General features: G+C 64.0%; 44 protein-coding genes (1 of these 44 running past the window's edge). 23 read left to right on the forward strand and 21 right to left on the reverse strand.

Annotation, left to right across the window (positions count from 1 at the left end; genetic code table 11):
• Positions 1 to 165 precede the first annotated feature (165 nt).
• A complete protein-coding gene (locus ACX80Z_RS04335) occupies positions 166 to 798 on the reverse strand; it encodes a methyltransferase domain-containing protein (RefSeq protein ID WP_459315008.1) in 633 nt (210 codons plus the stop codon).
• A gap of 239 nt (positions 799 to 1,037) precedes the next feature.
• On the opposite strand from ACX80Z_RS04335, the gene ACX80Z_RS04340 reads away from it, so the two are divergent.
• A complete protein-coding gene (locus ACX80Z_RS04340) occupies positions 1,038 to 1,298 on the forward strand; it encodes a GlsB/YeaQ/YmgE family stress response membrane protein (protein ID WP_019481110.1) in 261 nt (86 codons plus the stop codon).
• Between the two features lie 210 nt (positions 1,299 to 1,508).
• On the opposite strand, the gene pabB is transcribed toward ACX80Z_RS04340, so the two are convergent.
• Together pabB and ACX80Z_RS04350 are read right to left on the reverse strand one after the other, a co-directional pair.
• Positions 1,509 to 3,641, reverse strand: coding sequence for an aminodeoxychorismate synthase component I (gene pabB / locus ACX80Z_RS04345; protein WP_459315009.1), 2,133 nt, complete (start codon positions 3,639 to 3,641; stop codon positions 1,509 to 1,511).
• Between the two features lie 23 nt (positions 3,642 to 3,664).
• Positions 3,665 to 4,282, reverse strand: a complete 618-nt coding sequence (locus ACX80Z_RS04350) for a LysE family transporter (protein ID WP_019481109.1) — start codon at positions 4,280 to 4,282, stop codon at positions 3,665 to 3,667.
• A gap of 105 nt (positions 4,283 to 4,387) precedes the next feature.
• On the opposite strand from ACX80Z_RS04350, the gene murJ reads away from it, so the two are divergent.
• Entirely contained in the window at positions 4,388 to 5,890 is a 1,503-nt protein-coding gene (gene murJ / locus ACX80Z_RS04355; RefSeq protein WP_116778427.1) for a murein biosynthesis integral membrane protein MurJ, read from the forward strand.
• Positions 5,891 to 5,898: 8 nt separating this feature from the next.
• Here the strand turns inward: murJ and ACX80Z_RS04360 are convergent, their stop codons facing one another.
• The 3 genes from ACX80Z_RS04360 to ACX80Z_RS04370 all read right to left on the reverse strand — a co-directional run bounded on the left by ACX80Z_RS04360 (position 5,899) and on the right by ACX80Z_RS04370 (position 9,331).
• Positions 5,899 to 7,083 (reverse strand): ATP-grasp domain-containing protein, encoded by a 1,185-nt coding sequence (locus ACX80Z_RS04360; RefSeq protein ID WP_459315010.1) that lies wholly within the window; start codon positions 7,081 to 7,083, stop codon positions 5,899 to 5,901.
• Positions 7,084 to 7,233: 150 nt separating this feature from the next.
• Positions 7,234 to 8,835, reverse strand: coding sequence for a phytoene desaturase family protein (locus ACX80Z_RS04365; protein ID WP_459315011.1), 1,602 nt, complete (start codon positions 8,833 to 8,835; stop codon positions 7,234 to 7,236).
• A 22-nt stretch (positions 8,836 to 8,857) separates the two neighbouring features.
• Positions 8,858 to 9,331 carry a MarR family winged helix-turn-helix transcriptional regulator gene (locus ACX80Z_RS04370; RefSeq protein ID WP_459315012.1) on the reverse strand — a complete coding sequence of 158 codons (474 nt, stop codon included), beginning with the start codon at positions 9,329 to 9,331 and terminating at the stop codon, positions 8,858 to 8,860.
• A 122-nt stretch (positions 9,332 to 9,453) separates the two neighbouring features.
• On the opposite strand from ACX80Z_RS04370, the gene ACX80Z_RS04375 reads away from it, so the two are divergent.
• The 6 genes from ACX80Z_RS04375 (at position 9,454) to ACX80Z_RS04400 (ending at position 17,822) form a co-directional block, all read left to right on the forward strand.
• Positions 9,454 to 11,667: an MMPL family transporter gene (locus ACX80Z_RS04375; protein ID WP_459315014.1), complete on the forward strand. Its 2,214-nt coding sequence runs from the start codon at positions 9,454 to 9,456 to the stop codon at positions 11,665 to 11,667.
• Positions 11,668 to 11,844: 177 nt separating this feature from the next.
• On the forward strand, positions 11,845 to 13,182 hold the full coding sequence (locus tag ACX80Z_RS04380; RefSeq protein ID WP_459315015.1) for an aminotransferase class I/II-fold pyridoxal phosphate-dependent enzyme: 1,338 nt from the start codon (positions 11,845 to 11,847) through the stop codon (positions 13,180 to 13,182).
• A gap of 402 nt (positions 13,183 to 13,584) precedes the next feature.
• A complete protein-coding gene (gene dnaK, locus ACX80Z_RS04385) occupies positions 13,585 to 15,483 on the forward strand; it encodes a molecular chaperone DnaK (protein WP_019482218.1) in 1,899 nt (632 codons plus the stop codon).
• A gap of 2 nt (positions 15,484 to 15,485) precedes the next feature.
• A complete protein-coding gene (locus tag ACX80Z_RS04390; protein WP_459315016.1) occupies positions 15,486 to 16,196 on the forward strand; it encodes a nucleotide exchange factor GrpE in 711 nt (236 codons plus the stop codon).
• A 154-nt stretch (positions 16,197 to 16,350) separates the two neighbouring features.
• On the forward strand, positions 16,351 to 17,379 hold the full coding sequence (locus ACX80Z_RS04395; protein ID WP_459315018.1) for a DnaJ C-terminal domain-containing protein: 1,029 nt from the start codon (positions 16,351 to 16,353) through the stop codon (positions 17,377 to 17,379).
• A 29-nt stretch (positions 17,380 to 17,408) separates the two neighbouring features.
• Positions 17,409 to 17,822 carry a heat shock protein transcriptional repressor HspR gene (locus ACX80Z_RS04400; protein WP_019482215.1) on the forward strand — a complete coding sequence of 138 codons (414 nt, stop codon included), beginning with the start codon at positions 17,409 to 17,411 and terminating at the stop codon, positions 17,820 to 17,822.
• Between the two features lie 12 nt (positions 17,823 to 17,834).
• Here ACX80Z_RS04400 and ACX80Z_RS04405 read toward each other — a convergent pair whose 3' ends face one another.
• Both ACX80Z_RS04405 and ACX80Z_RS04410 read right to left on the reverse strand, forming a co-directional pair.
• Positions 17,835 to 18,848, reverse strand: a complete 1,014-nt coding sequence (locus ACX80Z_RS04405) for a LacI family DNA-binding transcriptional regulator (RefSeq protein ID WP_459315020.1) — start codon at positions 18,846 to 18,848, stop codon at positions 17,835 to 17,837.
• Between the two features lie 55 nt (positions 18,849 to 18,903).
• The gene (locus tag ACX80Z_RS04410; RefSeq protein WP_459315021.1) at positions 18,904 to 20,694 is read right to left on the reverse strand and encodes a glycoside hydrolase family 13 protein; all 1,791 of its coding nucleotides are present in this window, start codon (positions 20,692 to 20,694) and stop codon (positions 18,904 to 18,906) included.
• Positions 20,695 to 20,949: 255 nt separating this feature from the next.
• Between ACX80Z_RS04410 and ACX80Z_RS04415 the strand changes: the two genes are divergently transcribed.
• The 10 genes from ACX80Z_RS04415 to galK all read left to right on the forward strand — a co-directional run bounded on the left by ACX80Z_RS04415 (position 20,950) and on the right by galK (position 32,222).
• A complete protein-coding gene (locus tag ACX80Z_RS04415; protein WP_459315023.1) occupies positions 20,950 to 22,248 on the forward strand; it encodes a sugar ABC transporter substrate-binding protein in 1,299 nt (432 codons plus the stop codon).
• Positions 22,249 to 22,397: 149 nt separating this feature from the next.
• Positions 22,398 to 23,996 (forward strand): ABC transporter permease subunit, encoded by a 1,599-nt coding sequence (locus tag ACX80Z_RS04420; protein WP_459315024.1) that lies wholly within the window; start codon positions 22,398 to 22,400, stop codon positions 23,994 to 23,996.
• A complete protein-coding gene (locus ACX80Z_RS04425) occupies positions 23,996 to 24,937 on the forward strand; it encodes a sugar ABC transporter permease (protein WP_019482210.1) in 942 nt (313 codons plus the stop codon). The genes ACX80Z_RS04420 and ACX80Z_RS04425 overlap by 1 nt, the downstream gene beginning before the upstream one ends.
• Before the next feature lie 3 nt (positions 24,938 to 24,940).
• Positions 24,941 to 26,812 carry a glycoside hydrolase family 13 protein gene (locus ACX80Z_RS04430; protein ID WP_459315025.1) on the forward strand — a complete coding sequence of 624 codons (1,872 nt, stop codon included), beginning with the start codon at positions 24,941 to 24,943 and terminating at the stop codon, positions 26,810 to 26,812.
• A 55-nt stretch (positions 26,813 to 26,867) separates the two neighbouring features.
• The gene (locus tag ACX80Z_RS04435) at positions 26,868 to 27,467 is read left to right on the forward strand and encodes a hypothetical protein (RefSeq protein WP_116778418.1); all 600 of its coding nucleotides are present in this window, start codon (positions 26,868 to 26,870) and stop codon (positions 27,465 to 27,467) included.
• A 20-nt stretch (positions 27,468 to 27,487) separates the two neighbouring features.
• Positions 27,488 to 28,171 carry a PspA/IM30 family protein gene (locus tag ACX80Z_RS04440; RefSeq protein ID WP_459315026.1) on the forward strand — a complete coding sequence of 228 codons (684 nt, stop codon included), beginning with the start codon at positions 27,488 to 27,490 and terminating at the stop codon, positions 28,169 to 28,171.
• 35 nt (positions 28,172 to 28,206) lie between these two features.
• Positions 28,207 to 28,887 (forward strand): SDR family NAD(P)-dependent oxidoreductase, encoded by a 681-nt coding sequence (locus ACX80Z_RS04445; protein WP_019482205.1) that lies wholly within the window; start codon positions 28,207 to 28,209, stop codon positions 28,885 to 28,887.
• 220 nt (positions 28,888 to 29,107) lie between these two features.
• The gene (locus ACX80Z_RS04450; RefSeq protein ID WP_459315027.1) at positions 29,108 to 29,923 is read left to right on the forward strand and encodes a DeoR/GlpR family DNA-binding transcription regulator; all 816 of its coding nucleotides are present in this window, start codon (positions 29,108 to 29,110) and stop codon (positions 29,921 to 29,923) included.
• On the forward strand, positions 29,920 to 31,068 hold the full coding sequence (galT, locus tag ACX80Z_RS04455; protein ID WP_024477193.1) for a galactose-1-phosphate uridylyltransferase: 1,149 nt from the start codon (positions 29,920 to 29,922) through the stop codon (positions 31,066 to 31,068). Before ACX80Z_RS04450 ends, galT begins: the two co-directional genes overlap by 4 nt.
• Entirely contained in the window at positions 31,065 to 32,222 is a 1,158-nt protein-coding gene (galK, locus tag ACX80Z_RS04460) for a galactokinase (RefSeq protein ID WP_459315028.1), read from the forward strand. Before galT ends, galK begins: the two co-directional genes overlap by 4 nt.
• A 66-nt stretch (positions 32,223 to 32,288) precedes the next feature.
• Here galK and ACX80Z_RS04465 read toward each other — a convergent pair whose 3' ends face one another.
• The 5 genes from ACX80Z_RS04465 to ACX80Z_RS04485 form a co-directional block, all read right to left on the reverse strand.
• Complete coding sequence (locus ACX80Z_RS04465; protein ID WP_459315029.1) at positions 32,289 to 34,451, reverse strand: alpha-galactosidase; 2,163 nt, start codon at positions 34,449 to 34,451, stop codon at positions 32,289 to 32,291.
• A gap of 23 nt (positions 34,452 to 34,474) precedes the next feature.
• Positions 34,475 to 36,382, reverse strand: a complete 1,908-nt coding sequence (locus ACX80Z_RS04470) for an amylosucrase (protein ID WP_459315030.1) — start codon at positions 36,380 to 36,382, stop codon at positions 34,475 to 34,477.
• A gap of 222 nt (positions 36,383 to 36,604) precedes the next feature.
• Positions 36,605 to 37,552, reverse strand: a complete 948-nt coding sequence (locus ACX80Z_RS04475; protein WP_019482200.1) for a carbohydrate ABC transporter permease — start codon at positions 37,550 to 37,552, stop codon at positions 36,605 to 36,607.
• Positions 37,549 to 38,544, reverse strand: coding sequence for a carbohydrate ABC transporter permease (locus ACX80Z_RS04480; protein WP_156808985.1), 996 nt, complete (start codon positions 38,542 to 38,544; stop codon positions 37,549 to 37,551). The genes ACX80Z_RS04475 and ACX80Z_RS04480 overlap by 4 nt, the downstream gene beginning before the upstream one ends.
• Positions 38,545 to 38,627: 83 nt before the next feature.
• Entirely contained in the window at positions 38,628 to 39,944 is a 1,317-nt protein-coding gene (locus tag ACX80Z_RS04485) for an ABC transporter substrate-binding protein (protein WP_459315031.1), read from the reverse strand.
• Positions 39,945 to 40,064: 120 nt separating this feature from the next.
• Between ACX80Z_RS04485 and ACX80Z_RS04490 the strand changes: the two genes are divergently transcribed.
• Positions 40,065 to 41,318, forward strand: coding sequence for a glycoside hydrolase family 32 protein (locus ACX80Z_RS04490; protein ID WP_459315032.1), 1,254 nt, complete (start codon positions 40,065 to 40,067; stop codon positions 41,316 to 41,318).
• On the opposite strand, the gene ACX80Z_RS04495 is transcribed toward ACX80Z_RS04490, so the two are convergent.
• Positions 41,304 to 42,362, reverse strand: a complete 1,059-nt coding sequence (locus ACX80Z_RS04495) for a LacI family DNA-binding transcriptional regulator (RefSeq protein WP_459315033.1) — start codon at positions 42,360 to 42,362, stop codon at positions 41,304 to 41,306. The genes ACX80Z_RS04490 and ACX80Z_RS04495 overlap by 15 nt on opposite strands.
• Positions 42,363 to 42,700: 338 nt before the next feature.
• Here ACX80Z_RS04495 and ACX80Z_RS04500 point away from each other — a divergent pair, with 338 nt between their 5' ends.
• Complete coding sequence (locus tag ACX80Z_RS04500) at positions 42,701 to 44,941, forward strand: putative bifunctional diguanylate cyclase/phosphodiesterase (protein WP_459315034.1); 2,241 nt, start codon at positions 42,701 to 42,703, stop codon at positions 44,939 to 44,941.
• Between the two features lie 69 nt (positions 44,942 to 45,010).
• On the opposite strand, the gene ACX80Z_RS04505 is transcribed toward ACX80Z_RS04500, so the two are convergent.
• From ACX80Z_RS04505 to ACX80Z_RS04530, 6 genes are all read right to left on the reverse strand, one after another.
• The gene (locus ACX80Z_RS04505; protein ID WP_019482195.1) at positions 45,011 to 45,307 is read right to left on the reverse strand and encodes a transcriptional regulator; all 297 of its coding nucleotides are present in this window, start codon (positions 45,305 to 45,307) and stop codon (positions 45,011 to 45,013) included.
• A complete protein-coding gene (locus tag ACX80Z_RS04510) occupies positions 45,300 to 45,950 on the reverse strand; it encodes a hypothetical protein (protein WP_459315035.1) in 651 nt (216 codons plus the stop codon). Before ACX80Z_RS04510 ends, ACX80Z_RS04505 begins: the two co-directional genes overlap by 8 nt.
• Positions 45,951 to 46,051: 101 nt before the next feature.
• Positions 46,052 to 47,260, reverse strand: a complete 1,209-nt coding sequence (locus ACX80Z_RS04515) for an MFS transporter (RefSeq protein WP_459315036.1) — start codon at positions 47,258 to 47,260, stop codon at positions 46,052 to 46,054.
• Positions 47,261 to 47,267: 7 nt separating this feature from the next.
• The gene (gene trmB / locus ACX80Z_RS04520; RefSeq protein ID WP_019482192.1) at positions 47,268 to 48,152 is read right to left on the reverse strand and encodes a tRNA (guanosine(46)-N7)-methyltransferase TrmB; all 885 of its coding nucleotides are present in this window, start codon (positions 48,150 to 48,152) and stop codon (positions 47,268 to 47,270) included.
• 142 nt (positions 48,153 to 48,294) lie between these two features.
• Positions 48,295 to 49,071 (reverse strand): type 1 glutamine amidotransferase domain-containing protein, encoded by a 777-nt coding sequence (locus ACX80Z_RS04525; RefSeq protein WP_019482191.1) that lies wholly within the window; start codon positions 49,069 to 49,071, stop codon positions 48,295 to 48,297.
• Between the two features lie 78 nt (positions 49,072 to 49,149).
• Positions 49,150 to 50,388, reverse strand: a complete 1,239-nt coding sequence (locus ACX80Z_RS04530) for a M20 metallopeptidase family protein (protein ID WP_459315037.1) — start codon at positions 50,386 to 50,388, stop codon at positions 49,150 to 49,152.
• A gap of 304 nt (positions 50,389 to 50,692) precedes the next feature.
• Between ACX80Z_RS04530 and ACX80Z_RS04535 the strand changes: the two genes are divergently transcribed.
• Positions 50,693 to 52,375, forward strand: coding sequence for a DEAD/DEAH box helicase (locus ACX80Z_RS04535; RefSeq protein WP_459315038.1), 1,683 nt, complete (start codon positions 50,693 to 50,695; stop codon positions 52,373 to 52,375).
• A 121-nt stretch (positions 52,376 to 52,496) separates the two neighbouring features.
• On the forward strand, positions 52,497 to 52,898 hold the full coding sequence (locus ACX80Z_RS04540) for a YccF domain-containing protein (protein ID WP_459315039.1): 402 nt from the start codon (positions 52,497 to 52,499) through the stop codon (positions 52,896 to 52,898).
• On the opposite strand, the gene ACX80Z_RS04545 is transcribed toward ACX80Z_RS04540, so the two are convergent.
• Entirely contained in the window at positions 52,899 to 54,830 is a 1,932-nt protein-coding gene (locus ACX80Z_RS04545) for a penicillin-binding transpeptidase domain-containing protein (RefSeq protein WP_459315040.1), read from the reverse strand.
• A 158-nt stretch (positions 54,831 to 54,988) separates the two neighbouring features.
• Between ACX80Z_RS04545 and ACX80Z_RS04550 the strand changes: the two genes are divergently transcribed.
• Positions 54,989 to 57,671: the 5' portion of a hybrid sensor histidine kinase/response regulator gene (locus ACX80Z_RS04550; protein WP_459315041.1), read on the forward strand. 737 nt of this gene lie beyond the right edge of the window; only the first 2,683 of its 3,420 coding nucleotides appear in the window; it begins with the start codon at positions 54,989 to 54,991; the stop codon falls past the right edge of the window.

Below are 57,671 nucleotides of genomic sequence, written 5' to 3' on the forward strand. Positions count from 1 at the left end.
GCGTAGACCCCTGGGCCATCAATACCCAGAACCGTGCCTCCTGAACAATCCGTTCCTTCTTCGATGACATACACAACACCTCGCATCAATAGGGGGTGTTGCAACGACCGACTGAACTCACCATCCTTCACCGCGACAGAGCCAACGGGACTGCCTAATCGGGTGTCAACGCTTCAATATGAAAATTCCGTCTGGTCCGGCAGCAGTGTTCAGCGCACCTGGTTTGGCATAAACGCTCACCGACCAGGCTGAATCCTGATCGAAGGAGCCGAGATGCCAATCGGAGAATCGATTCAGGAACCGCAATCCTACGAGCCCTGCCACAGCGTCCTGGGACTTCGGACCGCCCCTAGCGGCGACTGTGGTACCAACAACAAAAAGACCACCGTCTACCAATAGCTCGCTGACCTTCCTGAAAGCGTCTTTCAGAATCTCATCAGAAAGGAACGCCGGCACGTTACCTGACATCAGGATGACCTCGTGCCGGTCAGGAAGACCCTCTACGCACAGGCGCTCATCGGATAGTTCCTCCACGGCCAGTTGCCGGTACCAACCTCTATCGAAGACGTCACCGGCCACATCCAAAACGGTGCTGGTCGGATCAATGCCGTAGGCCTCGTGCCCGCTCTGCCGCAGTGCGTTAACTGCCGATCCGATTCCGCACCCTATATCGAGGATCCGACTGTTGCGGGGGGCCAACATGTCTATGAACCGTGCGTCGACCTCGAGATCCGCACCCTTTCCCACAAGTTGGCGCATCTTGTCTGCGTACGAATCAAGGTCAGCACTTGGGATCATGAACACCAGACTAACCGGTGACCCAACGACTGACGGAGCCCCGTAAGCGATTGCTGAATAGGCCGATAGGACCGCCAACTGAAGCTGCGAATAACCGCCATTCCTGGCTAACAGTCACAGTGCCGCACCCGTCGTATTTTCCCGTGCCGACCGGCACCGGATAGAATTTCATCAGTAGTGTTACCAATGGCACGCGGCCTCGTAGTAACGGGGCAGACCCCAAAGAACGGACAGTTATTGTGATCGGATTTATCGTTGCAGGACTCATCATCGGCGCGTTGGCACGGCTGATCAAGCCCGGGAAGCAGAACCTTGGGCTGCTGGCCACGCTCCTGCTGGGACTTGCCGGTTCAGTGATCGGCGGCGTCATCGCGAACCTTCTCGGCACCGGGGGCATCTTCGAGCTGAACGTTTTCGGATTCATCGTAGCGGTCATCGCCTCAGTACTGCTGATCGGCGTCGCCGAGGGCGTTAGCGGCCGTCGCAAAGTCCGCCGCTAGGGTAGCCTGGGGGCCGGATCTCACCAGAAACGGCCCCCAGCGCCAGCCTTGCCGGTTGGAAGCGGCGGACCTTGGCCTGGGGGCCGTTCCTGCGGTGAAACGACGCGCAGCGGCCCCATCGCAGCCGATTCCAGACTGCAGCCGATTCCGGACTGCAGCCGATTCCATACCGCAGCCGATTCCATACCGCAGCGGCCTCATTCATCAGCCTTAGCTATCCGGGAACGCGGCCCCGAGGCCTGACAGCACGCCGAACGCTTTGGTGCGCACCTCTTCCCACTCATCGTCCGGATCCGAATCGGCAGTGATCGCTCCTCCGACGCCCAGGCTGAGCCGGGTGCCGCCGCCGTCGTCCTCAAGCACCAGGGTGCGAATGACGACGGCGAGGTCCGCTGCACCGGTCAGGGAGAAGTAGCCGACGGCGCCCGAATACACCCCGCGCGGGGCAGCCTCCAGCCGGTCAAGGATGGCCATGGTGCTGATTTTCGGTGCCCCGGTCATCGAGCCGGCCGGGAACGCCGCGGAGACGGCCTCGGTCCGGGAGACGCCCGGCCGCAACTGGGCGTCGATGGTGCTGACCATCTGGTGCACGGTGGCGTAGCTTTCAATCTCACACAACCGGCTGACGATCACGCTGCCGGGGACTGCAACGTGCGAGAGGTCGTTACGTAACAGGTCAACGATCATGATGTTTTCCGCGCGATCCTTCAGGGAGGTCTGAAGGTCCGTTCGGAGGGCCAGGTCCGCCGCCGGGTCCGACGAACGACGGCGGGTGCCCTTGATCGGTTCGGCGCGCAGGGCGCCGCCGGCGCTGAGTTGCAGGAACCGCTCCGGGGATGTGCTGGCTACGGCGAAGCCGGGGAACCTGAGGAAATGGCCGAAGGGCGCAGGACTGGCCCGGCGCAGGGCGCGGTACACATCGAACGGGTTCAGGGACCCTGTCGTGTGCGCGTGGAGAGAGGTGGTGAGACAGACCTCGTAGGTGTTGCCTTCCCTAATCTCAGCCTGGGCGCGGCGTACCTTGTCCAGGTAGCTGGCGCGGGTGTCGCGGGAGGTGAAGGCCGGCGGCGGGTCTGCGCCCGGGGAAACGGTGTCGCCTGGAAAAACTATGTCGCTCGGAGAAGCTGTGGCGGCTGGGGAAACTGTGTCGCTCGGAGAAGATGTGGCGCCCGGCGGCTTGAGGGCGTCCGCCTCCCGAACGGCCAACCGCGCTGCGGACAGCCAGTGCTGCACCTCCTGGTCATGTCCGGGCGCGGTCAGGGTGAGGAGATAGGTTGCCTGCTGCTCGTGATCGAGGACCACCGCACGGCCAGCGAAGATCAGGGCCGCGTCCGGGAGTGTGCCAGGAGCCGCGGAACTGCCACCGGTTTCCCGCTTGAGCTCATACCCGAGATAACCCAACCAGCCCAGTGTGAAACCGCACAGATAATCGCTGGGTGTGGGCACCGCCCTGCGGCCCCAGACCGAATCGAGCCAACGGAAGAACGGGCCCGGGATGCGGGCCGTGACCTGCCCCGAAATGATCTCGGTTGCCCCGCTGGAGTGCCGGGCAAGCTGACCGAACTGGCCGCCGTCGTCGGCCAGGATGCTGAACCGGCTGCGCCCTCCGACCCCTGCAGCCGAGGCTGAACTGTCCAGCCAGACGGCATGTTCCGAGGAACCGTAGAGAGCGGCGAACAGGGCGGCGCCATCCGGGCAGCCGTCGTGACGCTCCACCTGCAGGGTGACGGCCCGGCGCTGTGCGCGCTCAGCCGCGAGCAACGAACCGCACTGAGGCAGGCCAGTGAGGGCCAACCTGACCCTTTCGGGCGCCGAGACGTCCTGATGCCCGGTGACGACGAGGTCGGCGGTGAGCTGAGGTTGATCCCGGCTGAGCCACGTTTGCTCCTGCGCTGCCCACCGCTCCCAAAACGGCGCGTAGGCGTCCCCGTCACGGCTCAGAGCCGTGGTGCGCCGGATATCCTCGGTTGCTTCCACCCAGATGCTGACGTCCAAAAATTCGAGTGCGGCCCGGCAGGCCGCTCCAACACCCTCAACGATGACGACGTCGGCCGGTTCCGTGTGCTGTGCTGGCCCGTCGTCGTTGGCCTCCCAGTCCCACGCCCGCCACTCGGCGGTGTGCCCGGCGGCAAGGGGTTCCAGCACCGCCGAAACATAGCGGTTCATACCCGTTTCCAACCCGTCCCAGCCCGGGTATATGTCTTCGAGGTGAAACAGGCTGACCGTGTGATGCTCGCGGAGCAGTGCCGCCAACTCGACGGCGAGGGTGGTCTTGCCGGCCCCTGAGCGACCGTCGATAGCAACGATCAACGGTGCGACGGTGGTCCCGCCTTTTGGTGCCATGGGCTGTTGATCCTCGGGTGATGTTAGGCGACGGCGAGCAGGATACCCACGGCTACAAACAGTAGGCCAAAGATCCGGTTGAGGACGATCTGCCCACGAGGATTCTGGGTGAACCGTCTGAACGATTTGGCGGTTGCAGCGTAGAAGAACCACATGACCAGGACGTCGATCGCCACGACCGTGCCGGCCAGGATGCCGTACTGACCCAGCAGCGGCTCGGACGGCCTGATGAACTGTGGAATGAAAGCAAGGAAGAACACGATTGCCTTGGGATTGAGGAGGTTCACCCACAGGCCCCGGCGGAACAGGGAGAAGGCGCCCTCGGCCCGGCGGACCTCGGCCTGCTCCTCGAGATCGGGGGACTGCAGGAGTTTCCTGATACCCAGATAGACCAGGTAGGCGGCACCACCGAACCGGATGACATTGAACGCCACCGGGGAGCTCGCCACCAGGAGCCCAACTCCCGCCGCAACCACCGCAATGTGAACGAGGAGTGCCACCTGCTGCCCGAGGATGCCCCACATGGACCGGCGGAAGCCCACCGTGAGCGAATTGCTCATGGTGTTGACGGCCCCGGCTCCGGGGCTGAAGCTGATGAGGGCCTGGGCTCCGAGCAGAGCCAGCCAGACAGAAAAAGTCACCAGCCAATCCTAACGGGCCGTTGACGCCGCAGTGCGGGCGATCCCGGCGACAAAATGTATCGTCATAGGGTGACTAGGCCAGGTATACGGAGGGCAGCCCTACTGGTGACCGGCCTAACCGCCGTGTCCACCCTGTTCGGGTTCGTCCGTGACGTCGTGATTGCTGCCGTCTTCGGGGCCGGTGCCGAGCTCGACGCCTACCTCGTGGCGCAGGGGCTGATGAACATTGTGCTGGGCCTGATCGCCTACGCCATGGCTCGGTCGGCGATCCCCGTGACATCCCGCGAGGCTGCCCAGGAGAAGGACGGTTGCCGGGGCCATCCGGGGTTCGACACCGCGCTCACCGTCACCATGATCGTGCTCGGCGTGGGCGGTGTGGTGATGAGTATCTTCGTCGGCCCAGTCACCGCGGTGATCGCCCCGGGCTTTGATGGCGCACAGGCCGAGACAACCGAGGCGCTGACCCGTATCGTCCTGATCGCCACGGTGCTGATTGCTGGGACGGACCTATTGGCCTCACTGTCGCAGTCACATGGTCGGGTGGTCTGGTCAGCGTTGCAGGGCGTGCCGTTCAACATCATCATGATCGGCGCCGCCGGACTCTTTGGGCCCACCTATGGCATCGCCGCGCTCGCGGTCGGGTTCGTCGTCGGGTCGGCCGCACGCCTGCTGTTGCAGCTGCCGCCGCTGTTTTCGTTGGGAACGCGGGTGCGCCCGCGGTTGAACCTTGGGGACCCGGGATTCCGTGAAATGGCGCGGCTGATGCCCCCGATGCTTGTGGGCAGTGCGATCGCCAATATCAACACCCTGGTGGACCGTGCGGTGGGCTCCACCCTCGAGGAGGGGGCCATTACAGCCCTGTCCTATGGGTGGCGGCTGGTCAACCTGCCGGAGACCCTGATTATCGCTTCGCTGCTGGTACCTCTCTACCCGGCGTTGAGCGCTTCATCGAAGAACATCGCCGAGGTGCGCCGGCTGGTGGGCCGCGGGCTGGCGGTCGCGGTCAGCGTGCTGACCCCGATCTGCGTGGTGATGATCATCGCAGCCGAACCGCTGGCGGAGGTGGCCTTTGGTCGCGGCGCCTTCACCGGCGACGACATCACCTCAACGGCTACCGCCCTGGCCTGGTACGCGCCCGCCTTGCTGGCCCTCGGGTGCCGCCAGGTGGTGGTGAGTACTTCCTATGCGCTGGGTGATGCGCGGGCCCCGGTGGTGGTGTCGGTAATTGCGATGGTGATCAATGTGGTTGGAGACATCATGCTCGCTCCCATCATGGGGATAGCAGGCATTGCGCTGGCGACCACCGCGTCACTGGGCTTCGCGGCTCTGGCGAACGGTTGGCTGCTGCATCGACGCCACCGGGGGTTGGAGCTGCGGCCCACCGTGGCTTTGATTGCGCGCGCGTTGGGGCTGGCCGCGGTAGCCGGGGCGGCCGGCGTCGGCGCCCTGGTGATCGTGGCTGGGCAGCCGGCCATTGTGGTCGGCGGGGCAGTCGCCATGGTGGTCCTCGGCGTGTACCTGTTGGGGCTGATTCTGCTGCGGGCACCAGAACGACTGCTGGCTCTCGACATGGTCAAGGGCGTCGCGCGGAGGAGCGGGCGGGGTTAGCCGAGTAGCTACCCGGTGACTGCTGCCACTGATTTTGGCTTTCGATCGATCCGCCGTAACCGGGCCGAGGCAAGGTGAAGGGTGGGGCCCGGGTCTTTCAGATCCCACACGCTGTGGCGGGCCTGACCAGCCCACCGCAGGGTATCCACCACGTCGGCGACCCGCCCGCCGCGCTGTTCGACGCTGGCCCGTCGCAGATCCCCGGCCGTCCACGCGTAGCGCATGCCAGGGGCGGCGTCGGGCAATGTCTGCATCTTCTCGCCGAGCACCAGACGCCCCCACAGATCAGTCAGACCCGGCCGGGCGGCGTTGGTGAGTGCCATCGAACCGAAGAAGCGGCCGTTGAGGTCGATCAGGTGATGGACGCCGTCGTCGTCAATCAGGAACTGCAGCTCCACCAACCCCCACCATCCGAGCTCGCGGAGCAGCGCTTCGACCTTGGCTGCGAGATCCTCGTCCACCCGGACCGTCTCGGCACGGGTGGACACACCGTTTGGAGTGGGCCAGAGGCGTGAGGTGACTTGTTGCACCCGGCCATCCAGGTGGCCGTCGTGGAAAATCCCGATGAGGGCACCGAGATGCCCCTTGATCGGTTCCTGAAGGATCGGTTCGGCGCCGGCCTTCCTGACCCGCTCGATCTGTGGACCGGCAGAAATGATGTCGGGGAAGAGCTTCGCTTCGATCCGGTGTGGCCTGGTCTGGCCGTGCGCCCAGTGCGTCAGGCACTTGACTACCACCGGCCCTTGCCATTGTTCGATCGCCTCATCGGATGCCTGGACAGTGCGGGGCGCCGACAGGCCGATTTGATGGGCGAGCGCCGAAAGTTCAACCTTGTTGAGTGCAGCGTTCACGACGTCGGCCGGCGGGTGGGCCACCCGGGTGGGAATGTCGTCCCGATAGGTGGCGAGTGCCGCCATCCAGTCGTCGCCGCCGCCGAACACGACGTCGTAGGACCCTAGGGCTACTGCCCGGCGGACTCCTTCGATGAACGCGGCGCCATCCAGCCGCGGTCGTGGCACCACATGCCGGGCAGAGCAGGCGACTGACGCGCCGAGCATCCCGCCGCCGTCGGGAGTTCCGACACCAACCACCCAGCCGGACTGGCGCAGCGAGCGGACGGCAGCAAGCGCACCCCTGTCCCGGCTGGTACTGATGACGAGGGCCCGCGGTCCCTCGGTTGGTGTCTTTTTCAAACTCGCCTCAAGGTATGGTGAGCGGCCGTCCGATGCTCCGCACCGGTGCGGACACTCGCGGTAAGTTCAGGGTCAATAGGCTTTCACTCTACTGGCGGGACCAGTCACATGACCGGTTAAGCGTTCCACTCGGCGTTTTCTTCTGAACCTCTAATGCTCCTCGAGGAGGGCCATGGCGGCGCTGTGGCCACCCAGCCCGCTGACGCCACCGCCCCGTTGGGATCCGGCCCCGCAGAGCAGCACGCGCTGGTGGTCGGTGGCGACACCCCAGCGCTGGGCGGGGGTGTCCAGGGGTGCGTCGTCCTCGGCGAACGGCCACGACAACGGACCGTGGAAGATGTTCCCGCCGGTCAGGCCCAGCGTCTCCTCCAGATCGAGGGTGGTTTTCGTTTCAATGCAGGGCTTGCCGTCGCCGTCGCGCAGGATGCAATCCTCGATGGGCTCGGCCAGCACGCTGTTCAGCGATTCAAGCACTGCAGCCTGTAGCTCCGCGCGCAGCACGTCGTGATCGGCGTCATGGCTTAATCGATGCGGGGTCTGCAACGAAAAAACGGTCAGGGTGTGGGCGCCGGACTCCCGCAGTGACTCCGACAGGATCGACGGATCGGCCAGGGAATGGCAGTAAATTTCGATCGGCAAGGGGGATGGGATCCTGCCGTTCTCCGCGGCGGTGTACGCGGTGTCCAACTGCGAGTACAACTCGTTGATGTGGAAGGTTCCGCCGAAGGCCTGCTCGGGGCTGATCTCGGGGTCCTTGAGTTTCGGAAGCCGCGAGAGCAGCAGGTTGACTTTGACCTGGGCGCCCTCGGCCGCACCTGCGGAGGTTGCGAAACCGTCGGCGCCCGGACCGCCCATCAGCCGACCCAGCACAGCGGGCGTGACGTTGGCCAGCACGTATTCGCCGGTCACGCTCCGCATTCGGCTGTTCTCCTCCGCTGGTTGGTAATGGACGACGCCGTTGGGCGCCACCGCTGTCACCTCGGCCCCCGTGCGGATCTCCACTCCCGCGGCCAGCACGGCCCGTTCCAGGGCACCGCTGACTGCTCCCATGCCGCCGACCGGAACATCCCAGTCCCCGGTTCCCCCGCCAACCACGTGATAGAGGAAGCACTTGTTTTGCTGCAGGTCCTCGTCGTGGGCCCGCGCGAAAGTGCTGATCAAGCCATCGGTGAGGAGTACCCCACGTACCAAATCTGACTCCACCGAGCGCTCGATTACCCCACCGAGCGGCTGTTCAATGAAGTCGGCCCAAATCTCGTCGTCTCCGACCAGTTCCCTCGCCTCAGCGCGCCTGAGCAGCGGCTTGGTAAACGTGGGCCATAGTCGCTCGGCGAGGGTCGCGGTGCGACCGTAGAACTCGCCAAAGGCCCCAGCATCGTCGCCCGCATCGATCCTGCGGAAACTCTTTCGGGTCGCTTTGCGGTCCTCGTTGTCGACCAGCAGGCCGGAAGTGCCGCCGGCCACCGGCGTGTAGGAGGAATACCGTCGACGGACCAGCTCCAGATCCAACCCCAAATCGTCGATAATCTGCTGGGGGAGGAGGCTCACCAGGTAGGAATACCGCGACAGTCGCGCTCCCGTGCCGGGAAAGGCCTCTGCGGATACGGCGGCGCCACCCACTTGGTCCTGGCGCTCGAGGACCACCACCGACCGGCCCGCCTTGGCCAGGTACGTGGCTGCAACGAGCCCGTTATGGCCTCCGCCCACCACTACGGCGTCGAAATGGTCCTGTCTGGCGCGTGATCGATCCATTGGCTCAGCCTAGCAACCAGCACTACCCGGCCGGTTCCTGCGCTACTTCCTCTCGCGCGGCGATGGTTGCGCTGGTGATCTGACGCATCATCTCGGCCAGCAGTTCCTGCTCCTCGGTGGAGAACTGTGCCAGCGCGCCACCGATGTGCTGGGCCAGTGGGGCGAAAAGTTTGCCGCCGGTGGCCATTGCCTTCTCGGTCATTTCGAGGTGGACCTGCCGCCGGTCGACGTCGCTCCTGGAGCGTTTCACATGGCCCGCATTATCCAGGCGGTCCACCAGTGCGGTAGTCGCAGGGGAACTCAGGTGCAGTTCGGAGCGCAGCATCCCGGGAGTCACGACGGCACCGGCCCGGGCGGCGCCCATCATGACGCCGAGGGCATTCAGATCTGTCCGATAGAGAGAATCCCGCGCGCTAACAGTATCCACGTACCGATCCGTTTCCACGGTGAACTGTTGGAGCAACGCCATCAGTTCGGGCCGGGGGTTCTCTGCCATGCTCACTCTCACCTCGTCGTTTCAACAGTTACCGCAAGAAACAACTCTAGTCCGTCTACCAATTATATCTCCATGATGGATATAGTTTGTTTTAGAGATAATTTCGTTGAGAGGCGTTCATCATGCACAGCAAGTGGTTACGGGTCCTGTTGCCCGCCGTCGTCGTCCTGATCTGGCTGGTGGGCGCCGCGTTCGGGGGTCCCACCTTCGGCAAGTTGGAGGAAGTCTCGAGCAATGACCAGGCGTCGTTCCTCCCGGCCAACGCCGAATCCACCGAAGCAGGTGAACTGCAGAAACAATTCACTGATTCGGACTCCCTGCCTGCGGTGATCGTCGTCGAATCGGAGACGGAGATTCCACCAGCCGACCTCGGTGGGTACGAGGAGCTGGCTACCTCCCTAGCGACGGTCGAGGGACTGGAGCCTGCTGAAGCCGGAGCGCCAACTGTCATCGGGCCCGTGCCAGCCGAAGATTCATTCGCTATTCAGTACATCGCGTTTGTAGCGGACGACGCCGAGATCGGGGAGGTGGTAGAGGCGCTTCGGGAGGTGCTGACCGCCGAGATCCCCGACGGTACCACCGGGTACGTCACGGGGCCGGCCGGTTTTGCCACCGACCTCTCAAGCGCCTTCAGCGGCATTGATGGGTTGTTGCTCAGCGTGGCGCTGGGAGCGGTCTTTCTGATCCTGTTGTCCGTCTACCGGTCTGTGATCCTTCCGTTCCTGGTGCTGCTGACCTCAGTGTTTGCGCTGGCCACATCGATCGTTCTGGTCTATGCCCTGGCCGACTGGGGATGGATTCAGCTCAGTGGTCAGAGCCAGGGAATCCTGTTTATCCTGGTCATCGGCGCGGCGACCGATTACGCGCTGCTGCTTGTTGCACGGTTCAGGGAAGCACTTGGCGAACACGCCGCAAAATGGGACGCGATGCGGGTGGCGTACCGCGGCTCGTTCGAACCGATTCTTGCCTCCGGGGCCACGGTTATTGTTGCGCTGCTCTGTCTATTGTTTTCCGACCTCAACTCCAACCGGAGCCTCGGTCCGATCGCGGCGATTGGAATCCTCTTCTCCTTGGCGGCTGCCCTGACACTGCTGCCCTCTCTTCTCCTGCTCTTCGGCAGGTCGGCGTTTTGGCCGCTGCGCCCCAAACTGGGGTCCAGCCACGTTCAGCCCGAAGGAGTGAACGCCACCGGGCTGGAGGGACTGCGTGGCATCTGGAAGAAGGTGGCGACACTGATCTCCCGGCACGCCCGACCCGTCTGGATCGCTTCATTCCTCGTCCTGGCCGCCGGTTCCCTGGGCTTGTTCCAACTGCAGGCTAACGGAGTACCACAGTCCGCACTGATCCTCACGGAATCGAATGCGGTGGACGGGCAGGAAGCCCTGGCGCGCCACTTCGACGCCGGTTCGGGGAGCCCAGTCTCGGTGATCGCCCCAGAGCAGGATCAGGATGCTGTCCTGGAAGTGGTGCAGAGCCAGGCTGGCATCACTGACGCCGCGCTCAGTTCCGAGTCTCCCGAACCCGGCAGCGACGTCGTCGTCCGTGGCGGCAACGTGCTGATTACCGGCACACTGCAGTCACCGGCAGACTCCGATGAGGCCGAAGACGTGGTGCGTGAGTTGCGGACCGCACTGGACGACGCCAGCCCAGAGGCACTGGTTGGTGGCGTAACCGCGATCGCGATTGACACCAACGACACGGCCCAGGCTGACCTGGTGAAGATCATTCCGATCGTGTTGGCGGTGATTCTGGTGATCTTGATGCTCCTGCTCCGTTCCATCGTGGCGCCGGTCCTACTGATCCTCAGCGTGGTGCTCTCCTTCGCGACGGCGCTGGGCGTGTCGGCCCTGGTGTTCAACAACCTGCTCGGTTTTGAGGGTGCAGATGCGTCGGTTCCGCTGTTTGGCTTCGTGTTCCTCGTGGCATTGGGGGTGGATTACAACATTTTCCTGATGACACGAGTCCGGGAGGAATCGCTACGCATCGGAACCCGCCCCGGAATTCTGAGGGGTCTGGGTGTCACCGGCGGAGTCATCACCTCTGCGGGTGTGGTGCTGGCGGCCACCTTCGCAGCCCTGGGGGTCATCCCGATTCTGTTCCTTGCCCAGATTGCGTTCATCGTGGCCTTCGGTGTGCTGTTGGATACGCTGATCGTGCGCTCACTGCTGGTGCCGGCCCTGTCCTACGACCTGGGTCGGCGGATCTGGTGGCCATCCCGGCTAGGAAGCGAATCCGGACCGGTGCACCGCGGCGGGTCATCCGGGTTGTCGGGTCCAGGCTCGGCGGGCAGGCGGGACGAGCAGGGCCACCGCGCTGAACCGGCTCACCGTGGGTAGATAACACTCTGGGTAGATAACACCGCAGCAGTCCGCGGCCCCCTCCAACCCGTTCCGCGGAGGGGAAGGCCTGGTCTGGAAGCGCTCTTTACAGCTGAATCAGTGGAGGCCATAATCGGTCGCATCACAGCCTCCACTGATTCAGCGCGCTGATTATTCGACAGCTGAGGAGCGATCGTGAGTGATCAAACCAACCCACCCGACCATGACGTACCAGCCAACGATGCACTGGATGAGGGTCCGGCGCCAAAGACCAGCCAGCAGCCGGGAATACCTGATCCTGACCGCTCCAGTTCGATGACGCCGGGGCTTGCCAGTTCGCCGATATCGCAGCGGGCTGGGAACGTGGCAGCAGCCGAGCCTTACCGGCTCCTCAATGCTTTCCTCACGTCCTCGACGTATGCTGCGCGCCGGAACGAGCCAGGCATCTGCGACCTGACTTTCGGTAACCCACACGAGATGCCGCAAGAGGCCTATGTTGCGGCGCTCCAGGAAGCCACAATTCCACGCCACGACCAATGGTTTGCCTACAAACAAAACACCCCTGAGGCGCAGGAGGCGGCCGCGGCCTCCCTCCAGCGCCTCATTGGGGTGCCATTTCGTCCCGAGGACATCCACCTGACTACCGGCGGTTTCACGGCGATCGCCCTCGCGCTCAAGGCAGTGGGAGACCCCGGCGACGAGGTGATCTACAGCCTTCCACCGTGGTTCTTCTACGAGCCGATCATCATCGAGGCCGGGCTTGTCCCCGTAAAGGTCACTGTGGATTTGGAGACCTTTGACCTCGACGTGGACCAGATCGCAGCGGCGATCACCAGCCGCACGTGTGCGGTGATTGTCAACACTCCCAACAACCCCAGCGGCCGGATTTATCCGCCAGCTGTGCTCGAACGTCTCGCGGCAGTGCTTGAGAGCGGCTCGGCCGCGATTGGTCGCCGGATTTATCTCATTTCCGATGAGCCCTATAACCGCATCGTGTTTGACGGTGCTCGATTCCATAGTCCGATCGAGTTTTACCGCTATACCCTGCTGGCCTACTCGTACGGGAAGACTCATCTTTCGCCGGGTGAACGGATCGGCTATCTGGCGTTGCATCCGAACCTGCCTGATCGTGATGTGGTTGCCAGCGCACTTGACGCCCTGCAACTGGCGATGGGATGGATTTACCCAAACGCCGTGCTCCAGCACGCATTGCCCAGACTCGAACAGTTTTCGATCGATATCCCGGCACTCCAACGCAAACGCGACCGGATGGTTGATGCGTTGCAGGAGATGGGTTATCGGGTCAACCGCCCGGAAGGAACGTTTTACCTGTTTGTGCGCTCGCCGGACCCCGACGACGAGGCATTCGTGGCGACCCTAGCGGCCCAGGGGGTCTTTGTGATGCCAGGCGTGCATTTCGAGACACCCGGCTTCTTTAGGATTTCCCTGACTGCCAACGAAGACATGCTCCAGCGGAGTCTTTCGGTGTTTGCCGCTGCGATGGAAGCGGTCGGCGGGGCGCCTCCGTTCTGACCTAGGGATTTCCCAAGGCCCCGAGTGGAAACTCGTTCAAGAGGAGTCGATGGTACCGAGACCGCCACCCACACCTCGGACGCCGGGCATGTGACGGCATCCTGAACGGAGCCACCCGACGCCCCTAAAGACGGTGGCTCCGTTTGGGGGCGCGGCACCAGACCAAGGCCCGTTCTCTCACGGCTGAACAACCACTGATGCCCTCCACCGCTGCGGAGTTCGGCGACTCAATGCGCCTCCGCACGCAAGGTTGAGCCTATCCCACTCAACTTAGATTTGACTCTCTGCGGCCTCGGAGTACAGTTGAGTGAAGAACGCTCAAGATCCGGCTTTCAGGCGAATACTCGCCAGGCTACGGGCTGAGCGATTCCCCTCATTACGGGCTGTTGAAAGGAAATACGCATGTCACGTGCAGTAGGTATTGACCTCGGAACCACCAACTCAGTGGTTTCCGTACTCGAAGGTGGCGAGCCCACCGTTATCGCCAACGCTGAAGGCGCACGGACTACGCCCTCGATCGTTGCGTTCTCCAAGGGCGGGGAAGTGTTGGTTGGCGAAATCGCCAAGCGCCAGGCCGTCAACAACATCGACCGCACCATTGCTTCCGTCAAGCGCCACATGGGCACCGACTGGAACGTCAAGGTCGACGATAAGAACTACACGGCTCAGGAAATTTCCGCGCGCATCCTTCAGAAGCTGAAGACCGACGCCGAAAGCTACCTGGGTGAAAAGGTGACCGACGCTGTCGTCACCGTTCCCGCCTACTTCAACGACGCCGAGCGCCAGGCCACCAAGGAAGCAGGCGAAATCGCAGGCCTGAACGTCCTGCGTATTGTCAACGAGCCAACCGCTGCAGCACTGGCGTACGGCCTGGACAAGGGCAAGGAAGACGAGCTCATCCTGGTCTTCGACCTGGGTGGCGGCACATTTGACGTCTCCCTGCTCGAGGTCGGCAAGGATGAAGACGACTTCTCCACCATTCAGGTACGCTCCACCTCCGGTGACAACCGCCTCGGCGGCGACGACTGGGATCAGCGCGTGGTTGACTACCTGCTGTCGCAGGCCAAAGCCAAGGGTGTTGACCTGTCCAAGGACAAAATCGCCCTGCAGCGCCTGAAGGAAGCGGCAGAGCAGGCCAAGAAGGAACTCTCCTCGGCAAGCTCCACCAACATCTCCCTCCAGTACCTTTCGGTCACCCCAGACGGCCCCGTCCACCTGGACGAGCACCTCTCCCGTGCCAAGTTCCAGGACCTCACCAAGGACCTGCTGGACCGCACCAAGAAGCCATTCAACGACGTCATCGCTGAAGCAGGCATCAAGGTTGCCGACATCGACCACATCGTGCTCGTCGGTGGCTCAACCCGCATGCCAGCCGTCGTCGAACTGGTGAAGTCACTCGCCGGTGGCAAGGAGCCCAACAAGGGCGTCAACCCTGATGAGGTCGTCGCCGTCGGCGCCGCACTCCAGGCAGGCGTGCTGAAGGGTGAGCGTAAGGACGTGCTGCTCATCGACGTCACCCCTCTGTCCCTCGGGATCGAGACCAAGGGCGGCATGATGACCAAGCTGATCGAGCGCAACACGGCCATCCCCACCAAGCGCAGCGAAACCTTCACCACCGCCGACGACAACCAGCCATCGGTTGCTATCCAGGTCTTCCAGGGCGAGCGCGAGTTCACCCGGGACAACAAGCCACTGGGTACCTTCGAACTGACCGGAATCGCTCCCGCCCCCCGCGGCGTGCCACAGGTTGAGGTCACCTTCGACCTCGACGCCAACGGTATCGTCCACGTGTCCGCCAAGGACAAGGGCACCGGCGCCGAGCAGTCGATGACCATCACCGGCGGCACCGCGCTGTCGAAGGAAGACATCGACCGTATGGTCCGCGAAGCCGAGGAGCACGCAGCCGAGGACAAGGAACGCCGCGAAGCAGCCGACACCCGCAACGGTGCCGAGCAGTTGGCCTACTCGGTCGACAAGCTGATCGCCGACAACTCGGACAAGCTGCCCGAGGACGTCAAGACCGAGGTTCAGGCCGACGTCGACGAACTGAAGAAGGCACTCGAAGCCAACCCCGAGGAAGCCGGATCGGCTGACACGGTCAAGGCAGCGTTTGAGAAGCTTCAGGCGTCACAGACCAAGCTCGGCGAGGCAATCTACGCAGCGGCACAGCAGGACGCCGCCGCGCCAGGCGCCGACGCACCTCAGGATGGAACGGCGCCTGACGCTGGCTCGTCCTCGAACGACGAGGACATCGTCGACGCCGAGGTAGTCGACGAAGACGACAACACCGAAAAGAAGTAGTCATGCCGCACCACGGAAACGAAGAAGAGCACCAGTCCGAACCGGTCAGCTTCCGCGATAACCGGAAGATCGACCCCGAGACAGGTAAGGTCCGTGGGCAGCAGCAGCAGGACGACGACGGCGCACAGGCTGGTCACACCGACCAGCCTGTGACCCCGGACTCCGTTCAGGATCCCGTTGAGGAAGCCGACGCCGGGGAGCAGGCCGCCGATGGTAGCGATGCGCTGGCCCAGGCCGAGGCAATCCTCAACGGGATCGACGGCGAGGGGTTCACCGAACCCGCCGCCGGATCGGCCTCAGCTGTGGAAGCCGAGCTGCGTACCGACCTGCAACGCCTCTCGGCCGAGTACGTCAACTACCGGAAGCGCGTCGAGCGCGACCGGGACGTGGCCCGGGACATGGCAGTCATCGGAGTGTTGAACTCGCTGATGCCCGTCCTGGACGACATCGACGCCGCCCGCCAGCACGGCGACCTGGCCGACGGACCTTTCGCTGCGATCTCCACCAAATTGGAAAACGCGCTGAAGACCTACGGCCTAAGCCGGATCGACGAGACCGGAGTGGAGTTCGACCCGAACATCCACGAGGCTCTGATCCAGCAGCCCAGTGCCGACGTACAGTTCGACAGCGTCAGCCAGATCCTGCGGGCAGGTTACAAGAAGGGCGACCGCGTCCTGCGGGCAGCCCAAGTTATCGTCGCAGTGCCCGAGTAGCGCCTGGCAAGCCGGAGCAGTGCCCGACCGGCGGCAACGAAATTTCCTCGCTCGCAGAGCTCGTTTGAAATATTAAAGCCGCCGGGTCGGACACTGCTCCGGCTCCATCGCTACTCACCTATGCTTTGAATTCATATACGAAAGGGGACGCCAATTGGCTAGTCAGGATTGGGTCGACAAGGATTTCTATAAAATTCTCGGTGTCCCCAAAGATGCAACAGCTGCCGACATCAAGAAGTCGTACCGGAAGTTGGCACGCAAGCACCATCCGGACCAGAATCAGGCAACCGGCGGGTCGGACAAGATGTTCAAGGACATTTCCGAGGCGTACTCGGTGTTGTCCGATCCTGAGGACCGTCAGCAGTATGACGCCATCCGTGCCATGGGCGGCGGCGCACGCTTTACCGCCGGTGGTCCCGGTGGGGGAGCCGGCGGCGCTGGCTTCGAAGATATCTTCGGCAACCTCTTCGGTCAGGGTGCCGGACAGCCCAGGCCCGGACGCCAACGCCCCGGCGGTGGCGGAGGCGCCAGCTACGGCAACCTTCCACCCGAGTTCGCCGACCTGTTCGGCCAGGGCGGGGGAGGCGGCTTCGGCCAGGGCGGCGGTGGGTTCCCCGGAGGCTACCAGCCGACCCCGCGTAAAGGCGCCGACCGTACGGCCACCACCAGCATTTCTTTCGCCGGTTCCATTAACGGCACCACCATCGGACTGCGTGAGCCCTCCGGTGAAGTCATCGATGTTCGGGTGCCCGCCGGTATCAAGGACGGACAAAAGGTCCGCGTCCGGGGCAAGGGCCAGGCCGGCGCCGCAGGAAATGGCGACCTGATGGTCAGCGTAAGGGTGAAACCGCATCCATTCTTCCAGCGCGACGGCGACAACATCCGTGTCCACGTGCCGGTGTCCTTCCCGGAGGCTGCAATGGGTGCGCACATCGATGTCCCCACGCTGACCGGTGACACGGTCAAGGTCAAAGTCCCTGCCGGTACGCCGTCCGGACGGACCCTGCGCGTCAAGGGGCGTGGGGTGTCCACAGCAAAGGCGACCGGTGACTTGCTGGTGACCATCGACGTCGTTGTCCCGCAGAAACTGAACAAGGACGCAGAGGCTGCGGTCGAGGCGTTTGCCGCCGCGACCGTCGACGCCGACCCGCGAGCGGGCCTCGCCGCCAAAGCGAAACTCTAAAGCCCACGCAGCATCGAAAGGAGGTCACGATGGCAATCGACGCAAGCCTGCCCATCTACGTGATCTCCGTCGCCGCCGAACTGGCGGACATGCACCCGCAAACCCTTCGGCAGTACGACCGGCTCGGGCTGGTGACACCCAGCCGGGCTCCCGGCCGCGCCCGCCGCTACTCGCAGCGGGACGTGACCACTCTCCGCGAGGTGCAGCGGCTTTCCCAGGAGGGGGTGTCGCTGGAAGGTATCCGACGGATCCTGCAGCTCGAGAATCAGGTCGCCGCCCTGCAATACCGGGTTCAGGAGCTGACCGACGAACTGGCGTCCCGCCGTCGTCAGCCTGACTCAAGCAGGGTGTTTGCCGCCGGACTCGCAGGCGACGTCGTTACCCTCTCCCGCGGTCAGCGCCCCCGGCCGCGGAGTCAGGCGATGGTCGTGTGGCGCCCGTGACCGCGGTACGGGCTACACTGCCGGCGCGGCTGTACTTGATCGGATAATGAGCGCTGTTCGAGCGACGTGATTGGTAGAAGAATAGGCTGCCGGGTCCTGCAGAATCGCCAGGAGGCGCTCGACGGCGCGCTGCCCCTGTTCCCGCGGGAATTGGGCCACCGTGGTCAGCCCGAGAGCTTCCCCGAGTTCATGCCCATCAATCCCGATCACTGAAATGTCTTCGGGGACGCGAAGTCCCAGCTCGCGCGCCGCGAGGATGGTGCCTATCGCCATCTCGTCTGACGCGCAGAAGACCGCCGAAGGAGTATCGCGAGGATAGCCCAGGAGCTGTTTCGCCTGTGCTAGACCGCCCTGAATGGTGAAGTCGGCGTCGACGCGCCAGGAGTCAAGGATGTCCAGGTTTGCGTTCCTCATGGCCGACTCATACCCGTTCCGACGGGTGCCGGAAATCCGGAAATCATTTTCAAAAGCATCGGCACCACCGAGGTGGGCAATTCGCCGGTGCCCAAGGCTGATGAGATGCTCTGTGGCGAGTCGGGCAATTTCACCATCATCGACGCTGAAGGTCTCCGCCCCGGGAAGCGGCCCGCCAATGCCGACTACTGGCTTTCCTACGGCGAGGAGCTGATCCAGTTCGTCGCGGCGAAGTTCAAGCGAAACGGGGATCACCCCATCACACCGCTGGCGGAGAAGAAAGTCGGTGAGGACGCGGTCGCGGTGGTCGGCGTTCTCGTTCAGGTTATAAAGCGTGAGGTCATACCCAGCCTCGAGCAACGATGCCGCGACGCTGTCGACGATCTGGGAATAGTACCAACGGGCGACCGACGGCACGACGACTCCCACATTGCGGTGACGGCCCGAGGCTAGCGAGGACGCAGTCGAACTCACCACGAAGCCCAGTTCCTTTGCGGCCCGCAGAACCCGCGCCCGGCTTCGCTCCGATACCTGCCCCTTGCCGCTGAGCGCTCGGGATACGGTCGCGGTGGAGACCCCGGCGAGCTGGGCGACATCCTTGATGCCGGCCATGGTCTCCCTCCCAAAATTCATGCGGTGCACTCCGGCTGGACTGTGCCTCCTTCGATCATTCCGGAGTCGCCACGAAAGCGCTATCCGTGGAGTGGATCAGCCAGACGCAAGCATTGGGTGGGAGCATTCGGGTTTCCCCCGCTTCCATTTCTTCCGGCGTGCTGGAGACGATGATAGCGCCCGGCGGAAGCGGGATGGCGAATTCACCCATGTTGAGAACCACCAGCACTTCGCCGTTGAGGAACGCAACGGCGTCGGTCGTTTCGTACTCGCGGGACCAGCTCAGGGATCCGGCACCGAGCCGCAAATCCCGTCGAAGCTGGAGGGCGGTCCGATACAGGGACAGCGTTGAGGAAGGATCCTCCGTCTGACGGTCGCGGGCGTAGCCAGACCACCCCTCTGGTTGTGGCAACCAGGGGGTCGGCGCCTCATGGGGTGCGCCGCTGTGGTTCGCCGCAAAACCAAACGTGGGCGTATCGGCGAGCCACGGCAACGGAACCCGGCAGCCGTCTCGGCCGAGTCGCTCCCCTCCGGTTCGGCCGAAGGTCGGGTCCTTGCGAGCATCGTCAGGCATTGCAGTGTGGTCGGGCAGGCCAAGTTCCTCGCCCTGGTAAAGATAAATGCCTCCCGGCAGGGCGAACATCGCGAGGGAAGCAGCCCGGGCCCGGGCCAGTCCTATCGCGGTGTCGGGCTGCGCGTCGAACCTGCCGATTCCGTCACCACCACGGGGAGCGCCCTCGGGGAGGCCGAAGCGGCTTGCGTGCCGGACGACGTCGTGATTGCTCAACACCCAGGTGGTGGGCGCGTCGACTGCGTCGAAAGCGGTCAGCGAAGTCGAGATCACATGGCGGAGGGAATGCGCGTCCCAGGGGTGATGAAGGTATGCGAAGTTGAAGGCCTGGTGCATCTCGTCCGGGCGCACCCAGTCGGTCAGGCGGGGCAGGGGGTCGATTGACGCCTCGGCACAAAGGATTCGGTCTCCGTCGTATTCGTCGAGGATGCCACGCCACCGACGATAAATTGCATGGACCTCCTCCTGCCCGAACATGGGCGCATCCGAACCAGGGAAGCCCTCCGTGGATCCGCCGTCGGCACGGCCGCCCCAGTCCGGCAGGCCTTTGGCCTTGATGAGGGCATGCGCTACGTCCACGCGGAACCCGGACACCCCGCGATCAAGCCAGAAACGGAGGACTCGCTCGAACTCCTCCCGCACGGCTGGGTTGTCCCAATTGAAGTCGGGCTGGGAGGAATCGAAAAGGTGAAGATACCACTGGCCAGGGGAGCCATCAGGAGCAGTAATGCGCGTCCACGCAGGGCCGCCGAAATGGGACTGCCAGTTGTTGGGGGGCTCGTCGCCGCCGGCGCCCCGGCCATCACTGAAAATGAACATGGACCGCTCAGGCGAACCCTCGGGAGCAGCCAGCGCGGCCTGAAACAGCGCGTGCTCACTTGAGCAATGGTTGGGTACGAGGTCGACGATAATCCGAATCCCAAGGCGGTCCGCCCCTGCAACAAGGGCGTCAAAGTCGGCTAGCGTGCCAAACATCGGGTCGACATCGCAATAGTCTGCGACGTCGTAGCCGCCGTCGCGGTGGGGAGAGGGGTAGAACGGGGATAGCCAAACAGCGTCGACGCTGAGCTCTGCCAAATGGTCCAATTCGGCCAGGACGCCAGGAAGGTCTCCCGTACCATCGCCGTTCGAGTCCCGGAACGAGCGCGGGTAGACCTGGTAGATGACAGATGAGCGCCACCACTCGGCATCCCCCCACGCGGCGTGCAATGGGTCGTGGAAGGAGGCAGGCGAGGACAGGTGATCGCCGCTCAGGACGGGAACAATCTCAGGCATGCCGACTATCTTAGACCGCAAATCAACTAAAAGTGGAAGCGCTTGCCCTGGGCTAGCTTGCCGCATGCCGGTTTGAGGGCGGATTCTCAACCAGTTTTTTCTGACAGTTGGAATATTTTGTGCAAGCGTTTACAGTTGTGACTCTTATCACGATCTGCCCGATCGGGCGGGTTGTGGCATAGACGTTTCCCGGTGAGCGGACGTACCGCTCCGATGGCCGGGCACTGACCGATGACGTTCACGAAAGGTACACCAATGAAGGTGCGATCCACCCAGCCGATGCGTCGGCACACCCTATTCACCGGGCTACTGTCCGTTGCAGTCCTGGCCCTCACCGCCTGTGGCGGAGGAGCATCCGAGTCAGCCGGCACCAGCAGCACCCCCGCCGCGGAAAACCTCTCAGAGGGAGGCGCCACGACGCTCACCATGTGGGTTGACGCGGAGCGTGCACCCGCCCTTGAGGAGATCACCGCTTCCTTTAAAGAGGACACTGGGATCGAAGTGAAACTCGCGGTCAAGGACTTCGCCGCAGTACGTGATGACTTCATCACCCAGGTGCCCACCGGCAAGGGTCCAGACCTGATCGTGGGTCCACATGACTGGTTGGGCACTTTCGTTCAGAACGGCGTGGTGGCGCCGGTGGAGCTTGGCGACAAAGCGGCGGATTTCCAGGAATCCGCCATCCAGGCGATGACCTACGACGGCAGCGTCTACGGCGTCCCCTACGCGCTGGAGAACATTGCGCTGCTGCGCAACACCGACCTGGTGCCCGAGGCAGCAACCACCTTTGACGAGGTCATCGCGAACGGCGAGGCCGCCGTCGCCGCGGGCGACGCCGAATACCCCTTCCTGGTGGGCATGGATCCCAAGCAGGGCGATCCGTACCACCTGTACCCGCTGCAGACCTCGATGGGGGTCCCCGTCTTCGGCCAGAACGACGATGGCAGCTACAACGCGGACGAACTGCTGCTGGGCGAGCCCAACGGCGTCGAGTTCGCGAAGAAGCTCGTCGAATGGGGTGACGAAGGGTCGAAGATCATCAACTCGAACATCACCGGTGATATCGCGAAGGAGAAATTCAACGCGGGCGAGTCGCCCTACTTCCTGACCGGTCCCTGGAACGTGCCCGATGCCCAGGCCGCAGGGTTGAACATCGCTGTCGACAACCTTCCCACCGTCGGGGAGGAAGACGCGCAGCCTTTCATTGGTGTCAACGGATTCTTCCTTTCCTCGAAGAGCGCCAACGCGCTCGCGGCGAATGAGTTTGCCGTCAACTATCTCAGCACCGAGGAAGCACAGGACGCGATGTACGCCGTTGGGGGGCGCCCACCGGCCCTCAATGCCAGCTTCGACAAGGCGTCCTCGGATCCGATCGTTGCAGCATTCGGCGAGATCGGAGCCAATGGTGTGCCTATGCCAGCGCTGCCAGAAATGCAGGCCGTCTGGGCTGACTGGGGAGCAACCGAGCTCGCCCTGATCAAGGGCAGCAGCGATCCTGAGGCTGCCTGGACCACCATGGTCAGCAACATCGAAGAGAAGATCGCAGGGCAGTAACAACCCGGAGCCCGTCCTTCCTTGGGCGGGCGCCACCCCTGGCTGCTCCGGCAGCAACCTCTTCGCCGCGGGCCGGTGCCCTTCCCCGGTCCGCGGCGGATAACCTCACCGCAGCGGCCGCCCTCGGCCTACCAACGAAAGCCTTTTCGATGTCTACCCTCGCCCCTCCCGACCGGTCCACAACGCGGCCCCGGAAGAAGCCCGGCTCGACCGCAGATTCCACCTTTGGGCTGCTGGTCAAAATCACGCTACTTGGCCTGGTGGATGCTTTTGCCGTGTACGTCATGATTACCCTCTTCTTTCAGGAGAAGTGGCTAATCCTGATCGTCGCCGCGTCGGTGACACTGCTCATCAACTGGATCTATCTCAGGAAGGGTGGGCTGCCGGCAAAGTACCTCGCACCGGGCATCTTCTTCCTGGTCCTCTTCCAGGTGTTTGTGATGCTCTACAGCGGGTACGTCGCGTTCACCAACTACGGCGACGGGCACAACAGCACCAAAGCCGACGCCGTGAGCGCCATCCAGTTGTCGGCGCAGCAACGGGTGCCGGATTCGCCTGCCTACCGCGTCTCCATCCTGGAGCGCGACGGCGAACTCCACCTCCTCGCCACCGATCCCGACGGCGACGTGTCCGTTGGCACCACTGGTTCGCCGCTCGAAGACGCGAGCGAGGCCGTCACGGACTCGACGGGCAGGGCAGTGGAACTGGAGGGGTACCGGACACTGGGCTTCGCTGAGATCCTCACGAACCAGGCCGACATCCTGGCAGTCACCGTCCCTTTCTCAGACGACCCCGAGGACGGCAGCCTAAAGACAAGCGATGGATCGAGCGCCTACGTCTACCGTCCCTCGCTCAGTTTTGATGAGGCGACCAGCACGTTCACCAACCTCGAAACCGGAGCCACCTACACCGATTCGGGCGAGGGCTCGTTCACCTCGGCTGACGGTGAGCAGCTCAGTACTGGGTGGAAAGTGAACGTCGGGTTCGACAACTTCGCCAAGGCCTTCTCCGACCAGAACATCCGGGGACCGCTGCTGCAGGTGGTTCTCTGGACCTTCACCTTCGCGATCGTCTCAGTTCTCTCCACCTTCGCACTGGGGCTATTCCTCGCCAACGCGTTCAATCTTCCCGACCTCCGCGGCAAGCGGGTCTATCGCATCCTGATGATCCTTCCGTATGCCTTTCCGGCTTTCCTCGCCGGTCTTGTCTGGTCCGGACTGCTCAATCCGGAATTTGGTTTCGTCAATAACACCTTCTTTGGGGGAGCGGACATTCCGTGGCTGACCGACCCGTTGCTGGCGAAGGTCAGTGTGCTCGTCGTCAACCTGTGGCTCGGGTTCCCCTACATGTTCCTGGTGTGCACGGGCGCCCTGCAATCCTTGCCCGAGGAGGTCAACGAGGCGGCCCGCATGGACGGCGCCACGGCCTGGAGGACCTTCACCGCCATCAAACTGCCGCTGCTGCTCGTCTCGGTGGCGCCGCTGCTGATCGCGAGCTTCGCTTTTAATTTCAACAACTTCAACGTCATCTACATGCTGACCGACGGCGGGCCCCGCTTCGGCAACACGACGGCAAACATCGGGCACACGGACATCCTCATCACGATGGTCTACGAAATCGCCTTCGGCACCGGGGTGGGCCGTGACTATGGCCTGGCCAGCGCCCTATCCATCATCATCTTCATCATCGTCGCCGTGGTCTCGGCCATCAGCTTCCGGCAGACTAAGGCACTGGAGGACATCAACTGATGACTGCATTCACCGAGCCCCGGGCGACCGCCGTCGCCGAACCCCACCCGCAATCCACGGGCAAGATCCCCGAGCGTCGCCAGCGCACCTTCAGCCAATGGTTCAGGCATAAAGGGTGGCGGCATGTGGTGGGTGTGGTGACCACCCTCTTTGCCGTGTTCCCTCTGATCTATGTCCTTTCAGCGGCCCTTAACTCGAACGGAACGATGGTCGGTTCCAACGCCCTGTTCAGCCAGATTGACGGCGGCAACTTCGAAGCGCTGTTCACCAACCCGAGCCGGCCGTTTGGCCGGTGGTTCATCAACACGATGGTCATCGGTGTGGTCACGTCCGCTGCGACAGTTTTCCTGGGGGCGCTTGCTGCCTACGCGTTCAGCCGCATGCGGTTCACCGGGCGCAGGATCAGCCTGCTTACCCTGTTGATCCTGCAAATGTTCCCCCAGCTGCTTGCTGTGGTCGCCATTTTCCTGATGCTCAATGCCATCACGGATATCGTGCCGTGGCTGGGCCTCGGCAGCCAACTCGGACTCATCATGGTCTACCTCGGCGGGGCCCTGGGGGTTAACACCTACCTCATGTACGGGTTCTTCAACACGGTGCCCAAGTCGCTCGATGAGGCAGCCAGGATCGACGGAGCAAGCCACGTCCAGGTCTTTTTCACCATCATCCTCCCGCTGGTGACGCCCATCCTCGCGGTGGTTGGTCTGCTTGCCTTCATCGGGTTGAGCAGCGAATTCGTTATTGCCAGCGTCGTCCTGACCGACCCGGACTCCCAGACCCTCGCCGTGGGCCTCTACTCCTATGTAGCGCAGCAGCGATCCGAGAACTGGGGGGTCTTCGCCGCGGGCGCAGTCCTCGCCGCTGTTCCGGTGATGGCGCTGTTCCTGTTCCTGCAGAAGTACATCACCAACGGTCTCGTGGCCGGTTCAGTCAAGGGCTGAGCCGTGCAAGATGCAACCCTGAGCTCGCCCCACCACGACGGTTCGCCACAATACGTCAGGAATCAGTCACCGGTAGTAGGCGATGTCCTTGCCCTGCGGCTGCGGGTTCCCGCGCACTGGGGGACACCGCGCAGGGTATTCCTTCGGTCGTTGAGGGACGGCGAACCACATTATGACCAGGCCCGGAGCCTCCTGAGCGTCGACGGCTGGTCCTGGTGGGAGGCAGACGTCACAGTGGTCAATCCGACACTCAGGTACCGCTTCCTGCTCGAGGGGGCTGAGGCCCAAGGCCCCAGCTGGTCCTGGTTGACCGCCACCGGCGCATCCCCCTGGGACACCCCAGACCGGGACGATTTCGTCATCCATTGCCGGCCGGCCCCTGCTGAGTGGGCCCGGGGCGGGGTGGTCTACCAGGTCTTCCCTGATCGTTTCGCCAGGTCAGAGACGCAGCAACCAGCGGACCTCCCCGGCTGGGCCGTGGCATGTGCCTGGGAAGACCCGGTTGAGCCCCGAGGGGAGCTCACCCCGCGGCAGGTCTACGGGGGGGACCTTGACGGGATTACCGAAAAGCTCGACCACCTCGTCGATCTTGGTGTCACTATCCTGTATCTGACTCCCTTCTTTCCTGCGCGCTCCAACCACCGCTATGACGCAACAACCTTCGACGTCGTCGATCCCCTCCTGGGCGGGGATGACGCCCTGATCCGGTTGGTGGAGGCAGCCCACGCCCGCAACATCGCAGTGATCGGTGACCTGACGGCCAACCACACCGGTGACGCACACGAATGGTTCCAGAAGGCACGCGCCGATCCGACAAGCGCCGAGGCCGGCTTCTACTACTTCGACGAGGAATCCGCCGGCTACGCCTGCTGGTTCGGCGTGCCGAGTCTGCCCAAACTGAACTGGGCCTCCCAGGAGCTGCGCAGGCGCTTCATTGAGGGAACGGACTCGGTGGTGGCGAAATGGCTATTGCCGCCGTTCAATCTGGACGGGTGGCGGATCGACGTGGCCAACATGATGGGACGCAACTCAGACGTGGACATGAACCATCAGATCGCCGCGCTGATCCGGGCCACCATGGACGATGTGCGACCGGGACTGCTGCTCCTCGCTGAATCCACCGGGGATGCCACCGAGAATCTGACCAGCCAGGCGTGGGACGGAGCCATGACCTACTCCAATTTCACCAGGCCACTGTGGCAGTGGCTTGCACGTGAAGACGCGGTAGCCAACTTCTTCGGAACCCCTATCACCGGCATTCCGCGCATCGACGGTCATGGTTTTGTGGCGACGCACCTCGCCCTCTCTGCAGGCTTCTCCTGGCGTGCACGAACCCAGAATATGAGCGCGTTGAACACCCATGACACGGCACGGGCAGGAACCGTGATGATCAAGGGCGGCCCCGCCGTCGGTATGGCCCTGGTGTTCCTGCTACCTGGCCTGCCCACTCTTTTTGCCGGCGATGAATTTGGGCTGCGCGGCAGCAACGGCGAGGATTCCCGTACGCCAATGCCGTGGCAAGGATCCGCCGACCGGCCCGATGATCTGCGCGCCCTCATTGCAGCGCTAGCCTCGCTGCGGGCGGGGTCTCCGGCGCTCCTGGAGGGCACGGTGCGCTGGCTAGCTGTTGCGCGGGACGTGGTTGTGCTCGCCCGGGAGCATGAGCATGAATGCTTCGTGATCGTAGCGGCGAGGGCGGACTACGACTGCGTCACGATTCCGCTGGGTCTCCTGCCGGGGTTGTGGTCCGATGCCGAACAGGTTGCCCTGGGGTGGCCGGACGCAACCGGAGTGCTGGCAGATCAGATGCTAGTGCTCTCGGGCAGGGGCCCCAGCGTTCAGGTCTGGCGCTTCCCAGGGCTGGTCCTGCCCTGAGCGTACATCTGGCGCCCCGCTGGAAACCCTTGCCGTTACGGTGCAGACTGGGGGTATGCCTCAACAGTTCTCCGACGCCGGTGACTTCGGTGAAACGCTCGTGCAGCTGCTCCTGATCGGTGGGGCGACGCTGCTGGTGATTGGCCTCGGCATGGCCCTCGCCACCTGGATCATTGTCCGGCGGCTCCGTCGCTCCGGTGTGGTGCAGCGCGGCTTCTCCAACGGGGTGCTCACCGCCCGTTCCTACGCGGTCGACGACGGCGTCCGCCGGATCGCGCGGCTGCGTCTGGACCTGCGGCGCTCCGGTCAGGCGACCCGCCGGGCCCTCGATGCTGCAGCCGGGAGCGGCGGCCCGATCGGTGAACTTCCCATCGTTGCCGAGGACCTATTCCGTGCGGAGCGGGCACTCGAGAACCAGCTGCGAATGGCCGAGCGCGAACCCGACCGGCAGCTCAAACGGGATCTGGCCGGCCGGATTGGGGAGCAGGTCCAGTCCTACGGCACTCTCTCCGCTGACCTCCGCCGGTCGTTGATGCAGGCGGGCCAGCCCACCGGTGCCAACGAAATCCAGCGGGCCAGCACCCACCTCACACGCGAAATCAATGTGCTGCAGGCGTGGAGCAAGTCCTACGGCACCCCCGACCAAATCCAGTAGAGGCTGAGGGAACCACCACCATGTCAATTGGCCGCCGCATTTCCCGCATCGTCCGGGCCAACCGGACCGCTGCCAAGGAGAAGCCCACCGACCCCATCCAGACCGTTGAACAAGCGCACCGGCAGCAGCTCGACCTGGTGGATCAGGCCCGCCGCAGTGTTGCTGATCTGGCCGCCAACCGTCACCGCCTTGAACTGCTCGCGGGCGAAGCGCGGGCGGAGCTCGACCAGCTTGAGCGCCGCGCGTCCAGCGCGGTCAACGCGGGCGACGACGACGCCGCCCGGGCGGCACTGCGGCGAAGTCTCGCCGTCACCAAGCGCCTCGAAACCCTCACCCGTCAGCGGGATGATCTCGACACCCAGGTGCGCCAGCTCGACTCCAACCTCCAGCGGCTCGAAACCCGGGTGGAAGACAACGGCATCCGCTACCAAACGCTGAAGGCCCGCCACGGTGCCGCCCAGGCCGAACTTGGCATGCAGGACGCACTTACCGGGTCCGGGCAGGCAGCGGCGGGAGCCGAAGCCGCAGCTCGACAGGCCGAGCTGGAAGCGCGACGCGTCCAGGCGCAGGCCGCCGCCCACGACGAGCTGTCCTGGACGGACCCCAACTCGCGGCGGGTGGAAGAAGCCTTCGAGGAACTCGAAGCCAGCTCGGCCACCGAACGGGAACTGGACCGTCTGAAGAACCACCACCCCCGCGACTAGGCCCCAACCCGGGCGGCGTGGGTAGACTCGGCGGCATGACAACAATCAGTGGCAACCATTTCCTGGTCATCGGCGCAACTGGGGTGCTCGGCGCCGCCGTGGCGCGGCAACTCGTAGCAGCCGGGGCGCGGGTGACCCTTTCCGGACGGTCCACTGAGAAGCTCGACAGCCTGGCCGAAGAACTCGGGACCTCGGTAGCCGGAACCATCCCAGCCGATCTCACGCATCCCGGCGCGCCAGCTGAGATCGCGGACGCTTGCGAGGATCTTGACGGTTTGGTCTACGCCGCCGGTGTGGTGGCCTTCGGCCCAGCCGCGGAGCTCGACGATGAAACCCTGGACGAGCTCCTTCTGGTGAACCTGATGGCGTACATCCGGCTCATCCGGGCGGTGTTGCCGCAGCTGCACAAGGACTCAGTGGTGATTCAGGTCAGCGCCGTCGTGGCCGAGAGCCCCACCGCCGGCATGGCAGCCTATTCAGCCAGCAAGGCTGCGCTCAGCGCGTTCGGTAAAGCGTTGACGCTGGAAACCCGGCGGCAGGGCATCCGGGTAATCGATGTTCGGCCGCCGCACACCGAGACGGGCTTGGTGAACCGCGCGATAGCAGGATCCGCGCCTCGCCTTCCGCAAGGGAAGGACCCGGAAGCCGTCGCGGAACGGATCGTGGCGGCCATCGTGAACGGCGAGAAGGACCTGCCAGCGGCCGCCTTCAGCTAACCGTTCCACGGGAAGGCATCGCCGCCGATCCCGGGGTCAAGCGAGGTCGGGACCGAGAGGCACAGAGACTCTCACCAGCGGATAGTGGGAAGCGCCTATTCCCTTCCCGTGTTCACCATGATAGATTTTGTTCGTTTCCGCGCGAACCCGTTCGCTTCTCGCAGTGTCGTGATCCGCTGATACGCAGTGCCAACGCGCCCACACAGCCGGTAGGAGGATCATGTTTGCAGCCGAGCGCCATGCCGCCATCCTCGACAGGCTCACTCGCCGGCCTGCGGTGCGGGTCAGCAAACTCGCGCTGGCCCTCGGCGTTTCGGAGATGACAATCCGCCGGGACATCGATGTCCTCGAAACGCGCGGGGCGCTCGTGCGCGTGCATGGCGGTGCCGTGCGTCCCGGCACGATCGGTGCGGTGGAGCCGGGGTTCGACGCCAACAGGATGCGTGGGAAGGAAGCGAAGCAGCAGATCGCGGCCATTGCGGTTTCCCTCCTTGCACCCGGCATGACCGTCTCCATCACGGGCGGCACCACGACCTTCGCCCTGGCCCCACTCCTGTTCCGCGTGCCTGGACTTACCGTCATCACGAACTCCCTTCCCCTGGCGGACGAACTGCACCGCTTGCATGGCGCAACCTCTGGCGACGGTGCACCGCGGGTCCTGCTTTCGGGGGGTCAGCTCACTCCGTCGAAGGCGCTCGTGGGACCCCTCGCCACGAACACGATCGCCTCCCTGCGCGCAGACCTGTGCTTCATGGGAGCGCACGGTGTGGACGCAGCCGCGGGTATCACCACCCCGAACCTCGCCGAGGCGGACACGAACAAGGCGTTCGCGCGCACCTGCGGCAGACTCGTCGTGCTCGCCGACGCCACGAAAATCGGCGTCGTGAGCCTCGCCGGAGTCGCTCCGCTGGACACGGCTGCGGCCCTGGTCACGGACCGGCAACCCGACAGCGAGTACGGGGCCCTCACCCGCATCCTCCGCGAACCCGTTCCCGACCCCCACCTGTTCGATCCTCATCTGGAAGAGCGCCCATGACATCCATCACCCCTACCCGCCTGTCCGACGGGCGCGAACTGATCTACTTCGACGCGCACGAGGATAGCGCTGCGCGACACCGTGACGCAGCAGCTACCCGCGACACGCGTGGGCTGCCACCCCGCGGAGCCGCCGGTACCGCGCGCTTCGACGCGCTGTCGGGCGAGTGGGTCGCCGTCGCCGCCCACCGCCAGTCGCGCACGCATTTGCCGCCCGCAGATCAGTGCCCGCTGTGCCCGACGACGCCGGCGAACCGCTCGGAGATTCCAGCCTCTGATTACGAGGTCGTCGTGTTCGAGAACCGCTTTTCCTCGTTTGGCCCCGATCTCGGCGGGCTTCCGGAGACGCCGGGTTGGGGCACGACGGCGACAGCGTCAGGACGGTGCGAGGTCGTGGCGTTTGACTCCGCGCACGAAGGATCCTTCGGCTCACTCAGCCCGGAGCGCGCCAGGACGGTCATCGACGCCTGGGCGCACCGCACCGAGGCGCTGTCCGCGATGCCCGGAATCAAACAGGTCTTCTGCTTCGAGAACCGCGGTGCCGATATCGGCGTGACACTGTTGCATCCGCACGGCCAGATCTACGCCTACCCGTTCATCCCGCCCCGGGCCGCGACCCTCGCGGCGCGGGCAGCGGCGTTCTTCGAAGCCTCGGGCGGGCGGCAGACCCTCATGGGCCATGCCCTGGCCGCCGAGCGGAGCGCTGGGGACCGCATGGTCCTCGAGGGAAAACACTTCAGCGCCTTCGTGCCCTTCGCGGCACGGTGGCCCCTCGAGGTGCACCTGGTACCCCACCGGCAGGTCGCCGATCTGGCGGGACTGACCGATGAGGAGCGGAACGAACTCACCACCGTCTACCTGGAGCTCCTTGGCAGGCTCGACGCCCTCTACCCCACCCCCACGCCGTACATCGCGGCATGGCAGCAGGCACCGATTGATGACGGGCTACGGCCCGCGAGCTACCTGCACCTCCAGCTGACCTCGCCCCGGCGGGCCGCCGACAAGTTGAAGTTCCTCGCTGGCTCCGAGGCCGCGATGGGCGCCTTCATCAATGACACCACCCCGGAAACCGTCGCGGAGGCACTCCGCCGCGCCACGCCCGCCACTAACGCTGCTGCCGTTTCAGCCCGGAAGGACCACGCATGACCTCCACCCCGCACGACCTCGCGGCGGCCTTTACTGACCGGTTCGGCACTGAACCCGATGGTCTGTGGTCAGCGCCGGGACGCGTCAACGTCATCGGTGAACATACCGACTACAACGAGGGTTTCGTCCTGCCCTTCGCCATCCGGCACTCGACGACGGTGGCGGCCGCTGTCCGCGGGGACCGGTGGGTGCGGGTCGCGTCCACCTTCGCCCCCGACGACGACGCCGTCACGGCCGACCTCGACGACTTGGCCGAAGGCGGTGTCGAGGGCTGGGCTGCGTATCCGCTCGGTGTCCTGTGGGCCTTCGAACAGTCGGGCTACCGCTGCCCCGGCATGGACCTCCTGGTCGACTCCTCCGTCCCCGTGGGAGCCGGGCTCTCCTCCTCCGCCGCACTGGAGTGTTCCGTCGCCGTCGCGGCAAACGAGCTCGCTCAGGCGGGGGCATCCCACCAGGAGCTTGCTGCTATCGGGCAACTGGCGGAGAACCGGATGGTGGGAGCGCCGACCGGCATCATGGACCAGTCGGCGTCACTGCTGGGCGAGGCCGGGTACGCCGTCTTCCTTGATTGCCGCTCCGGGGAGTCCCAGCTGGTCCCCCTCGACCTCGAGGCCGCCGGGCTGGAACTGCTGGTGATCGACACCCGCGTCAGCCACTCGCATTCCACCGGCGGGTACGCGGCGCGTCGCCGCTCCTGCGAACTCGGTGCCAAGCTGATGGGCGTTCCCGCCCTCCGGGATCTATCAGTCAAAGACCTGGCCGAAGCTGCCGGTGTCCTCGACGAGGAGACGTTCCGCCGGGTGCGCCACGTCGTGACGGAAAACGCGCGGGTTCAGGACGCCGTCCGGCTCCTCACCCGCGAGGGACCCGCTGCGCTCGGCCCGCTGCTGGTGGCCAGTCACGCATCGATGCGGGACGACTTCGAGATTTCCTGTGCCGAACTGGACACGGCCGTTGACGCGGCCCTCGACGCCGGCGCACTGGGCGCCCGCATGACCGGCGGCGGCTTCGGCGGCGCGGCCATCGCGCTTGTAGCCGTCGAGGACGTACCCACCATCCGGGCGGCCGTCGAGGATGCCTTCTCCGCTGCCCGTTTCCGGGCGCCGGTCATCTTCAGCGTCCTGCCCGGCGCAGGAGCTGCCCGCATCGCTTGACTGTCACCCCAGGCTTTCCCTGGGGCGAAGCCTGGGGTGAAGCCTGGGGTGAAGCGCCCGCCTGGTTCAGTCAGCTGCGCCAAGGCTTCCGGTCGCATGAAGTTCGATCAGGATGGACTGCTCGGGGAACAGGACGGGTGCCTGGATGCCGACATGGGCGAGGCTGGTCCCGGTCAACTCCAGTGGCGTGCCGGTCAGAGCTGCTTCGGCCCAGGCCAGGGGTGACTGGCCGTTGCCCGGAAGGGACGTGTAGGGGCTGGCGAGCCGCAGCGTGTAGGAGCGGTCCGGGTCAAGGCCGGGGAAGGTGAGTTTCCCCGGCGGGTAGGACGCGCTGGAGGCGGTGAGCGAGTAGGCGAACAGGGCCGCGGACTGGTCGGAGGCGACCGTTCCGCGCAGGTCCATCGCCGGATCCGGCAGGTCCGTGTGAATGATGATGCCGGTGTGGAGGATGTCCCGCCACCGGACGTGGAGGTCGATCCACCCCTTGAGGTGTGCTGTCTCCGTCGCGGTGAGTGTGGAGATATCCCATTCGATGCCGTAATGACCGAAGATCGCTGTCGCTGCCCGGAAGGGCAGGGTATGGGTTCGACCGGTGGAGTGGGAGGTCGGACCGCTGATGTGCATACCCATGAGTTCGGGAGGTACCAGAAGTCCGGTGTACTTCTGGATGGTCAGCCGCTCGAGGGGATCGATGCAGTCGCTGGTCCAGATCCGGTCGGTTTGGTCGAGAATTCCGAGGTCCACGCGGGCTCCGCCGGAGGCACAGCTCTCGATCTCCAGCCCAGGGTGGCGGTCCTTGAGCGTGCGCATCAACCGGTACACGGCAGCGACGTTCTGATGGACGACCGCGTGACCGGTGGAAGCGTCTGCGGCGTCGAGCAGGTCCCGGTTGTGGTCCCACTTGAGGTAGGAAATGTCGTGGGAACTCAGGATCGTGTCAATGCATTCCAGGATGTAGTCGTAGGCGGCCGGGTTCGCGAGGTTCAGGACCTGCTGCTGGCGGCCCGGGACCGGAAGCCTCCCCTCGGCCTGGATGATCCAGTCGGGGTGGTTCACAGCGAGCTTGGAGTCGAGGTTGATCATCTCTGGTTCGAACCAAAGCCCGAATTCCATGCCGAGGCCCCGGACGTGATCGATGAGCGGGGTGAGACCGTCGGGCCAGACCTCGGGGTCAACAAACCAGTCGCCCAGGCTGGAGGTGTCATCGCGGCGGCCATCGAACCAGCCGTCATCCAGGACGAACCGTTCCACGCCCAGGGCGGCTGCCTTGTCGGCAAGGCGGGTAAGGCGGTTGAGGTCGTGGTTGAAGTACACGGCCTCCCAGGTGTTGAGCGTGACGGGGCGGCGGGACGAGGGGTGAGCGGGGCGGGAACGGACCTCGTCATGGAAGCGGGCGGACAGTTGGTTGAGGCCGTGCCCCCAGGACGCCATCATCAGCGGGGCTGTGTACGTCTCGCCTGGCGCGAGGACGATCTCTTCCGGGAGCAGCAGTTCCCCGGCGCTGAGGAATGCCTGGCCCGTCGGAGTCTTCTCGGCGCTGAGCTGATGATTCCCGCTCCAGGCCAGATGTATGGCGTGCACCAGACCTGTCTCGAATCCGAAGGACTGGGTGCCAGCGACCAGCACGAGGCTGGCGTCAGCGCCGGGTCGACCGCGCCGGCTTTCCCTGCGATAGCTTCCCTGGGTAAGCAGGTGGCGCTGGGGGCTCCGTTCGCGCAGATGCCGCCCCGTCGTATCCAGCACCTCGACCGCTGAATCGGGCAACGGCACGGATGCCAGCAGCGACCGTACCTCGTAGTCGGAGTCACCAGTGTTCGTCACCGACAGCTGTTGACGCAGAACACCGCCGGCGGTGAGGCTGATCGACCCGGTAGCGCGAAGGCGGGCAACCTCATCGTTAGCGGTGAACACCACCTCCTGCCCGCCAGCAACCTCTGTCTGCTCGAGCGAAACGTGGCGGAACGCGGGAAAGATATTCGCCCCCTGCCGGTGGCCGGTGAAACCTGGCGTGCCTTGCCAGCCAAACGCTTCCTGCGGAATGACCGACAGCTGGGCTGGGACATCGAGGCCCCCGGAGACGCGTTGCGGCACCAGAGATGCCGCAAGTGCTGAGAGCCGCTGCTCGTTCAAGGCTCCCAGGGACGGCCCCCAGTGCAGGATGGTCGGGACGCCGGGTCCGGAGGCGTCGATTACTACGCTGGTGTCCGCCGCTGATAAGTGGATAGGCATTGCACATTCTTTCAGAAAAGGGATCATGGGGTTCGATACCAGCGCACGCCGTGGGGTTCCAGGGTCAGGGGTGCGTGCAGGCGGCAGCGTTCGCCGGTGATGAGTTCCAGCGCGGTGTCGGGGAGACCCGAGAGGGTGTCAGCGGTGATCTTTTGCGGGGTGTCGGCGAAGTTACCGAAGACGACGACGGTCGAGGGTTCACCGTCGAGCAGGCCGGGGCGCTGGTAGCCGAGGACATGCGGGTTATTGGTGCTAAACGGGACGAGTTGTCCGCCGCCGAATTCTGGTGTCTGCTTCCGCACCTTGATGAGGTGTCTCAGCCGCGTGTAAATCGCCCCGGCGTCCGTGCCGGGGTCTGTTCGGGTCGCGTAGCGGTCTGCGGGGTAGGCGGGTCGGCTCACCCAGCGGCTGTCGCCGGCCTTGGCCGGATCCGCGAGGTAGGAGTAGTCGTTGAGCTGACCGACTTCGTCGCCCAGATAGAGCAGCGGGATACCGCCGGTGCTGAGGATGATCGAGTGGATGAGCAGGATGCGTGCAACAGCGGCGGCGTCGTCGTCTGCTTCCAACCCGGCGAGGGATGCCGCGGTGCCGGAGATGCGGCAGTCCCCGGTACGCGGGTTGTCTTGGAAAGGGACTCCGCGGGCGAAGCTATCGGGGAACCGGTTGACGTAGAAAGCGTTGAGGAACCGGCGGTGGTCATGCCCATTGACGCCGAGCTCGGCGGCCTCTTCGTCGGAGAAGGTCCAGCCGATGTCGTCGTGGCTGCGCACATAGTTGACCCACACGGTGCCCGCCGGGATGCTGTGCCGGCGTTCGAGGGCCTGGGCGAGCAGGGAGACCTCCCGGGTGGCGAGCGAGTTCCAAATGAGGGCCATCTGCAACGGGTTATAGCTGAGCTGGCACTCGCCCGGGTCGATGTACTGCACCACCTCGTCGGGGTGCACTATCGCCTCGGATTTGAACAGGAGGGATGGCGCGCCGAGTCGGCAAACCGCGTTGAAGGCCTGCAGTAGCAGGTGCGCCTCGGGCAGGCTCTCGCAGGTGGTGCCAAGCTGCTTCCAGATGAAGGCAACGGCGTCCATCCGGATGATGTCCACGCCCTGATTGGCGAGGTACAGCATCTCCCCGGCCATCGCCCGGAAGACGCGTGGGTTGCGGTAGTTGAGGTCCCATTGGAAGGAGTGAAAGGAAGCCCAAATCCATCGTCCGTCCTCGAGTTGGACGAACGACCCTGGGTGGTCATCGGGAAAGATCTCGCGGACGGTCCGCTCATAGGCGTCGGGCATCTCCCGGTCAGGGTAGATCAGATAGAAGTCTCTGTACTCCGGGTCCCCGGCGATGGCTTTGCGGGCCCAGGTGTGCTCGCTCGAGGTGTGGTTGAAGATGAAGTCGACCACGAGGGCGATGCCGCTGTCGCGCAGTTCCCGGGCGAGGGCCGCCAGATCGTCCATGGTGCCCAGCGCCGGATCGACGTCGCGGTAGCTGGAGACCGCATATCCTCCGTCGGAGTTCTCTGCCGGTGCCGCGAACAGTGGCATCAGGTGCAGGTAGGTCAAGCCGAGTTCCCGGAAGTAGGGGATGCGCTCGCGCAGGCCGGCGAGGTTCCCCGCGTAGAGGTCCACGTAACAAACGCCACCGAGCATCCGGTGGGACTGGAACCAGTCCGGGGTCATGGCGCGGGCGGCGTCGATGCCCTTCAGATCCGCTGGGCGGTCCTGCCACGACGCGGCGGCGTCGAGTACCACCTGCAGCAGTTCGGCGTCCGCCTCCGGCCCGTAGATGCGGTGAAACAGCGATCGCAATCGGGAGAATTCCCGGTCGAACCGCGCCTCAAAGGACTGCCAGTCGGCATCCGACGTCGCAGGCCGCCGCGCGGACAGCAACTGTTTTTGGAAATGGTCATCAGGCAGACCTGAAGCGGTGGTCGGCACAGTTCTCCTTATTACTCGGTGGCACCTGATGAGGATGCGCGCGGATGTACAGGCGGCCAGAAAATAATACAGCGACTCGCCCGGGGTAGGTCCTCGGATGACGAAAGTCTGGCCGCACACTCCTCGATGCGGCCAGACTTTTCTGCGTCAACTGCGCTGCGGTTGCTGCGTTGAGTGCCTGCGGCTGGTCAAACCTGGCCCACGCGCTGCACCCGCGAGGATTTACTTCACGGACCCGGCCGTTAGTCCGCGGACGAAGAACCGTTGCAGTCCGAAGAAGATGAGCAGAGGCACGACGAGGGTGATGAAGGAACCTGCCGCGACGCGCTGCCAGCCCTGCCCGTATTGACCCAGGAGTGTGTACAGCCCCTGTGTCATCACGGCGTTATCTCCGCTTTGGATGAAGATGTAGGCGACGAGGAAGTCGTTCCACACCCAGAGGAACTGGAAGATTGCGAATGATGCCAGAGCTGGAACGGACATCGGGACGACCAGTTTCCAAAAAATCTGGAAGTGACTGGCCCCATCGATTTTGGCTGCTTCGATGAGTGAGTTGGGCAGGGTCTGCATGTAGTTTCGGAGCATGTAGATCGCCAGCGGCATCGCGAACGTTGCGTGCACGATCCACGCTGCCGGGTACTGACCGATGATCTGGATCCCGGTAATTTCGCCGAACCGGACGAACAGCTGGAGGACGGGGATGATGGCCAGCTGAACCGGAACGACCATCAGCCCCAGCACGATGCCGAAGTAGATTTCCTTACCGCGGAACTGAAAGAAGGTGAAGGCGTAGGCCGCCATCGCCGCGATCATGACAGGTAGCACGGTGGCAGGAACGGTAACGGCCACTGAGTTCCAGAACGTGGTTCCAACATCGAGAGCGGCCCACGCATCAACGAAGTTCTGTCCCGTCCACCCCTGGCCGAAAGGATCGACGAAGACAGTCCACCATCCGGTCGCGTCGACCCCGGCTTTGGTGCGGAAACTCGTGATGAGCAGTCCGAGCAAGGGGAAAAGCCAGATCAGGGCGATGGCCCCCATGATCAGGGTGGTGATGATGTGGGGCTTCTGCGCTTCGCCTGCTGCATTGAGGCGCCGCTTCTTCCGGTGGACATCGACGGTTGTTCGGCCTTTGGTTTCGTCGACGACCGGGGTAGGGATGAGAGTCATCGGAGTTCCTCCTGCGCCTTATAGCTGCGGATCTGATAAACGATGAGGGGGACCACAGCGATCATCAGGAGGATGACCACAGCGGCAGCCTTGCCGGGATTCTGGAAGCTGAAGAGCTGCGAGTAGAAGTCCACGGCAAGCACGCTGGTGTTGTACTGGCCTCCGGTCATTGCATAGATGATGTCGAAGATCTTCATGACGAAGATGACAACGGTGACGAAGACCGCCAGGATCGTGCCGCGAATCTGCGGGACAATGACGAGGAAAAAGGCGCGTCGTTCGCTGGCCCCGTCCAACCGGGCTGCTTCGATGGTTTCTTCAGGAACGGCCTTGATGGCAGCTGAGAGAAGCACCATGGCAAAGCCGGCATAAAGCCAGATAGCGATGCACATGATCAGGAAACTGTTGAGACGACCCGCGTCCAGGGTCAGCCAAGGCACCGGATCCTGATTGGTGAGGCCCGTCCAGATCGAGTTAAGCAGATAGATTTGCGGATTGCCGGGAGGGGCGTAGAAGTAGATGAACCTCCAGGTGACCGCGGCTGCGACGCCGCTGATGGCCATGGGCACAAAGATCATTGCCTTGAAGGTGGTCTCCCGGCGTTTCCCCAACTTGTCCGTGAGGATCGCAACGGCAAGACCGATCACAACCGTAGCTGCAGGGACAACGAGGACCCACAGCAGGTTGTTGAGCAGAACACCGAGAAACCCTGGGTCGGTCAGCAGCTCCTGGTAGTTCTGGAAACCTACGAAAGTGTCGCCCTCACCACGCCTCAGGCTGGTTTGGGTGAAGCTCTGCACGATGGTGCGCAGAGCCGGGTAGAGGAGAAATATTGCCACCAGCACGAAGACGGGGGCTAGGAAGACGTACGGCAGGAGCCGGGACTTCCACTTGTTGTTTGACTGCTCGACGAGCCAGTTCAGGCTCCAGAAGATCAGTAGTGATATGCCGAGTCCGAGGACCACGGAGATGAGTGCGCTGAAGATGGGCATCGCTTGGACCACCTGACGTTTCTACGAGGATGAGCCGAGGCGGCCGGGGACCAAATATCGGCCCCCGGCCGCTTGGGAGGTGGTTATCGGTCTGGCCAGGAGGCATCGATGGCGGTGAAGGCTTCCTCCATGGAGGATTGGCCTGAGAACCAGTTGGTCAGCTGCGTCCATTCGGTTCCTGCGCCAACTTCTCCGGGCATCTGGTCGGAGGCGTCGAAGCCGAAGACTGACGACTCGGCGAGGAGGTCTTGTGCCTTCTTCTGGAATTCCGAGGTGTAGTTCGAGGCATCGAAGTCACTGTGCGGGGAAAGGAAGATTGCCTGGCTGGCGTATCCATTGGTGCCGAAATCTTTGCCCACGAGGTACTCGATGACCTGCTTGGTTTCATCTGAGTCGGTGAACGCTCCGACGAGGTCTCCACCACCAAGCATCGCTGCATCGGTGCCTTCGGGGGAGGGGAGCTGGAAGAAGTCGATGTTGGACAGGTCGCCCGCTTCGATCTGGGATTTGATTTCATCGGGGAAGAAGTCAGAAATAAATGAACCCTGACGCATCATGAAGCACTGGCCGTTGTCCTTGCCATCAGCGAAGAGCTGGTTGCCGGCGGTTTGGAAGGATGTCGTCGCAGCAGCGGGACCGCCGCCGTTGATCTTTCCCTCTTCCAACAGTTGGCTGGCCACCTTTTCGCCAGCCTTCTTCACGAGATCGCTGTCGAAAGTCACGTCGCCTGCAATCCAGGCGTTGTACTCCTCGAGGCCGCCGTAGCGCAGCACATACTCTTCGAGCCAGTCTGTTGCAACCCAGCCGGTGGCTGCACCCGATTCCATCCCCACGCACCAGGGCGAACCGAGATCCTCGTCGATGATGGTGGACTGCAGTTCGGTCAATTCCTCATCCGTGCTGGGGATGCTGAGGCCTGCCGCTTCGAAGGCACTCGGGTTGTACCAGACAAGTGACTTGACGTTGATGGAGTAGGGCAGTGCGTAGGTTTTCCCGTCAACCTGGGCGATAGTGCCCAGTCCATTTGCCTGGTCGGCCGTAATCGCGTCGACGTCTATGCCAAGGTCCTCAAGCGCGTAAAGGGTGTTGGTCTGGCTCTTAAGGACGCCGGGCTGGGGGTAGATCGCGATATCGGGTGGGTTTCCGGCACTGGCACGCGAGACGACGGCCGTCTGGAAGTCGGTGTTGCCGTCGTAGGTGACCTTGACGCCAGACGTTTCCGACCATTTGTCGAGATCCGCCTGGAACGCTGCGGCCTGCACATCGGTGAACGCGCCCAGAATCGTGATTTCTTTGGCGTCGCCACCGCCATCCTCGCCGCCGCCGCCGCCGGAGCAACCGGTGAGGGCGAGCGCTATTGCGACAGTCAGTGAGCCGGCGATCTTATTAGGAAGCTTCATCGCTTCGTCCTTTCAATGACGAGTACTATAACCAAAACGTTTGGTGTTGAACGACTGTAACCAAAATCACACCCAAAGACAAAACGTTTTAGGTCTCAGGAACATAACGATTGGAGAACCATGGAACCTGCCCCTGCGCTGCCGCGTCCAAAGTTTCATTTCACCTCGCAGGGGTGGATCAACGATCCCCATGCGATCACCTTCGCCAACGGCCGGTACCACCATTTCTTCCAGTACGTCCCTGGGCAAACGGCCTGGGGGCTGGGGTGTTCCTGGGGCCACGCCAGCGGCCCGGACCTGTTCTCCCTCGAGGAACTGAAGCCTGCCCTGGTGCCCGGGGAAGGAGACGACGGTGTCTGGTCCGGCTCGCTCATCATCGACGCAGCAGGAACCCCGACAATTTTCTATACGTCAGTGACCAGTGACCATCCGGCGCTGGGTGCGGTGCGGACGGCGACCCCCCTTGACGATGACTGGATTGAGTGGCAAAAGGGTCCCATCGTGCTGTCCCCGCCGGTGGTGGAGAGTCTAAGCGCTTTCCGGGATCCGTCCTTCATCCGCTCAGCTGACGGCTGGCACATGATTGTTGGTGCCGCCTTCGCGGATGGCCGGGCTGGCGCCCTGGGATATTCGTCCACTGACGGTGTCACCTGGCGCGAGGATGGCCCTGTACTCAGCCGTTCGACGAATGAAAACCGTCCGCTATGGAGCGGAGCCATGTGGGAGTGCCCCCAGATCGTGGAAATTGATGGGCAGCATGCGCTCATCGTCTCCGTGTGGGATGACGACGTCCTCGTCGACGTCGTCTACGCCCTCGGTAACTTCGCCGACGGCGTCTTCACCGTGCGCACCTGGCGGCGACTCAGCTACGGGCCCTCGCCGTACGCGGCAACAACCTTCCAGGACGCCGAGGGCAAGCCCTGCATGATGTTCTGGCTCCGTGAGATTGCCGGCACGGAGTGGATGGGTGCTCACTCGATTCCGTATCGCATTTCGATCGAGGATGATTCGTTGATGCTCACACCCCATCCCGACCTTGATAACTATCAAATCCCCGACAGACCTCGATCGGAGACATTACCTGGTTCGGCGTACGACATCCTCTGGCCTGCATCGGCTGAGAATCATTTCGAAATCAGGCAGGACCATGCCGCGGTGCTCTCCTTCGAGCGCGGTTCAACTCATCTCGCGGTCTGTTTGCAGAATGAGGAATACAGCTTCCCGTGGGCGGGCGACATTCGCATCATCGTCGACGGGCCCGTGGTCGAAGTTTGTTCGCGGGCCGGCGTGTTCGCCGCACCGATGGCGGCGCTGGAGAAGTCATGGACCATTGTGGGTGCAGACGTGACGGTGTATCGGCTAGCGCGGGAATAGGTCCCCGACGCGAGGCGCTGAAATCGACTCTCGGGTCACCAGCTTGCCCGGCAGCCGGGTCTCCAACGGGGCAGCGGGTCGCTCCGATATCATCTCCGCCAGCGCCGCATCAACTGCCCACCTCCCCATACCGTAATGGGGTAACTCGACAGTTGTCAGGCCCGGCTGTAGCGCCGCGGCGACCGGCTCGAAATTGTCCACGGAGATGAAGGAAAGATCCGCGGGGATACTCACACCCATTCTCATGGCCGCCTGATACACGCCCATCGCCATCGGATCGTTGAAACAGAACACAGCGGTGACATCTTGGGAAGCCGACTCGATCATCTGCGTGAAGGCGACACGGCCTGATTCCGAGGTGCCGGTATCCTGGCCGGTAAAGACCCTGGGCTGCAGGCCGGCGTCGCGCATCGCCGCCTCGTACCCCGTTGCCCGCCCGGTTTTGCCGCGCCCGGCCCCGGTGACCGTGAGGTGAGCGATGGCAGTGTGGCCAGCGGACAGGAGGGTTTCGGTAGCCAGCCGACCGATCTGCTCCTCATCGGGAACCACTGAGCGAAGCTCCCCGCGGCTGTCGGTAGTGTCCACCAGCACCGACGGGATTCGATCAAGCTCCGGAGGTAATTCGCTGGAATCCTCATGGAACATTCGTGCATAGACGACAGCGTCAATCTGGGCGGCCAGGAGCGCGGCAAGTTGTTTTGATTCAATGTCACTATCGCGATTTGAGTTCACGACCACCAGAAGCTGGCCGCGCTCTGACGCGGCATCCTGGGCGCCAAGGACAACACCGGTGGCAAACGGTGTAGTAGCAATGTCGTCGGATACCAGGCCGACGATTTGTGAACGCCTGCTCCTCAACCCGCTGGCCATCCGGTTCGGGGCATAGCCCAGTTCGCGGGAGACCTCCAGCACGCGCTTCCGGGTGGATTCAGCAACCTTGCCCCTGCCGCTCAAGGCGTGAGAGACGGTCGTGATCGACACGGAGGCCGCTCGAGCAACATCCTCGATTCCGACAGGCTTGACGAAAGCATCACTAGACGCCACGGTTGCTCCCCTCAATGCGCTTCGTACAGATCACTGTAGACCAAAACGTTTACCGTGAGACCTGTGCCACACGCCAGCCGGCAATTCCCAACCGGTATTGCCGCTGGTATTCCACCCGCGGGTCAGGAAAAGCCGCCATCGTCCGTTTAGATCTCACCACGGCGTTACCGGAGTAATTGTGGAGTGTGACCCGGTTGATGACATATCGCAACAATTACTGCACGTGCTCTGCGAGTTAGCGGCCAGCTATCTTTTTAGCCCTATGCTGTGTGAACACAACGGCGGGAACCACCGGACAGGGCACGATGGAGCAGGCTAGCAGTTTTCATGGCAGTCGTTTGGGTAGTGCTCAGCCCGGACGTCGCGACGAGGGACTGCTTCGCTTGATTGCGCTGTTGCTGGCCGCCTACGTCGTATCGCTCTGGCTGGGTAGCGAGGGCATACTGCGGTCTTCAGTCGTCACGACTCTGGGCCTGGCCACGGAGGCTGCGGCAGTACTGCTGTGCTGGCGGGCAGCCCGGTTTGTTGGGTATCGGCGTCTGGAGGTGACGCTGGGAGCATGCGCCGTCACGTCCTACTGGATCGGTGACGGAATCTACACCTATTCTTCAATCGACGGCGCACCCCTGATGACCGCGTCTATGGCCGACGTCGGCTACGTCGCGTTCGCCGCGCTGATTTTCGGGTCGCTGGGCCTGGTGGTTTACCGTCAAATGCGGGGTCTCGTCTGGCCCGTCCTGCTGGACAGCCTGGTGGGTACGCTGGCTGCAGCATCGGTGATTTCAATTGTTCTTGCCCCTGCCCTCAGCGCGGCAGCCGTTTGGCCGGTGTCGCTTGAATCGGTCATCGCCGTCGCCTATCCGCTGCTGGACATCGTCATCATTGCCCTGATCGCCGGAATACTCGCCTCGCGGGGGCTGGACCTGGGCCGGCGCTGGCCGGTCCTGCTGGCTGGGCTGGCGCTCTTCATTGCTTTCGACATTGCTTACGCGTTGGACCCCGGAGCCTATGCAATAGGTTCGATCTCTGATGCGGGCTGGACCACGGGCGTCATCGCGGTCGCACTATGGGTCGATGGGGTGGCGCAGCCGTCAGTATCGCAGCCGTCAGGATCGCAGCATCGCGGCGCGGCCGGCATTCCAGCGCTCGCGGCTCCGATCGTGTCGACTGTTGCCGCTCTAGGCGTTCTGATCCTGGCCAGCCAGACCGCGCTACCCGCGCTCGCCGTCGTTCTGGCCTGCTCGACTCTGGCCGCGGCGGCCATCCCACTGAGCTTCAGGCACCGGTTGCAGCGAACCCTGGCGCGAACCGACGATCTCACTGGGCTGACGAACAGGCGAGCCCTGCACTCCGACGCCTCCCTCCTGCTTCAACCGGGTCGGAGAGGGGCGCTTCTGCTGCTCGATCTTGACAGGTTCAAGGATGTCAATGACGGGCTGGGACACGATATTGGTGACGGGCTACTGCAACGGGTCTCCCAACGACTGGTCGAACAAACCCGTACTGCCGATCTGGTTTCAAGAATTGGTGGCGACGAGTTCGCGATTTTCCTGGACGATGCGTCGGAGGAGACTGCGGTCGAGGTCGCAGCCCGAATCTCAGATTCACTATCGAGGCCGTTCCTTATTGGTGCCGTCTCGGTCCAGACGAGTGCCAGCATCGGGATCGCAATGTTCCCAGCACACGGGGCCAACCTCGATTCGCTGTTGCGGAGTGCCGACGTCGCCATGTACCGGGCGAAAGGCGATCACAACAGTCACGAGCTGTATCACCTCGACTACAACGACCACCGTGAGATCCGTTTCCGTACGGTGCAGGAGCTGCGGGCCGCGCTCACGGAGGGTCAGCTGGTAATGCACTATCAACCCAAGATCCGGCCAGGGTGCACCGAGATTACCGATGCGGAAGCGCTGGTGCGGTGGAACCACCCGACCCGGGGTCTGCTCTATCCGAAGGCGTTTCTCCAGTTCGCCGAGGATGCGGGGATGATGCCGCAGCTTACCCAGGTGATCCTGCGTCAGGTGCTGGACCAATTGGTCAGCTGGCGGTCCGAAGGGTTGGATCTGACGATCGCGGTCAACGTGTCTGCCAGCTGCCTCCGGCCAGATCTTCCACACCAGATCACGCAGCTGTTGAGCGAACGCAACCTGCCCCCGATGGTTCTGCAGCTCGAGATCACCGAGGAAGTCCTGATGCTGGACAGTCTTCGCACCGTCGGTGTGCTGCGCGAATTGCGGGCGAGGGGGATCGAGATTTCCATCGATGATTTTGGCACCGGCTACAGTTCGCTCGCCTATCTGAGGGACCTTCCCGTGGCCGAGCTCAAGCTGGATCGATCCTTCATCTCCCCGATGCACCGGGACCGGCGGGCTGCCGGGCTGGTCGCCTCCATCATTGACCTGGCACACAGCCTTGGTCTGCGGATCGTGGCAGAGGGGGTCGAGGACGAAGCCGCCTTCACCGAGTTGAGCCGCCAGGGTTGCGACCTGATCCAGGGGTATTACCTCAGCAGGCCCATTCCCGCTGAGGCATTCGACGCCTGGCTGGGCAGTCGTCGGCTGGCAGCCGATCCTGTCTGACGTCGTCGGCCCCTCTAAGGCAGAGCCGCCGAAGCGGCTCAGCGGGTCACTGTGGCTCCTGTCGAATGATCAGGAGAGTCCTGCGAGGAGGTCCTGCAGGGCCTTCCGGTAGTCGGCAAAAGCCGCCTTACCCTTGACGGTGATAGCGACATAGGTGGCGGGAGTGCGCCCCTCAATGGTCTTGGTGATCTCCACATACCCCGCCTCCTCGAGCTTGCGCAGGTGGGTCGACAGATTGCCCGCTGTCATGTCCAGGATCTTGCGCAGCTTGGTGAAGGCAATGCGGTCCCGCTCGCCGACTTCGTTGAGAGTGGTGATGGCTCGCAGGCGGGCCTCGGCATGGATGATGGGGTCCAGCTCAGGCATGGGTCAGCTGCCTTTGCTGACGACGGCGGACAGTTTCCACCGCGGCGCCCGCCAGGAAGCCGCCAGAACCGAAGATGAAGAACACGGTGAGATAGTGCTCGGACCCACTCAGCAACGCCACCATGTTGATGACCAGGAACCAGACGCCCATGAGGGACTGGGTTTTATCGTTGAAGGTGGTTCCGCCGGTGATGTAAAGAAGTCCCACAATCAGAATCGCGATGCCGTTGATCAGCATGCCACGGACCCAGAAGTCGTCGACGACGTTGGCGATGATTCCACTCAACGTGCCCATGACGAGGAACCCCAGCGCCCAGGCAACGCCGTACATGGCGCCGAGGAACGCGCTGTGCCCTCGGATCCCACGGCTGTAACGGCCGGTAGTGACAATCGTGATCACGATGGCGATTAGCAGGAAGCCGCCGAAGATGGCTAGCGCGGGCTCATGATTGAGCGGTAGCCACCCGAAGCGGGAGCCATGCAGGGTGCCGAAACCCAGCAGCCAGGAAAGCCCCCAGACCAGATACAGCAGGGCTTCATTGCCGCGGAGCTCACGACGAGCAGTGTCTTCGGCGCTCTTCACCACGCGAAGAGCGTTGTGGAGATCGAGCGGCTGATCGCCGTCGGGTGCTTGAGTAATCATTTGGTTCCCCCTGGTCTGGACTACGCGCTAACCGATTATGCAAACTAGTTTGTCACGCAAACCAGTCTGTGCGCAAGAGGGGGGCGGGATGATCTGGTGGGCTAGTGGTTTGGCGCGCCGCGGAGGGTCGACGCCGCGAGCAGGCCGGCAACGACCGCCAGCGCGCTGGCAAAGAGAACAACGCCAGCCCAGCCAAAACCGCCGAAGAAGAATCCCCCGATCCAGCCAATCAGGCTGGAACCGGCGTAGTAGAAGAAGTTGTAGAGGCTCGACGCCTGGGCGCTGCCCAGCGCAGCAAGTCGCGGCGTCCACCCGGCAGCCACCGCGTGAACGGTGAAGAACCCGCCCGTGAAAATCACCAGACCTACGACAATCAGGGGCAGCGAATCGGTGAGCGTGATCAGCAGGCCGATGACTATCACCGGGATCCCGGCCAGCATCACCCGAAGCCGGCCAAACCGGACGGCCAGGGTTCCGGCCACCCGGGAGGTGACGGTTCCGGCCAGGTAGGCGAGGAACAGCAGGCTGATCACCGCGACGGGGAGGCCGAATGGCGGGAGCTCAAGCCGGAAGCCGAGGTAGTTGTACACCGCGACGAACCCGCCCATCAGCAAAAATCCCTGGGCATAGAGGCCGAGCTGCCTCGGCGACCTGAGGTTGTGGACGATCCGTTCAGACAGCTTCGGTCCGATCCCCCTGACCACGGGGGTGAATCGTCGCGGCGCGGGGGCCAGCCACACGAAGGCCACGGCCGCCAGCGCTGCCATGAGGCTTGCGGCCAGTACACCGGCGCGCCAATCGAACAGGTCGGCCACCGGGCCCGCCACCAGCCGCCCGGACAGCCCACCGATGGTGGTCCCCGCAACATACGTCCCCGCGGCGACGGCGGCGTGTAACCGCTGCACCTCCTCGTTGAGGTATACCAGGGCGATGGCGGGGATGCCGCCGAGGGCTGTGCCCTCCAGGAACCGCAGCGCCAGCATCAGCTCGAAGGTGGGTGCCAGGGGAACCAACAGCCCGAAGGCGACGGCGGCGCTGATGGCCCAGGTCATGGTGCGTTTGCGGCCTGCCCGGTCGGCTACCCAGGACCAGGGGATGACCGCCAGCGCGAGGCCGATGGTGGCGGCAGACACGGTGAGAGCTGCCTGCGCCGCCGAGATGGAGAAGCCGTCGGCGATGCTCGTGAGCACGCTCTGCACCGAGTACAGCTGGGAAAAGGTAGCCACTCCGGCGAAGAACAGGGCCCAGAGCATCCGGTTATACGCTCGGCTCCCTTTTGCATGACCGTCCCACATCGCGGGCGGGGTCATCGCTCGCCTAAACCCGACGATAGGTCAGGTCAAAGATCATCCTGCCGGCCTCGTGGGCCTTGTTCTCGAAGCTGGTGAGGATTCGGCCGTCAAAGCGGGGGGCCCACCCGCCGCGGGTGTCGATTCCCTCATTGACTCCGGTGTTTCCGGTGCTGACGGGGTCTTTCCCTTCCCTGACCGGGGCTCCGCCGACCACCAGTTCCACCCCGCTTTCCCACACCTGGGTGAGGGGGCTGTCCGCGCCGGTGCGTTCGCCGTCGTGCGCGTTGGTGAAATCATCTGACGCGTCCAGGACGTCGCGCATCTGCACGGCGTAGTCGGACCAGTCGGTTGCCAGCCGCCAGAGGCCGCCCGGTGCGAGCACTCGTGCCGCGACGTCGGCGAAGTCCGCTTTGACCAGGCGGCGCTTCCGGTGGCGGGTTTTGTGCCAGGGGTCGGGGAAGAATACCCAGAGTTCGCTGACGGATCCTTCCGGCAGCATGGTGGCGAGGGCCTCGGCCGCGTTGGCCTGCGCGATCCGAACGTTGGTGAGCCCCTTCTGCTCGATCCGCAGCAGGGTCTGGGCGAGGCCCGGTTTGTAGACTTCCAGCGCCAGGAAGTTGAAGTCCGGCTGCAGCTCGGCGGCGTGGGTGATCGCTTCGCCGAGGCCCGAACCGACTTCGACGACGAGGGGTGCGTCACGGTCGAACTCGGCTGCGGCGTCGAACCGGTACTCGGGATCCACTGAAGTGTCGGCCATGGTGCTGCGTGGGACGTCGACCACGAAGCCGTCGAGTTCCGCCCACGCCTGGCGGCGCCGGCCTTGGAGGCGCGATCCCCTCCGGACGAAGGAAACCGGCTGGGACAGGTGCTGCTCGGCTGGTGGAGTGGGGGCTGCTGGGTTAGTGCTCATTGTTCTAAGCGTATCCAAGCGAACGAAACGCGCCCGCAGTGAGTGTCAGAACGACCCCGGACAAGCGGGTCAATCCAACACTCTCAGCGGGCGCGTCCCAGAAAACGCGGCCCCAGGAAAACGGGGCCCTAAATGAGGGAGCCTAGTGGTCCGACTCGGCTGCCGCGGCCGCTGCCGCCTTCTCAGCGTCCTTCTCGGCCCGCAGAGCTTCGGACTCGTCCTGCTCTTCAGCCTTCTCCTGGTGGATGACCTCCGCGAGGAGCTTCTCCATCTCCTTGGCAACCCCACCGGCGGAGGCCGGGTTCTGGCCGGTCACCAGACGCTCGTCGACAATGACCTTCTCCTCGAAGACACCAGCCGAAACATGGGTGGCACCCTGCTCCTCAAGGCGGTCAGCCAGGAAGAACGGAATGATCTTGTCCTTGTCGGCGGCGACTTCCTCATCGTTGGTGAACGCCGCAACGCGCTTGCCTTCGACCAGGCGCAGGCCATTTTCCAGCTCTACGTTCAGCAGGCCGGCGGGGCCGTGGCAAACGGCTCCGACCACTCCGCCAGCGTTGTACACGCTGGCAACAAGCTTCTGCAGACCCTCGCTGTCCGGGAAGTCCCACATGGTGCCGTGCCCGCCGACCAGGTAAACGGCGTCGTACTGCGAAGGATCAACGACGTCGACCCGTGCCGTGTTGTACAGGCCGGCCTTGGTGGTCTCGTCCTCGGTGAAGGCCACCTGGATCGGGTCGGATGTGTCGACCTCGTCGCGGGGCGGGACGCCACCCTTGATGGAAGCGAAGTCAACGAAGTGACCCGAATCCTTGAAAACCTTCCATGGATGAGCAGCCTCGGCCACGTTGTAGCCGGTCTTCTCGCCGGTGTCGCCGAGTTCGGAAACGCTGGTCAGTACAAGTAGGACTTTTTTCATTGAGTGCTCCTCTAGTCGTTATTTCCACCCTAGGCGAGGAGCACTGGCAGCGCACCTCGCGCCGGGCGGAGGCCCCAGTCAGCTCACGACGGCGGCCAGTTCGGCGATCCGCGCCAGCGCCAGCTGCGTGTACAGGGCTGCACCGTCGCCCAGCACATTGTCGTCGAACGTCGCATACGGAGAATGGTTGAAGGCACTCTTCAGCGGATCGGAGCCGGGCGTCGCCGCGGACAGGAAGACGAAACTGCCCGGTACCGCTGCCAGGATCCGCGAGAAGTCCTCGGATCCGCTCAGCGGCTGGGCCATTCTGCTGTACCGTTCCGAGCCAAACAGGTCGGCGATGACCGATTCCGCCCGCACCGTCTCGTCGTCGTCGGTGACGGTCAACGGATATTCGGTCGAGTAGTCAACGGTCACCTCAACCCCGTGGGCGGCGGCAATGCCCGCCAGAAGCCGCGGGATCACGTGCTGCAGCTTTTCCCGGTTTGCCTCCGAGAACGTCCTGACCGTCGCCTCAAACATGGCCGACTCGGGGATCACATTGCGTTTGGTGCCAGCCCTGAGCACCCCAACGGTCACCACCACCGGATCGAACATGTTGAACTGCCGGGTAATCATCACCTGCAGGGCGGTCACCATCTCCGCTGCGGCGGTGATGGGATCCTTCGCCAGATGCGGGGCGGAGCCGTGCCCGCCGGCTCCATGCACGGTCACCGAGAGCCCATCCGACGCCGACATCAGCGTGCCGGGGCGCGTCGCCAACCGGCCATTGGATTCCAGCGCCGACATGACGTGCAGCCCATATGCGGCGTCGGGCAGCCGCCCGGCCACCTCGAGCACTCCCTCGCGGATCATCACCCCTGCGCCGTCGAACCCTTCCTCTCCCGGCTGGAACATGAGGACGACGTCGCCGGCGAGTTGAGCCCGCCGCTCGGCCAGGAGGGTGGCGGCACCGGCGAGCATCGAGGTGTGCAGGTCGTGGCCGCACGCATGCATGGCCCCGTCAATAGTCGAGGTGTACCCCACTCCCGTCTGCTCCTGGACGGGCAGGGCATCCATGTCTCCGCGCAGGAGGACCACCGGCTTGTCGGCTGACGAGTAGGCGCCCTGGCCACGGAGCACAGCGGTCACCGAGGTGGTGTCCCGGCCCAGGGTGATTTCGTAGGGCAGGCCGTCAAGAGCCTCGAGCACCTTCTCCTGGGTGCGGGGCAGCTGCAGGCCGATCTCCGGCTCCTGGTGCAGACGGTGGCGCAGGCGCACCAGGTCGTCCTGGATGCCGTGAGCTTCGGCGAGTACCGTCTCAGCGAAGTGTGTCATGGGTCCCCCGATAGCTGTGGTGTCAGTCACTTCCACCCACAGTCCACGGCCAAACCGCCCCCAACGCAAATCCAGGACAGCTTTCGCTGATAGAGTTGGGGTACTTGTCTGCGTGTCGGCTTGGTTGGGATCACTTCAACTGTGCTGGAAAACGATCGCAGCTTGCGTCGATGAACGCATTCTTTTGTCCCGCATTTGAGCTCCCAACATTGTGAGCGCGGTTGACACTGTCTGACTTTTCCTCGGCGAACCCCTCGCGTCAACCGATTCGTGGGGAAGATGAGAAGAAAGTTCGTGTACCTACATGACTACTTTTGCTGCACTCGGTGTGCCCAAGGCTCTGGTCCAAACCCTTACTGCCCAGGGAATCACCGAACCGTTCCCCATCCAGGTCAAAACCCTGCCGGACACCCTGGCTGGCCGCGACGTGCTTGGCCGTGGCCGCACCGGCTCCGGTAAGACCCTCGCCTTCGCGCTGCCCATGGTGGCCCGGCTCGCCGAGCAGGAAGCCGCCTACCGCCGGAAGCCCGGTCGCCCCCTGGCCCTGGTCCTCGCCCCGACCCGCGAGCTCGCCACCCAGATCAACGCCACCATTGAGCCGCTGGCCACAGTGCTCGGGCTGAACACCACGGTCATCTACGGCGGCGTCTCCCAGGCCCGCCAGGAGAAGGCGCTCCGCGCCGGCGTCGACATCGTCATCGCCTGCCCCGGCCGTCTTGAGGACCTGATGCGCCAGAAGCTCATCACCCTCGACGCCGTGGAAATCACCGTCCTGGACGAGGCCGACCACATGGCTGACCTGGGCTTCCTTCCCGTCGTGAAGAAGCTCCTGGACACCACGCCCAAGGAAGGCCAGCGCCTGCTGTTCTCGGCCACCCTGGACAACGGCGTGGACAAGCTCGTGCAGCGGTACCTGACCAACCCCTTGACCCACTCGGTCGATGACCCCCAGGCCTCGGTGACCACCATGGAGCACCACGTGCTGCTGGTCGGCGACCAGACCCAGAAGAAGCAGCTGATCGTTCAGCTCGCCTCAGGGAGCGGACGTCGTCTGCTCTTCATGCGTACCAAGCACCACGCCCGTAAACTGGCCAAGACCCTGACCGACGCCGGCATCCCGGCCGTCGATCTGCACGGCAACCTGTCGCAGAACGCCCGTGACCGGAACCTCGCCGAGTTCTCCTCCGGCGACGTGCGCGTTCTGGTCGCCACCGACGTCGCCGCCCGCGGTGTGCACGTGGACGACGTCGAACTGGTGGTCCACGTGGACCCACCCACCGAACACAAGGCATACCTGCACCGCTCGGGCCGTACCGCCCGCGCCGGTTCGTCAGGGACCGTCGTCACGATCACCCTGCCGGAGCAGAAGTCCGAGGTGCAGAAGCTGATGCGCGCCGCAGGCGTTGACGTCGCCTTCGAGAACGTGAAAGCCACCTCACCGCTGGTCGGCAAGCTGATCGGTGATGTCGCGGAGAAGATTGACCCCCGCACCCGGGCGTCGCTGGTCGCATCCCGCGAGGCACAGCGTGGGGGCGGTACCTCCACTGGAGCCAATGCCCAGCGCAAGCGCCGCGGCACGGCAGCACCGTCAACGGGTGGCCGCGGTGGACGTGGTGGACGCGGACGCGTTGCAGCCGAGCCAGGTAACCGGTCAGACCGCCGGCAGGATCAGCCCCGCGGAGCCCGCTTCGGCGGCCAGACCGGCGCTTCGGCTGGCGCAACCACCGGCGGCGCACGCCGTCGCGACGACGACCGTCCAGCCGGCTCAGGCAACGGTGGCGGTAACCGCACCCGTCGTCCCGCCAGTGGCGCCCGGGCAGCCGACGTCGCTCCGCAGGGCAAGTCCGCTCACCGCTCCAGCACATCAGGGGCCAAGCAGGAGCCAGGCAACCAGCGCAACCACACCCCGTCGACCGGTGCCGGACGTCGCCCGTCAGGGCCGCGCCGTGCCACTGCACCTGCATCAAACGATCGCCGCAGCAACTAGCTGGTAGACGCTGAACCGTCGACAAACAAACAGTGCCCTTCCCCATGCGGGAGGGGCACTGTTTGTTTGTCGGGAGGGCCGCCCATGGACCCAACGTGCGCAATGAAGGAAGATTGAAACCATGAACGCAATACTGAACGTCATCTGGCTGATTTTCGGCGGCATCTGGCTAGCCCTGGGATACGTCCTCGCCGGTGTGATTTGCTGCCTGCTGATCGTGACCATCCCCTTCGGCATTGCATCCTTCAGGATCGCCGCCTACGCCATCTGGCCCTTCGGCCGCACGATAGTGGACCGGGGCGGCCGAGCATCAACCCTGTCGACGCTCGGCAACGTCATCTGGATTGTTGTCGCTGGCATCTGGCTGGCCATCGGGCACGTCCTGACCGCCATTCCCATGTTTATCAGCATCATTGGGATCCCACTCGGCATCGCGAACCTGAAGATGATCCCGGTTTCGCTGACACCGCTCGGCAAGGAAATCGTCGAGACGCGCGGTACCAGGGTCCCGCAGCTCCGCTAGCTACTCCGCGGCGCCGCGCAGGAAAGCAGCCATCAGCGGCCCGCCGGACGTCGAACCCAGGTCGCCTTCCTCCACGAACACCGCGACCGCGAGGTCGCCCTGCAACGCAACGATCCACGCGTGGGTCCGCGGTGGGTCCTCGTTACCAAACTCGGCGGTACCGGTCTTGGCGAGCACCGGATCGCCCGGCACATCGGCCAGCACCGTGGCGCCGCCTTCGGCCACGACGGCGGCCATCAGGGTTTGCAGCGTTCCCGCCTCCTCGACGGTGAGTGCACCGGGCGTCCCCGCCGGCGACGGCGACGAGTCGGCCCCGGTGACATCCCCGGCCGGATCGGCGGCGAGCAGGGTCGGGGTAACACGCTCACCTGCCCCCACGCTCGCAGTCATGACGGCGAGGGCCAGGGGCGAAACGAGGACCTCCCCCTGGCCGATCATCGACGCAGCGTGGGCGGTGCCTTCTGCAGTTTCGGGCACCGAACCGAAGAACGCTGGAATACCGATCGACGCTTCGACCCCCACGCCGAGATCTGCAGCGGCGGCCGCCAGTTTTTCCTGCGAAACGACGTCGCGGGTGGCAATGAAACCGGTGTTACAGGACTGGGCGAAGGTCTGCAACAGCGGGATATCGCCAAGGAACGCTGCAGGGTAAGTGCTGGCGTTGTTGAAGGACCGGCCATCGACCACCAGTTCCTCGGTGCACTGGGTGGAAGATTCCGGGGTAAACCCTTCGCGGAGCAAGGCCAGCGAGGTGGCAACCTTGAACGTCGACCCGGGGGCGTACTGACCCAACAGTGCGGTCTGCAGACCGGCACTGCCGGGGCCATTGGCGACCGTGAGGATCTCACCGGTGGAGGGACGCACCGCAACGATTGCCGACGCCGACGGTTCCTCCTCAAGCACCTCTTCGGCAAGGGCCTGCAGCGACTGATCAACGGTAATGTTCAGGGGCTCACCAGCCACCGGATCTTTCTCGAAGAGGGGTCGGGCTTCGACGCCGTCGGCCGGCTCAGCGGGGGTCGCCGTGATGGTCAGGCCGGGGGTGCCGGCCAGCTGGTCATTGTGCTGCAACTGCAGGCCGGACAACCCGGTGACGTCCCCGGCTTCCAGCTCGGCGCCGGACTGCTCAATCAGCTCCGCGCTGGCCTGGCCCACCGACCCCAGCAGCTCCCTGGCGAAGGTGCGGGTGGGGGCGAGGGCAAGTTCGTCAGGGAGGGCCAGGACGCCGGGAACGGCGTCGAGCTCGTCATCCGTTATGGTGCGTGAGGCGTCATCGCGCAGGACAATCGCCTCCACGAAAGCCTCCGGACCCGCCCCTTCCACCTGGCTGGTGAAGGCCGCCGGGTCCACTCCGACAAGGCCGGCGAGGTCCTGCGCGGATCCTGCGAGCTGCTCTTCCTTGAGCTGGGTTTTGTCGAGACCGATGCGGAGGACCGGACGGTCAGTCACGAGCACCTGACCGTCGGCGCCGAGGATGTCACCGCGGGCCGCCGGGACCGACGAGATCGCCAATACTTCGCCGGCAGCCAACCCCTCAACTGCGACAGCCGGATCCCAGACCACCTGCCACACGTCGTCGGTTCGCGACAGCTCGACGGTGGTGGAGTAGGTCCAGTCCTCGTCGCTTTCATCCACATCCCACACGTGGTTTAACTGCGCGGTGGCCTGGTCTTCGGAAGCGGACTCCACCTCGCCGACGGAGACCGACGGCGTCAGCGGGTCGAGGGCGGCGGTGATGGCGGCAAGGTCCGCATTGACCGTCTCCACCGACCCGGTGGTGAACGCGGAGCCGGCGACATCGAGGGTGCTGAGGCCTTCGGCGAAGGCGGCGGCGGCGTCGTTCGCTGTCGGACGGTCATCGGTGCAGGCGGTGAGACCGAGGGCAAGCGCTGCAACGGCCAGGACAGCTGTGTGACGTGTGAAGTTCCCCATTGAGTCATTATTACGTACCCGCGGAGTCGCCGAGGTCCCACCGGCAGTCACATTCGGATGACACTGCGGTCGAAGTGCCGGGGAGCACCCGACCAGAGGTTAGAGTAACTAGAAGTTATCGAAGCACGGAGCTGCCGAGCCGCTCTGAAAGGATCCCCGTGGGCACTTCCGTCGTTGACGACCAGCAGTATTCGCCGACGGAAGCGGGCGCGGGATTGTGGTGGCTGGCAGGTGCTGGGCTGGCCGTGGCAGCAGCCGTTGGGAGCTACCTGGTCGCCAACAGCGGCGAAGATCTGGCCCAGCATGTCGGAAACATCAGCCTCCTCCTCTTCAGCCTGGCGGCCGCCGTCAGTTGCGCCGTCGCCGCATGCCGCGACAAGGAATCCGCCAAAGCCTGGTGGTTGCTGGCGACGGCGACGCTCGTCTGGTTCGGCGGCATGGCGGCCTGGACCTATTTCGGGGTGACCCGCGACCACCTGTATCCCTTTCCTTCGATAGCCGACATTGGGTTCATTGGCTACGCCATACCGGCAACAGCCGCCCTCTTCTTCTTCCCCCGGCCGCCAGCAACGCTGGTGTCCGGCCTCCATACGCTGCTGGACGGTGGGGTGATCGCAGCAACCGTCCTGTTCATCAGCTGGGCGACGGTCCTCGGCCCCGCCCACCGGTCATCCAGCCAGGGGGTCGAAGGCCAGCTCACCGCTACCTCCTACCCGGTGGTGGACGTCATCATCATTTCCCTGGTGCTCGTGCTGGGGATTCGGCGGCCGGTCGGCGACCGGCTCCGGTGGTTCTGCATGGGCGGCGGCCTGCTGGTGCTGGCCATCACCGACAGCGTGTACGTACGGCTCACGTTCGAGGGCGTCACCGGCGTCACCGGATCGCCGCTCACGATCGGCTGGATGCTGGCCTTCACGCTGATCGCCGTCGCACCCCTGGTGCCGCGCCGGCCAAGAACTGGTGCCGACCGGCACCGCTACGCCGTCGCCCTGGAGCTGGTCCCCTACGCTCCAGTGGTGGTCGCGATCGTCGTCGCCGGATATACGGCAGTCGACGGTACGTATCCGGTCCAGCTGGGGATCGGCGTCGTCGCCCTTGTCTTGTTGGTGATCCGCCAGGTCCTGATCGTCGTTGAGAACGTCACGCTGACCCGCGGATTGGCGGATCAGGTGGCCGCGCGCACAGCGGAACTGGAGGGTCTCGGCGCGATCGTGACGTCGTCGTCGGACGCCATCTTCGGCTGCACTCCCGACGGCAAGATCGTCAGCTGGAATCCCGGTGCGGAAAGAGTTTTCGGGTATCCAGCGGCGGACACTATAGGCCGGGACAAGGGTTTCTTCGTCCCGGCGTCGGCACATGCAGCGAATGACGCCGCGCAGGCGCTCGTGGCAGCCAGCGGTGAGGGCCATAGTTTCGAAACGGAGCGTTTACGCAGCGACGGCTCAGTAGTGCAGGTCGCAATGACTATATCCCCGGTGTTCACGGATGGGGTGATGCGTGGGCTGGCGACAATTGCTCAGGACATCAGCGAGCGGCGCGCGGCGGAGACCGAGTTGCTCAATGCCCGGGAAGCCGCGCTCGAGGCGACCCGGCTGAAATCCGAATTTCTGGCGACCATGAGCCACGAAATCCGGACCCCCATGAACGGGGTGATCGGACTGACCGGGTTGTTGCTGGATACGCCACTGGATGCGACCCAGCGGCAGTATGCCCAGGGTGTCAAGGGTGCCGGCGAGTCCTTGCTGCTGCTGATCAACGACATCCTCGACTTCTCGAAACTCGAAGCCGGCCGGATCAACCTGGAGATGGAATCCTTTGACCCACGCACCCTCATCGACGAGGTCGCTGGCCTCCTCGCGGAGGGTGCGCGGCAGAAGAACCTGGAACTGATTGCATACTGCCTCCCCGAGGTGCCAGCGCAGCTGATTGGCGACGCCGGCCGGATCCGGCAGGTGTTGCTCAATCTGCTCTCGAACGCGGTGAAGTTCACCGCGGCCGGAGAGATCGCCATCCGGGTGTATCGCGAGGACCCAGCCGACGCATCCGGTGACGGACGGCCAAGGATCCGGTTTGAGGTGCAGGACACGGGCATCGGGGTGGAGGCCGCCGACCACGAGAGATTGTTCGAATCCTTCGCGCAGGCCGATGCTTCAACAACCCGCAGGTATGGGGGGACGGGGTTGGGCCTCGCCATTTCGCGTCGGCTGACTGAGGCGATGGGCGGGACCATTGGGGTCGACAGCACCCTGGGGGCTGGCAGCACCTTCTGGTTCACGCTGCCGCTGGAAGGATCCCTGGTCCCCGCAGCACCCGAATCCAGTCTGCTCGACGAGCTGAAAGTGCTGGTGGTCGACGATAATGCAACCAACCGGCTGGTCCTCGAATCGCAGCTCGGGTCCTGGCGGATGAAGGCAACTGCCGTCGACAGCGGTGAGGCGGCGCTGGAACGACTCTTCGCAGCAGCCCACGCCGGAGAGCCTTTCGACATCGCGGTGCTGGATATGCGTATGCCGGATATCAACGGGGTCGACCTGGCTGAGGCAATCAGCAGCCACCCCGAGCTGGCCGCCACCCGGTTGATCCTGCTCACCTCCATCGGGCATATCGACCGCGACCGGCTCGCCGCTGCCGGAGTGTCTGAATGGTTGACTAAACCGGTTCGCAGCTCGGCGCTCTACGACCGGCTGATGCATTTGATGACCCACACCGACGCTGAACCGGTAGCGGAAGCCATCCACTCCCGCACCGTCCAGCTACAGGATGCCCAGGATGGTCCGAATGTACGCATCCTGGTGGTTGAGGACAATGCGGTGAACCAGCTGGTCGCGGAATCGATGCTCC

The organism is Arthrobacter sp. TMT4-20, from assembly GCF_054510775.1.

Bases quoted from the DNA above. Each gene is read 5' to 3' on its own strand.
- ACX80Z_RS04335 (WP_459315008.1), bottom strand. From the start codon at position 798: ATGATCCCAAGTGCTGACCTTGATTCGTACGCAGACAAGATGCGCCAA.
- pabB (WP_459315009.1), bottom strand. From the start codon at position 3,641: ATGGCACCAAAAGGCGGGACCACCGTCGCACCGTTGATCGTTGCTATC.
- ACX80Z_RS04365 (WP_459315011.1), bottom strand. From the start codon at position 8,835: ATGGATCGATCACGCGCCAGACAGGACCATTTCGACGCCGTAGTGGTG.
- ACX80Z_RS04370 (WP_459315012.1), bottom strand. From the start codon at position 9,331: ATGGCAGAGAACCCCCGGCCCGAACTGATGGCGTTGCTCCAACAGTTC.
- ACX80Z_RS04375 (WP_459315014.1), top strand. From the start codon at position 9,454: ATGCACAGCAAGTGGTTACGGGTCCTGTTGCCCGCCGTCGTCGTCCTG.
- dnaK (WP_019482218.1), top strand. From the start codon at position 13,585: ATGTCACGTGCAGTAGGTATTGACCTCGGAACCACCAACTCAGTGGTT.
- ACX80Z_RS04390 (WP_459315016.1), top strand. From the start codon at position 15,486: ATGCCGCACCACGGAAACGAAGAAGAGCACCAGTCCGAACCGGTCAGC.
- ACX80Z_RS04400 (WP_019482215.1), top strand. From the start codon at position 17,409: ATGGCAATCGACGCAAGCCTGCCCATCTACGTGATCTCCGTCGCCGCC.
- ACX80Z_RS04405 (WP_459315020.1), bottom strand. From the start codon at position 18,848: ATGGCCGGCATCAAGGATGTCGCCCAGCTCGCCGGGGTCTCCACCGCG.
- ACX80Z_RS04410 (WP_459315021.1), bottom strand. From the start codon at position 20,694: ATGCCTGAGATTGTTCCCGTCCTGAGCGGCGATCACCTGTCCTCGCCT.
- ACX80Z_RS04415 (WP_459315023.1), top strand. From the start codon at position 20,950: ATGAAGGTGCGATCCACCCAGCCGATGCGTCGGCACACCCTATTCACC.
- ACX80Z_RS04420 (WP_459315024.1), top strand. From the start codon at position 22,398: ATGTCTACCCTCGCCCCTCCCGACCGGTCCACAACGCGGCCCCGGAAG.
- ACX80Z_RS04425 (WP_019482210.1), top strand. From the start codon at position 23,996: ATGACTGCATTCACCGAGCCCCGGGCGACCGCCGTCGCCGAACCCCAC.
- ACX80Z_RS04435 (WP_116778418.1), top strand. From the start codon at position 26,868: ATGCCTCAACAGTTCTCCGACGCCGGTGACTTCGGTGAAACGCTCGTG.
- ACX80Z_RS04440 (WP_459315026.1), top strand. From the start codon at position 27,488: ATGTCAATTGGCCGCCGCATTTCCCGCATCGTCCGGGCCAACCGGACC.
- ACX80Z_RS04445 (WP_019482205.1), top strand. From the start codon at position 28,207: ATGACAACAATCAGTGGCAACCATTTCCTGGTCATCGGCGCAACTGGG.
- ACX80Z_RS04450 (WP_459315027.1), top strand. From the start codon at position 29,108: ATGTTTGCAGCCGAGCGCCATGCCGCCATCCTCGACAGGCTCACTCGC.
- galT (WP_024477193.1), top strand. From the start codon at position 29,920: ATGACATCCATCACCCCTACCCGCCTGTCCGACGGGCGCGAACTGATC.
- galK (WP_459315028.1), top strand. From the start codon at position 31,065: ATGACCTCCACCCCGCACGACCTCGCGGCGGCCTTTACTGACCGGTTC.
- ACX80Z_RS04465 (WP_459315029.1), bottom strand. From the start codon at position 34,451: ATGCCTATCCACTTATCAGCGGCGGACACCAGCGTAGTAATCGACGCC.
- ACX80Z_RS04475 (WP_019482200.1), bottom strand. From the start codon at position 37,552: ATGACTCTCATCCCTACCCCGGTCGTCGACGAAACCAAAGGCCGAACA.
- ACX80Z_RS04480 (WP_156808985.1), bottom strand. From the start codon at position 38,544: ATGCCCATCTTCAGCGCACTCATCTCCGTGGTCCTCGGACTCGGCATA.
- ACX80Z_RS04485 (WP_459315031.1), bottom strand. From the start codon at position 39,944: ATGAAGCTTCCTAATAAGATCGCCGGCTCACTGACTGTCGCAATAGCG.
- ACX80Z_RS04490 (WP_459315032.1), top strand. From the start codon at position 40,065: ATGGAACCTGCCCCTGCGCTGCCGCGTCCAAAGTTTCATTTCACCTCG.
- ACX80Z_RS04505 (WP_019482195.1), bottom strand. From the start codon at position 45,307: ATGCCTGAGCTGGACCCCATCATCCATGCCGAGGCCCGCCTGCGAGCC.
- ACX80Z_RS04510 (WP_459315035.1), bottom strand. From the start codon at position 45,950: ATGATTACTCAAGCACCCGACGGCGATCAGCCGCTCGATCTCCACAAC.
- ACX80Z_RS04515 (WP_459315036.1), bottom strand. From the start codon at position 47,260: ATGACCCCGCCCGCGATGTGGGACGGTCATGCAAAAGGGAGCCGAGCG.
- trmB (WP_019482192.1), bottom strand. From the start codon at position 48,152: ATGAGCACTAACCCAGCAGCCCCCACTCCACCAGCCGAGCAGCACCTG.
- ACX80Z_RS04525 (WP_019482191.1), bottom strand. From the start codon at position 49,071: ATGAAAAAAGTCCTACTTGTACTGACCAGCGTTTCCGAACTCGGCGAC.
- ACX80Z_RS04530 (WP_459315037.1), bottom strand. From the start codon at position 50,388: ATGACACACTTCGCTGAGACGGTACTCGCCGAAGCTCACGGCATCCAG.
- ACX80Z_RS04535 (WP_459315038.1), top strand. From the start codon at position 50,693: ATGACTACTTTTGCTGCACTCGGTGTGCCCAAGGCTCTGGTCCAAACC.
- ACX80Z_RS04540 (WP_459315039.1), top strand. From the start codon at position 52,497: ATGAACGCAATACTGAACGTCATCTGGCTGATTTTCGGCGGCATCTGG.
- ACX80Z_RS04545 (WP_459315040.1), bottom strand. From the start codon at position 54,830: ATGGGGAACTTCACACGTCACACAGCTGTCCTGGCCGTTGCAGCGCTT.